The organism is Amycolatopsis sp. NPDC049159 (genome assembly GCF_040648295.1).
Taxonomy (GTDB): Bacteria; Actinomycetota; Actinomycetes; order Mycobacteriales; family Pseudonocardiaceae; genus Amycolatopsis; species Amycolatopsis pretoriensis_A.
In genome coordinates, this window is the sequence record NZ_JBEZDL010000038.1 from 1 (window position 1) to 55,606 (window position 55,606).

56 protein-coding genes, 1 tRNA gene and 1 pseudogene (1 of these 58 cut by a window edge) are annotated in these 55,606 nt (G+C 71.6%); 26 read left to right on the forward strand and 32 right to left on the reverse strand.

All coding sequences use genetic code 11. From position 1 onward, the window contains the following. Positions 1-108 precede the first annotated feature (108 nt). The 7 genes from AB0B33_RS43635 to AB0B33_RS43665 all read right to left on the reverse strand — a co-directional run bounded on the left by AB0B33_RS43635 (position 109) and on the right by AB0B33_RS43665 (position 7,282). Positions 109-1,734, reverse strand: coding sequence for an ABC transporter substrate-binding protein (locus AB0B33_RS43635; protein ID WP_360783218.1), 1,626 nt, complete (start codon positions 1,732-1,734; stop codon positions 109-111). Between the two features lie 355 nt (positions 1,735-2,089). Beyond that, the gene (locus AB0B33_RS43640; protein WP_360783221.1) at positions 2,090-3,043 is read right to left on the reverse strand and encodes a Ppx/GppA phosphatase family protein; all 954 of its coding nucleotides are present in this window, start codon (positions 3,041-3,043) and stop codon (positions 2,090-2,092) included. Between the two features lie 9 nt (positions 3,044-3,052). Beyond that, positions 3,053-4,228 carry a lytic transglycosylase domain-containing protein gene (locus AB0B33_RS43645; protein WP_360783224.1) on the reverse strand — a complete coding sequence of 392 codons (1,176 nt, stop codon included), beginning with the start codon at positions 4,226-4,228 and terminating at the stop codon, positions 3,053-3,055. Positions 4,229-4,368: 140 nt separating this feature from the next. Continuing rightward, positions 4,369-4,878: a DUF501 domain-containing protein gene (locus tag AB0B33_RS43650; protein ID WP_247018365.1), complete on the reverse strand. Its 510-nt coding sequence runs from the start codon at positions 4,876-4,878 to the stop codon at positions 4,369-4,371. Between the two features lie 24 nt (positions 4,879-4,902). Continuing rightward, on the reverse strand, positions 4,903-5,265 hold the full coding sequence (locus tag AB0B33_RS43655; protein WP_247025509.1) for a septum formation initiator family protein: 363 nt from the start codon (positions 5,263-5,265) through the stop codon (positions 4,903-4,905). Positions 5,266-5,461: 196 nt separating this feature from the next. Continuing rightward, on the reverse strand, positions 5,462-6,748 hold the full coding sequence (eno, locus tag AB0B33_RS43660) for a phosphopyruvate hydratase (protein WP_155540934.1): 1,287 nt from the start codon (positions 6,746-6,748) through the stop codon (positions 5,462-5,464). 87 nt (positions 6,749-6,835) lie between these two features. Next, positions 6,836-7,282, reverse strand: a complete 447-nt coding sequence (locus AB0B33_RS43665; RefSeq protein WP_247018363.1) for a VOC family protein — start codon at positions 7,280-7,282, stop codon at positions 6,836-6,838. 73 nt (positions 7,283-7,355) lie between these two features. Here AB0B33_RS43665 and AB0B33_RS43670 point away from each other — a divergent pair, with 73 nt between their 5' ends. Beyond that, positions 7,356-7,760, forward strand: a complete 405-nt coding sequence (locus tag AB0B33_RS43670) for a tetratricopeptide repeat protein (RefSeq protein WP_247018362.1) — start codon at positions 7,356-7,358, stop codon at positions 7,758-7,760. Between the two features lie 213 nt (positions 7,761-7,973). On the opposite strand, the gene AB0B33_RS43675 is transcribed toward AB0B33_RS43670, so the two are convergent. Then, positions 7,974-8,720 carry a murein transglycosylase gene (locus AB0B33_RS43675; RefSeq protein ID WP_360783379.1) on the reverse strand — a complete coding sequence of 249 codons (747 nt, stop codon included), beginning with the start codon at positions 8,718-8,720 and terminating at the stop codon, positions 7,974-7,976. A gap of 370 nt (positions 8,721-9,090) precedes the next feature. On the opposite strand from AB0B33_RS43675, the gene efeU reads away from it, so the two are divergent. The 6 genes from efeU to AB0B33_RS43705 are packed head-to-tail and all read left to right on the forward strand — an operon-like array spanning position 9,091 to position 14,520. Beyond that, positions 9,091-9,936: an iron uptake transporter permease EfeU gene (gene efeU / locus AB0B33_RS43680; protein ID WP_360783233.1), complete on the forward strand. Its 846-nt coding sequence runs from the start codon at positions 9,091-9,093 to the stop codon at positions 9,934-9,936. After that, positions 9,933-11,078, forward strand: a complete 1,146-nt coding sequence (efeO, locus tag AB0B33_RS43685; protein ID WP_360783236.1) for an iron uptake system protein EfeO — start codon at positions 9,933-9,935, stop codon at positions 11,076-11,078. Before efeU ends, efeO begins: the two co-directional genes overlap by 4 nt. Beyond that, complete coding sequence (efeB, locus tag AB0B33_RS43690; protein WP_360783239.1) at positions 11,075-12,334, forward strand: iron uptake transporter deferrochelatase/peroxidase subunit; 1,260 nt, start codon at positions 11,075-11,077, stop codon at positions 12,332-12,334. The genes efeO and efeB overlap by 4 nt, the downstream gene beginning before the upstream one ends. Positions 12,335-12,382: 48 nt before the next feature. Then, entirely contained in the window at positions 12,383-12,952 is a 570-nt protein-coding gene (locus AB0B33_RS43695) for a WHG domain-containing protein (protein ID WP_360783242.1), read from the forward strand. Next, positions 12,949-14,091: a GDSL-type esterase/lipase family protein gene (locus AB0B33_RS43700; protein ID WP_360783245.1), complete on the forward strand. Its 1,143-nt coding sequence runs from the start codon at positions 12,949-12,951 to the stop codon at positions 14,089-14,091. The genes AB0B33_RS43695 and AB0B33_RS43700 overlap by 4 nt, the downstream gene beginning before the upstream one ends. A gap of 18 nt (positions 14,092-14,109) precedes the next feature. After that, positions 14,110-14,520 carry a PPOX class F420-dependent oxidoreductase gene (locus tag AB0B33_RS43705; RefSeq protein WP_247018350.1) on the forward strand — a complete coding sequence of 137 codons (411 nt, stop codon included), beginning with the start codon at positions 14,110-14,112 and terminating at the stop codon, positions 14,518-14,520. A gap of 3 nt (positions 14,521-14,523) precedes the next feature. On the opposite strand, the gene helR is transcribed toward AB0B33_RS43705, so the two are convergent. The 10 genes from helR to AB0B33_RS43755 form a co-directional block, all read right to left on the reverse strand. Continuing rightward, entirely contained in the window at positions 14,524-16,707 is a 2,184-nt protein-coding gene (helR, locus tag AB0B33_RS43710; RefSeq protein WP_360783248.1) for an RNA polymerase recycling motor ATPase HelR, read from the reverse strand. An 8-nt stretch (positions 16,708-16,715) separates the two neighbouring features. Then, the gene (rox, locus tag AB0B33_RS43715; RefSeq protein WP_360783251.1) at positions 16,716-18,149 is read right to left on the reverse strand and encodes a rifampin monooxygenase; all 1,434 of its coding nucleotides are present in this window, start codon (positions 18,147-18,149) and stop codon (positions 16,716-16,718) included. Positions 18,150-18,178: 29 nt separating this feature from the next. Next, positions 18,179-19,402: a glycosyltransferase gene (locus AB0B33_RS43720; protein WP_360783254.1), complete on the reverse strand. Its 1,224-nt coding sequence runs from the start codon at positions 19,400-19,402 to the stop codon at positions 18,179-18,181. A gap of 153 nt (positions 19,403-19,555) precedes the next feature. Next, complete coding sequence (locus AB0B33_RS43725) at positions 19,556-20,119, reverse strand: hypothetical protein (protein ID WP_360783257.1); 564 nt, start codon at positions 20,117-20,119, stop codon at positions 19,556-19,558. Next, complete coding sequence (locus AB0B33_RS43730) at positions 20,116-21,474, reverse strand: hypothetical protein (RefSeq protein WP_360783260.1); 1,359 nt, start codon at positions 21,472-21,474, stop codon at positions 20,116-20,118. The genes AB0B33_RS43725 and AB0B33_RS43730 overlap by 4 nt, the downstream gene beginning before the upstream one ends. Further along, positions 21,474-22,277: an ABC transporter ATP-binding protein gene (locus tag AB0B33_RS43735; protein ID WP_360783263.1), complete on the reverse strand. Its 804-nt coding sequence runs from the start codon at positions 22,275-22,277 to the stop codon at positions 21,474-21,476. Before AB0B33_RS43735 ends, AB0B33_RS43730 begins: the two co-directional genes overlap by 1 nt. 10 nt (positions 22,278-22,287) lie before the next feature. Next, positions 22,288-23,076 carry a zf-HC2 domain-containing protein gene (locus AB0B33_RS43740; protein ID WP_360783266.1) on the reverse strand — a complete coding sequence of 263 codons (789 nt, stop codon included), beginning with the start codon at positions 23,074-23,076 and terminating at the stop codon, positions 22,288-22,290. Next, complete coding sequence (locus AB0B33_RS43745; protein ID WP_360783269.1) at positions 23,073-23,630, reverse strand: RNA polymerase sigma factor; 558 nt, start codon at positions 23,628-23,630, stop codon at positions 23,073-23,075. Before AB0B33_RS43745 ends, AB0B33_RS43740 begins: the two co-directional genes overlap by 4 nt. Positions 23,631-23,684: 54 nt before the next feature. Further along, positions 23,685-24,617, reverse strand: a complete 933-nt coding sequence (locus AB0B33_RS43750) for a MazG family protein (RefSeq protein ID WP_360783272.1) — start codon at positions 24,615-24,617, stop codon at positions 23,685-23,687. Beyond that, the gene (locus AB0B33_RS43755; protein WP_360783275.1) at positions 24,614-25,660 is read right to left on the reverse strand and encodes a hypothetical protein; all 1,047 of its coding nucleotides are present in this window, start codon (positions 25,658-25,660) and stop codon (positions 24,614-24,616) included. The genes AB0B33_RS43750 and AB0B33_RS43755 overlap by 4 nt, the downstream gene beginning before the upstream one ends. 76 nt (positions 25,661-25,736) lie before the next feature. On the opposite strand from AB0B33_RS43755, the gene AB0B33_RS43760 reads away from it, so the two are divergent. Beyond that, positions 25,737-26,144 (forward strand): hypothetical protein, encoded by a 408-nt coding sequence (locus AB0B33_RS43760; protein ID WP_360783278.1) that lies wholly within the window; start codon positions 25,737-25,739, stop codon positions 26,142-26,144. A 278-nt stretch (positions 26,145-26,422) separates the two neighbouring features. Here AB0B33_RS43760 and mfd read toward each other — a convergent pair whose 3' ends face one another. Together mfd and AB0B33_RS43770 are read right to left on the reverse strand one after the other, a co-directional pair. After that, the gene (mfd, locus tag AB0B33_RS43765) at positions 26,423-29,977 is read right to left on the reverse strand and encodes a transcription-repair coupling factor (protein WP_360783381.1); all 3,555 of its coding nucleotides are present in this window, start codon (positions 29,975-29,977) and stop codon (positions 26,423-26,425) included. 52 nt (positions 29,978-30,029) lie between these two features. Further along, positions 30,030-30,953, reverse strand: a complete 924-nt coding sequence (locus AB0B33_RS43770; RefSeq protein ID WP_360783280.1) for an LLM class flavin-dependent oxidoreductase — start codon at positions 30,951-30,953, stop codon at positions 30,030-30,032. Positions 30,954-31,028: 75 nt separating this feature from the next. Here AB0B33_RS43770 and AB0B33_RS43775 point away from each other — a divergent pair, with 75 nt between their 5' ends. Then, the gene (locus AB0B33_RS43775; RefSeq protein ID WP_247018330.1) at positions 31,029-31,802 is read left to right on the forward strand and encodes a helix-turn-helix transcriptional regulator; all 774 of its coding nucleotides are present in this window, start codon (positions 31,029-31,031) and stop codon (positions 31,800-31,802) included. On the opposite strand, the gene AB0B33_RS43780 is transcribed toward AB0B33_RS43775, so the two are convergent. Beyond that, complete coding sequence (locus AB0B33_RS43780; RefSeq protein ID WP_360783283.1) at positions 31,778-32,266, reverse strand: DedA family protein; 489 nt, start codon at positions 32,264-32,266, stop codon at positions 31,778-31,780. The two genes, AB0B33_RS43775 and AB0B33_RS43780, sit on opposite strands and share 25 nt — an antisense overlap. Beyond that, the gene (locus AB0B33_RS43785) at positions 32,238-32,834 is read right to left on the reverse strand and encodes a methyltransferase domain-containing protein (protein WP_360783286.1); all 597 of its coding nucleotides are present in this window, start codon (positions 32,832-32,834) and stop codon (positions 32,238-32,240) included. Before AB0B33_RS43785 ends, AB0B33_RS43780 begins: the two co-directional genes overlap by 29 nt. Before the next feature lie 132 nt (positions 32,835-32,966). On the opposite strand from AB0B33_RS43785, the gene AB0B33_RS43790 reads away from it, so the two are divergent. From AB0B33_RS43790 to AB0B33_RS43805, 4 genes are read left to right on the forward strand one after another with little or no spacing between them, the layout of a single operon-like run. Continuing rightward, positions 32,967-34,085 carry a histidine kinase gene (locus AB0B33_RS43790; protein WP_360783289.1) on the forward strand — a complete coding sequence of 373 codons (1,119 nt, stop codon included), beginning with the start codon at positions 32,967-32,969 and terminating at the stop codon, positions 34,083-34,085. Further along, positions 34,082-34,738 (forward strand): response regulator transcription factor, encoded by a 657-nt coding sequence (locus AB0B33_RS43795; RefSeq protein ID WP_247018323.1) that lies wholly within the window; start codon positions 34,082-34,084, stop codon positions 34,736-34,738. Before AB0B33_RS43790 ends, AB0B33_RS43795 begins: the two co-directional genes overlap by 4 nt. Before the next feature lie 46 nt (positions 34,739-34,784). Continuing rightward, a complete protein-coding gene (locus AB0B33_RS43800; protein ID WP_360783293.1) occupies positions 34,785-35,630 on the forward strand; it encodes an alpha/beta fold hydrolase in 846 nt (281 codons plus the stop codon). Positions 35,631-35,646: 16 nt separating this feature from the next. Beyond that, positions 35,647-36,828 (forward strand): PQQ-dependent sugar dehydrogenase, encoded by a 1,182-nt coding sequence (locus AB0B33_RS43805; RefSeq protein ID WP_360783296.1) that lies wholly within the window; start codon positions 35,647-35,649, stop codon positions 36,826-36,828. Here the strand turns inward: AB0B33_RS43805 and AB0B33_RS43810 are convergent. Next, complete coding sequence (locus AB0B33_RS43810) at positions 36,815-37,711, reverse strand: hypothetical protein (protein ID WP_360783298.1); 897 nt, start codon at positions 37,709-37,711, stop codon at positions 36,815-36,817. The two genes, AB0B33_RS43805 and AB0B33_RS43810, sit on opposite strands and share 14 nt — an antisense overlap. A gap of 295 nt (positions 37,712-38,006) precedes the next feature. Between AB0B33_RS43810 and AB0B33_RS43815 the strand changes: the two genes are divergently transcribed. Continuing rightward, positions 38,007-38,291, forward strand: a complete 285-nt coding sequence (locus tag AB0B33_RS43815; RefSeq protein ID WP_360783299.1) for a hypothetical protein — start codon at positions 38,007-38,009, stop codon at positions 38,289-38,291. Positions 38,292-38,468: 177 nt separating this feature from the next. Here AB0B33_RS43815 and AB0B33_RS43820 read toward each other — a convergent pair whose 3' ends face one another. Next, positions 38,469-39,188: an SDR family oxidoreductase gene (locus AB0B33_RS43820; protein WP_360783302.1), complete on the reverse strand. Its 720-nt coding sequence runs from the start codon at positions 39,186-39,188 to the stop codon at positions 38,469-38,471. 29 nt (positions 39,189-39,217) lie between these two features. Between AB0B33_RS43820 and AB0B33_RS43825 the strand changes: the two genes are divergently transcribed. Genes AB0B33_RS43825 through AB0B33_RS43835 form a run of 3 tightly spaced genes read left to right on the forward strand, consistent with a single transcriptional unit; the run spans position 39,218 to position 40,496 of the window. After that, entirely contained in the window at positions 39,218-39,721 is a 504-nt protein-coding gene (locus tag AB0B33_RS43825; protein WP_360783305.1) for an isochorismatase family protein, read from the forward strand. Then, entirely contained in the window at positions 39,718-40,110 is a 393-nt protein-coding gene (locus AB0B33_RS43830; protein WP_360783308.1) for an NUDIX domain-containing protein, read from the forward strand. The genes AB0B33_RS43825 and AB0B33_RS43830 overlap by 4 nt, the downstream gene beginning before the upstream one ends. Next, positions 40,107-40,496, forward strand: coding sequence for an NUDIX domain-containing protein (locus tag AB0B33_RS43835; protein WP_360783311.1), 390 nt, complete (start codon positions 40,107-40,109; stop codon positions 40,494-40,496). The genes AB0B33_RS43830 and AB0B33_RS43835 overlap by 4 nt, the downstream gene beginning before the upstream one ends. On the opposite strand, the pseudogene AB0B33_RS43840 reads toward AB0B33_RS43835, so the two are convergent. From AB0B33_RS43840 to AB0B33_RS43850, 3 genes and pseudogenes are all read right to left on the reverse strand, one after another. Next, positions 40,493-41,502, reverse strand: a pseudogene (locus tag AB0B33_RS43840) (IS481 family transposase). The gene AB0B33_RS43835 and the pseudogene AB0B33_RS43840 sit on opposite strands and share 4 nt — an antisense overlap. Positions 41,503-41,593: 91 nt before the next feature. Continuing rightward, positions 41,594-42,187, reverse strand: a complete 594-nt coding sequence (locus AB0B33_RS43845; RefSeq protein ID WP_125312529.1) for a TetR/AcrR family transcriptional regulator — start codon at positions 42,185-42,187, stop codon at positions 41,594-41,596. 95 nt (positions 42,188-42,282) lie between these two features. Then, positions 42,283-43,248: an acyl-CoA desaturase gene (locus AB0B33_RS43850; RefSeq protein WP_360783314.1), complete on the reverse strand. Its 966-nt coding sequence runs from the start codon at positions 43,246-43,248 to the stop codon at positions 42,283-42,285. A gap of 204 nt (positions 43,249-43,452) precedes the next feature. On the opposite strand from AB0B33_RS43850, the gene AB0B33_RS43855 reads away from it, so the two are divergent. The 5 genes from AB0B33_RS43855 (at position 43,453) to AB0B33_RS43875 (ending at position 48,748) form a co-directional block, all read left to right on the forward strand. After that, positions 43,453-43,524, forward strand: a tRNA-Gln gene (locus tag AB0B33_RS43855). A gap of 34 nt (positions 43,525-43,558) precedes the next feature. Next, positions 43,559-45,313 (forward strand): GGDEF domain-containing protein, encoded by a 1,755-nt coding sequence (locus AB0B33_RS43860; RefSeq protein ID WP_360783317.1) that lies wholly within the window; start codon positions 43,559-43,561, stop codon positions 45,311-45,313. A gap of 48 nt (positions 45,314-45,361) precedes the next feature. After that, on the forward strand, positions 45,362-46,834 hold the full coding sequence (gene glmU / locus AB0B33_RS43865) for a bifunctional UDP-N-acetylglucosamine diphosphorylase/glucosamine-1-phosphate N-acetyltransferase GlmU (RefSeq protein ID WP_360783320.1): 1,473 nt from the start codon (positions 45,362-45,364) through the stop codon (positions 46,832-46,834). Next, a complete protein-coding gene (locus AB0B33_RS43870) occupies positions 46,831-47,811 on the forward strand; it encodes a ribose-phosphate diphosphokinase (RefSeq protein WP_247018306.1) in 981 nt (326 codons plus the stop codon). The genes glmU and AB0B33_RS43870 overlap by 4 nt, the downstream gene beginning before the upstream one ends. Before the next feature lie 61 nt (positions 47,812-47,872). After that, entirely contained in the window at positions 47,873-48,748 is an 876-nt protein-coding gene (locus AB0B33_RS43875) for a TIGR03621 family F420-dependent LLM class oxidoreductase (protein ID WP_360783323.1), read from the forward strand. Here AB0B33_RS43875 and AB0B33_RS43880 read toward each other — a convergent pair. Together AB0B33_RS43880 and AB0B33_RS43885 are read right to left on the reverse strand one after the other, a co-directional pair. Then, positions 48,732-49,373, reverse strand: a complete 642-nt coding sequence (locus AB0B33_RS43880) for an NAD(P)H-binding protein (RefSeq protein ID WP_247018304.1) — start codon at positions 49,371-49,373, stop codon at positions 48,732-48,734. The genes AB0B33_RS43875 and AB0B33_RS43880 overlap by 17 nt on opposite strands. A gap of 98 nt (positions 49,374-49,471) precedes the next feature. Next, positions 49,472-50,587 (reverse strand): hypothetical protein, encoded by a 1,116-nt coding sequence (locus AB0B33_RS43885; protein ID WP_360783327.1) that lies wholly within the window; start codon positions 50,585-50,587, stop codon positions 49,472-49,474. A gap of 347 nt (positions 50,588-50,934) precedes the next feature. On the opposite strand from AB0B33_RS43885, the gene AB0B33_RS43890 reads away from it, so the two are divergent. From AB0B33_RS43890 to AB0B33_RS43905, 4 genes are all read left to right on the forward strand, one after another. Continuing rightward, complete coding sequence (locus AB0B33_RS43890) at positions 50,935-51,537, forward strand: 50S ribosomal protein L25/general stress protein Ctc (RefSeq protein ID WP_247018302.1); 603 nt, start codon at positions 50,935-50,937, stop codon at positions 51,535-51,537. 12 nt (positions 51,538-51,549) lie between these two features. Further along, positions 51,550-52,143: an aminoacyl-tRNA hydrolase gene (gene pth / locus AB0B33_RS43895; RefSeq protein ID WP_360783331.1), complete on the forward strand. Its 594-nt coding sequence runs from the start codon at positions 51,550-51,552 to the stop codon at positions 52,141-52,143. A 21-nt stretch (positions 52,144-52,164) separates the two neighbouring features. Then, positions 52,165-52,479, forward strand: coding sequence for a DivIVA domain-containing protein (locus AB0B33_RS43900; protein WP_360783334.1), 315 nt, complete (start codon positions 52,165-52,167; stop codon positions 52,477-52,479). Between the two features lie 169 nt (positions 52,480-52,648). After that, positions 52,649-53,005 (forward strand): DivIVA domain-containing protein, encoded by a 357-nt coding sequence (locus AB0B33_RS43905; RefSeq protein WP_247018298.1) that lies wholly within the window; start codon positions 52,649-52,651, stop codon positions 53,003-53,005. 72 nt (positions 53,006-53,077) lie between these two features. On the opposite strand, the gene AB0B33_RS43910 is transcribed toward AB0B33_RS43905, so the two are convergent. The 3 genes from AB0B33_RS43910 to AB0B33_RS43920 form a co-directional block, all read right to left on the reverse strand. Further along, positions 53,078-54,766 carry a fatty acyl-AMP ligase gene (locus AB0B33_RS43910; RefSeq protein WP_360783338.1) on the reverse strand — a complete coding sequence of 563 codons (1,689 nt, stop codon included), beginning with the start codon at positions 54,764-54,766 and terminating at the stop codon, positions 53,078-53,080. Further along, on the reverse strand, positions 54,763-55,101 hold the full coding sequence (locus AB0B33_RS43915) for a hypothetical protein (RefSeq protein ID WP_360783340.1): 339 nt from the start codon (positions 55,099-55,101) through the stop codon (positions 54,763-54,765). The genes AB0B33_RS43910 and AB0B33_RS43915 overlap by 4 nt, the downstream gene beginning before the upstream one ends. A gap of 132 nt (positions 55,102-55,233) precedes the next feature. Next, on the reverse strand, positions 55,234-55,606 hold the 3' portion of the coding sequence (locus tag AB0B33_RS43920; RefSeq protein ID WP_360783343.1) for an ABC-F family ATP-binding cassette domain-containing protein. Its footprint extends 1,391 nt past the window's final position; only the last 373 of its 1,764 coding nucleotides appear in the window; the start codon falls outside the window, past its right edge — the gene reads right to left on this strand; the stop codon is at positions 55,234-55,236.

A 55,606-nucleotide genomic window follows, 5' to 3' on the forward strand; every position in this document is an offset into this window, starting at 1 on the left:
AATACGTAGCTGATCGCGCTTACGCACGGGTGTATAACACGCCCACCCGGACAGAGGCTCTGAACACTCACGACGGCGTGGTGGTGGTTGCGGCAGGTCAGCGCGCCACTACTTCTTCAGGACCTCGATGGACGGGTAGTCCGGCATGCGGCGGAAGTCCAGCGCCGCCGACTTCAGGTTCTTCGACTTCGCCGCGACACCCTTCTCGTCCCACACCGGGATCGAGGGCAGGTCCTTGGCGATCAGGTCCTCGGCCTGCTGGTACAGCTTGACGGCGGCGTCCTTGTCGGCGGTGCCGTCCGCCTGCGCGAGCATCGCGTCGACCTGCGGGTTCGAGTAGTCGGAGTCGTTCGAGGACCCGCCGGTCTTGTAGATCGGGTTGAGGAAGTCCTCGATGGACGGGTAGTCCGCGGACCAGTCCGACCGGCCCATGCCGGTCAGCTTCTTGCCGGTGACGATGCTGCGCCACTGGCCGAAGTCGGTCGCGGGCACGAAGTCGCACTCGACGCCGAGCGTGTTCTTGATGCTGTTGCACGCCGCGACCAGCGGTTCCTTGCGGCCGCCGTCCGCGTTGGACGCGATGGTCAGCTTGCCCTTGAAACCGGACTTCGCGAAGGCTTCCTTGGCGCCGGCGGGGTCGAACTTGCAGAACTGGCAGACGCCGGGCCGCGCGCCCGGGATGCCCTGCGAGATGTAGCCGTCGGCCGGCACGTAGGTGTCGTTCATGACGGTCTTGGTGATCTGCGCGCGGTCGATCGCCATCGAGATCGCCTTGCGCAGCTCGAGGTTGTCGTAGCCGGGCACGTAGTACGGCACGGCGATGGTGCTGATGCCGAGCAGGTGGCCGGTGACGAGCCGGTCGCCGAGGTCGGCCTTGTACTTGCCGCCCGCGACCGCCGACGGCGGCAGCGCCTCCATGAAGTCGACGCGCCCGCTCAGCAGGTCCTGGTAGGCCGTCTCCTGGCTGGTGTAGATCTTGATGTCGAGGTCCTTGAAGTGGACCTTGTCCTCACCCTTGTAGTCGTCGAAGCGGGTGAGCTTGATGTCCTGGTTCGGCGTCCGCGAGACGAACTTCAGCGGGCCGTTGCCGATCGGGTGCTGCTCGAAGCCCTTGGGGTCCTTGAAGAAGGAGTCCGGCAGCGGCGCGAACGCGGTGTAGCCGATCTTGATGGAGAAGACGGAGAAGGGCGCGTCCAGCGTCACCTGGAACTCGTAGTCGCCCTTGGTGACCAGGCCGGACATCTTGTCCGTGGCGGGCTTGGCGTTCTCGTCCGCCGGGTGGACGTCCTTGTAGCCCTGGATGTTCGAGAAGAAGTCGGTGTTGAGCTGGCCGTTCTGCGAGTAGGCGCCGTAGTTCCAGGCATCGACGAAGTTGTGCGCCTTCACTTCGGTGCCGTCGTGGAACTTCCAGCCCTGCTTGATCTTGATGTCGTAGACCTTGGAATCGGTCGTGGTGATCGAGTCGGCCATCAGGTTGAACGGCTGTGCGTCCGCCCCCTTGAAGCCGACGAGCGTGGCGAACATCGGCTGGACGGCCTTGGTGCCGCCCAGCTCGTTGGTGTTGGTGGGGACCAGCGAGTTCTGCGGTTCGGTGCCGTAGATGCTGACGGCGCCGTCCGGGTCCGCCCCGCCGGCCCCCGTGGAACTACCCGACCCGCCACCGCACGCGGCGAGCACGAGTGCCAGCGAAGTCATCACCACCGTGGGTCCCCAGAGCCTGCGCGAACGCCGCATGATCCCCTCCATCTCCGTCTGCCCGAAAGGTGAGACGCACGCTATCGGGGGCGGCGAAGCCGATCACAGGATCGCGGTGTTGCAAATCAGTGACGACCGTCAGGACCACCTGGTTGGAGCACAACCAAGGTAGGAAAGCGGATGCTCCGGACGGCCCAGCGCGGACTGCTGGTCATCGGGCGCTCACCCAGGGTTTCCCTTGCGGCACAAGCCCTTTCGAACGTCCGGACGGTCACTCGGATCGGCGGCGGGCACGCACCGGCCGCGGCGTCCCGGCCTGCGGCGCGGGGCCCCGGAGACGGCCCTCTCACCCCGCCCGGGCGGCCTCGCCAAAGGTCATGCGGCGGCCGGGGGGTCAGGCGAGGGACAGGGCGATGCCGTCGAGGATGTCGTGCTCGCTGACCACCAGCTCCGTCGGGCCGCCGCGGGCCGCGAGTTGCTCGGCCAGGGTCTGGACCACCACCGCGCCGCCGCCGATGACGTCGACCCGGCCCGGGTGGATCACCGGGTTCGCCGCGCGGGTGGCGTGGTCGCTCTGCAGCAGTTCCGAGGCCAGCCGGTCGATGTCCGCCGGGCTCAGCTTGGACAGGTGGACGCGGTCGCTGTCGTACTCCGCCAGCCCCAGCGCGATCGCGGACAGCGTGGTCACCGTGCCGGCCACGCCCATCCACGTGCGCGCGCGAGCGACGTCGACGACGTCGAACGCGTCGGTCAGGACCTTGCCCGCGAGGTCGCGCGCGGTGGCGATCTCGTCGGCGGTCGGCGGGTCGCTCTTCAGCGCGCGCTCGGTGATGCGGACGCAGCCGATGTCGACGGACTTCGCCGCGAGCACCTCGGCCTGCCTGCCGTCCCAGGTGCCGAGGACCAGCTCGGTCGAGCCGCCACCGACGTCGACCACGACGAACGGGCCGTCGTCCGGGTCCTGCTCCCCGACGGCGCCGGTGAAGCTGAGCCGGGCCTCCTCGTCGCCGCTGATCACTTCGGCCTCGACACCGAGGGTCTCGCGGGTCATCCGGAAGAAGTCGTCGCGGTTCCTGGCGTCCCGGGTGGCGGAGGTGGCGACCATCCGCACCTTCTCCGCCCCCTTGCGCCGCGCCGCGACCGTGTAGTCGGCGAGCGCGGCCCGCGTGCGTTCGAGGGCTTCGGGCGCGAGCTGCCCGCTGGCGTCGACACCCTGGCCGAGCCGGACGATCCGCATCTCACGGTGCAGGTCGCGCAGGTCGACCGTGCCGTCGTGGCGCGGTGTCAGCTCGGCGACGAGCAGGCGGATGGAGTTGGTCCCACAGTCGATCGCGGCAACACGAGGCATGCGATCACCCTAACCGGCGGGCGTCGTCGTCCCCACGGTCGTGGTCGTGGTGGTCGTCGAGACCGACGTGACCACCTGCCCGCACGTCGGGGCCGGGGTCGTGGCCGGCGGCCCCGTCGTGGACTCCGGCGGCGGCGGGGTGGTGTCCGGCGGCGGCGTGGTCGTCGTGCTGATGACCGTGGTCGTGGTCATCGTCGTCGTCGGCGAAGCGCACGGCAACGACGGCTTCGAAGTCGGCGGGGTCGAGGAAGTACCCGTGGTCGGCGGCGGCGGCGGGGAAACCGTCGTGGTCGGCACCGGGGGCGGCGGGACCGACGGCGGTGCCGGGGCCAGCGCGGCGTTCGGGGCGCCGATCGGGACCGTGCTGTCCGGCACCTGCATGATCCCGTTGCGGTAGGCGTCGGCCCACAGGACCACCGTGTTCACGTACGTGTCGGAGTTGTTGTAGCGGTGGATCGCGCCGCGCAGCTGGTCCGGCTCGGCCAGGTCGAACCCGCCGGAGCACAGGTAGCGGCCGGTGGCCAGCGCCGCGTCGTAGATGTTGTTCGGGTCGGACTTGCCGTCGCCGTTGCCGTCCGACGCGTAGCCCTTCCAGGTGCCCGGGATGAACTGGGTCGGGCCGACCGCGCGGTCCCACACCGGGTCGGTGTCGAGCAGGCCCTGGTCGGTGTCCGGGATCGCGGCGAACCCGCCCTGGCCGTTGAGCTGCGGGCCGAGGATCGGTTCGCGGGTGGTGCCGCTCGCGTCGACGTAGCCGCCGCGGGCGTGGTTGGACTCGATGCGGCCGATGCTGGCGATCAGGGCCCAGTCGATGTGGCACGCGGCCTGCTCGCGGCCGAGGATGTCGGCGGCGTTCTGGTACGCGGCCAGCGCGGTGGCGGGGATGCCGAGGGGGCCGTCGGGGAGTTCGTACGCCGGGAGCGGCAGCGGGGTGGGCGCGCCGGGGAGGGTGCCGTCGACGGCGATCTGCTGGATGGCGGCGTGGCCGGGGTCGTAGCCCTGGCCGAGCGCGGCGTCGCGGGTGTGGTCACCGCTGCCGCCGAGCCAGCCGAGCGTGCCGCCGCCGGCGAGCAGCGCCGGGATCACCGCGAAGATGCCGGTGATCAGGGGGTACGCCGTGCGGTGCCGGAACCCGAATCTTCGGGTGTAGCTCCCGACTGCGTCTGGCAGTCGCCGCACACGCATGACTCAGCGCCCTCCTGGCCGGATCGATCCCGCTCTCGGGTGACAGCCTGCCCTACCCGAGGCAAGGTTTCACCCCTTCGAGAGTCCCGAAGGAGGTTTTCGCTCACCCAGCCCAGTTATCTCTTCACCAGGCGCGAGCGTTACGCGGCACAGTCCCCCGAGGGCCACCCGTTCGCCTTGAGCAGGGCGAGGGTCTCGTCACCGAACGGGTTAACGCCGGGACCGACCGCCAGCGTGTGGGCCACGTGCACGTGCAGGCACTTGACGCGCCCGGGCATGCCGCCGGCGGTGACCTGGTGCCCGAGCGGCTCGATGGCGTCGCGCTCGGCGAGGTACGTCTCGTGCGTGCGCTGGTACTGCGCGGCCAGCTCGGGGTCGGTGGTGAGCCGGTCGGTCATCTCCTTCATGATCCCGGACGCCTCGATGGTGCCGATCATCGAGTTCAGCTTCGGGCACGTCAGGTAGTAGAGCGTCGGGAACGGGGTGCCGTTCTCCAGCCGCGGACTGGTCTGCACCACCGACGGGTGCCCGCCCGGGCACCGCGCGGCGACGGCGCGCAACGCCCGCGGCGGCCGCCCGAGCTGCTCCGCGATGATCTCGCGGTCGGCTTCGGTGACGGGCTCGAACCGGTGCTGCTGCGCGTTGTCCACGTCGAACAGGTTAGAGCGTGGCCCTCAGCCGCCCGAGACCTGGTTCCAGAGGTTCTCGTACCAGGAGCCGCCCGCCACCTGCTGCTGCCCGGCCGGCGGAGCGGCGTCCGGCGCCTTGTCCTCCGGCAGCTGGACGATGTAGGGCGTCTCGCCCGGCTTGACGTACCGCAGCCGCCGCCGGGCCTCGGCCTCGATCTGCGCGGGGTCGCTCAGCTCCGCCTTGCGGCCCTGGAGCTGAGCGACCTCCTGCTGCAGCTGTGCTTGCTGCGACTGCTGTTCGCGGACCTCGGTCCGCTGGGCGAGGTACGTGCGCAGGGGAACGGCGATGGTGAACGCCAGCGCGCACACCACGATCGCCACCACCGCCGCGCGGCGGGTGGTGGACATGCCGAGCACCTTCGCCGCACCGGACGCGCGCTTCGCCGCCAGGCTCCGGCGCAGCCGGGCCCGGGTGGTGTCCGCGTCGCCGGTGCGGCGGCGCACCGCCTCGGGGCGGCGGGCGGGCGCGGGCCGGTTGGCCCGCGTGGCTCCGCCGCCGCCTCGGCGGTTGCGCGTCGTCCTCCCCCGGTCGGCCATGCCCGGCTCAGCCCTCGGCGCTGAACCGCGGGAAGGCCAGCTCGCCGGCGTACCGGGCGGCGTCGCCGAGGGTCTCCTCGATGCGCAGCAGCTGGTTGTACTTGGCGATCCGCTCGCCGCGGGCCGGGGCACCGGTCTTGATCTGCCCGACGCCGGTGGCGACCGCGAGGTCGGCGATGAACGTGTCCTCGGTCTCGCCGGAGCGGTGGCTCATCATCGACTTGTAGCCGAACGACGTGGCCAGCGAGATCGCGTCGAGCGTCTCGGACAGGGTGCCGATCTGGTTGACCTTCACCAGCAGCGCGTTCGCGGCGCGGCGGGTGATGCCCTCTTCGAGGCGGTCCGGGTTGGTGACGAACAGGTCGTCGCCGACGATCTGGACCTTCTCGCCGATCTCGGCGGTCAGGGTGACCCAGCCGTCCCAGTCATCCTCGCTCAGCGGGTCCTCGATGGAGACCATCGGGTAGTCGCGGATCAGTTCGGCGTAGTAGGCCGACATCTGCTCCGCGCTCTTCTTGCTGCCCTCGAAGGTGTACGCGCCGTCGGCGAAGAACTCCGTCGCGGCGACGTCGAGCGCGAGCGCGACGTCGCGGCCCGGGGTGTAGCCGGCCTTCTCGATGGCCTGCAGGATCAGGTCGAGCGCCTCGCGGTTGTTCGCCAGGTTCGGCGCGAAGCCGCCTTCGTCGCCCAGACCGGTCGAAAGGCCGCGGCCCTTCAGCACCGACTTCAGCGAGTGGTAGACCTCGGCGCCCCAGCGCAGGGCCTCGCGGAAGGTCTCCGCGCCGATCGGCGCGATCATGAACTCCTGCACGTCGACGTTGCTGTCCGCGTGCGAACCGCCGTTGAGGATGTTCAGCATCGGGACCGGCAGCACGTGCGCGTTCGGCCCGCCCAGGTAGCGGAACAGCTCCAGCTCGGCCGACTCGGCGGCGGCCTTCGCGACGGCCAGCGAGACGCCGAGGATGGCGTTCGCGCCGAGGCGGGACTTCGCCGGCGTGCCGTCGAGGTCGACCAGCTTCTGGTCGACGATCCGCTGGTCGACGGCTTCGATGCCGACCATCTCCGGGCCGATCTCGTCGAGCACCGCGGCGACCGCGCGCTCGACGCCCTTGCCGTTGTAGCGGCCGGTGTCACCGTCCCGCAGCTCGACCGCTTCGTGCTCACCGGTCGACGCACCCGACGGGACCGCGGCCCGCGCCAGGGTGCCGTCGTCGAGAGCCACCTCCACCTCGACCGTCGGGTTGCCGCGCGAGTCCAGAATCTCGCGCGCGCCTACCTGCTCGATGAGAGCCACGCCATGCTCCTCGGTGCGTCGTGCCTGCGGGTTCGCGCCCAGCCTAGCCGTCGCCGCAGTTCACCCGTTGGAGGCACGGCCGGTCACTCACCCGTCGGTGCGGATCGCCTGCCAGCCCGGCGGCAGCTCCACGGTCTCCGAAGTCTGCTGCCAGAAGGTCCAGCTGTTGCCGCCGAGATCGGCGACGGTGAACACCCGGGCGCCGTAGGGCTGGTCCTGCGGCGGGTCCAGCTCGCCCTCGTCCCCGAGCGCGGCCTCGATCCGCCCGAAGTGCGCGTCGACGTCGTCGACGTAGAGGATGTTGAGCTGGCCGACCGGCCCGTCGACGCCCTTGGCCTGCCAGTAGTCCGCCCCGACGCCGGCGATCTGGATCCGCGCGTCGCCCGCGCGGAGGGTCGCCTGGAAGACCTCGCCGGACGCGTCGCTGAACCGGACTTCCTCGGCGAACCCGAAGACCCTGGTCAGCCACGCGAGCGCCGCGGTGGCGTCGGCGTAGTAGAGGTAGGGCGCCAGGCCCCGGTAGCCGCTGCTCATGGCGGCACAGTCCATCACGTCCCGTTCGCCAGGCGTGTGCATCCCCCTCCTCCGGGGTAATGTGGGAGTGACCATGACGGACGCCGCAGCTGCTTCGCAGCCTCCCGAGGAGTCGCGGTTCCATGCCTTCCGCCAGGCCGAAGACCTGGTCGCGCGCCGCCGTCCGCTGGACGCGCTGAAGGTGCTGCAGCCCGTGCTGGAGTCCGAGGACGACAAGCCGTCGGTCCACCTCCTGGCCGGGCGCGCGTACTTCCACTCCGCGCAGTTGCGGCGCGCCGAGCGGGCGTTCACCCGGGTGCTGGAACTGGACCCGACCGACCACTACGCGCGGTTCATCCTGGGCCGGACCCTGCAGCGCCTCGGCCGGTTCGTCGAGGCGCTGGCCCAGATCCGGATGGCGTCGGCGATGAACCCGGTGCCGGAGTACCTCGAAGCGGCCAACGAGGTCAAGGCGCGGATCGCGCTGCGCGACTCCTGACGCCAGGGCCGTTCGGCCCGTCGCGGATCAGACTTTCGGCCGATCGGGCCGGGCCCGTCGGCCGATCCGCGAACCCCCTCCCGGCGGCGATGCTGGTTCCAGACCGGAACAGGGAGGAACCGAAATGTCGATCTTCACCACACTGGGTGCTTACGCCGGGGTCCTGCTGCTCGTGCTGATGGCCGTCACGCCGTTCTTGGCCGACCGGGAGCTTTAAGGCGCGACGCTCGCTTCGGCGTAGGCGTCCGCCGCGCTGAAGACGTCCTGCCCGTAGGCGACCGCCTGGTTGTAGAACAGGATCGCCCGCCACCAGCCGGCCGGCGTGCCGAGGTCGTCGCCGCCCGAGCAGAGGAAACGGGCCGCCGTGAAGGCCGCGTCGTCGACGTTCTGCGGGTCCGGCGCGCCGCCGTCGCCGTTCGCCCGCTCCTGGTACTTCTTCCACGTCGACGGCAAGAACTGCATCGGGCCGATCGCGTGGTCCCACGCCTTGTCGCCGTCGAGCTTGCCGCCGTCGGAGTCGTGCACCGCCGGGACGCCGGGCGAGCCGTCGAGGGGCGGGCCGACCACCGGTTTCACCAGCCGGCCGCTCGCGCTGATCGCCGAGAGGTCGAAGTCCCCGCGCTCGGTCTCGACCCGGCCGATGCCCGCGAGCGTCGCCCACGAGAGGTGGCACGTCGCCTTCTGGCGCTGCATCCACATTTCCGCCCGCCCGTACGCGGCGACCACGCGCGCCGGGATGTGCGTCTTGCCCGCGACGCGGGTCGCCCACGCGTCCAGCTCGGCCTGGTCCGACACCTGCGGCCGGTCGACGGGGGCGGCGAGCCCGGCCCGCGGCGCTTCGGCGCCGGGCTGCGGGCGCTGCTGCGGGATGGCCAGCACCGGCTGGACGGCCGGCGGCTCGGCCGGCGCGTCCGGGTTCTGGACGCCGATGGTGACGACCAGGACCACGCCGGTGACCACGAGCCCGAGCGAAAGGGCGATCCGGCCGACGTACCGCCTCGGCGGGCCGCCCGGGGGCGACGACGGGGGCGTGACGGTCGGCTGAGCGGTTTCGGCCACCCGATCAGGTTACGGAGCCACTCAAGAGGGACCCCCGGCCGCCTGACCAGGCAAGCGGAGGGTTAAAACAGGTCGACTGCCAGCGATGTCACAGAATTCGTTATCGAGTCGACGCGCAGGGCCCTGACCTGCGGTTACCCTAACCTAACTTCACGGTCGCGTCCCTTTTGCCCGGTTGTATCGTTTCGAGCCGACGTACGCTGGCTGGACTTACAGGTGAGCCTTACCTAAAAACTTCCTGGAGCGAGCAGAAACTCAGGGAGGCGGAACCGTGTTGTTCTCGAGTGCGCTGATCGGGCTGCGCGAAGGCCTGGAGGCCGCGCTGGTCGTCAGCATCCTCGTAGCCTTCCTCGTGAAGACCGACCGGCGGCACGCGCTGCGCTGGGTGTGGCCCGGTGTCGGGGCCGCGGTGCTGCTGTCGGTCGCCGTCGGCGCGATCCTCACCTACACGACCGCGCAGCTGTCGTTCGAGCACCAGGAGCTGCTCGGCGGGAGCCTCTCGATCGTCGCCGTCGTGTTCGTCACCGCGATGATCTTCTGGATGCGCAAGGCGTCGAAGAGCATCGCCGCCGAGCTGCGCGGGAAGATGGACGACGCGCTGGACGTCGGCCCGGCGGCCGTGCTGCTGCTGTCGTTCCTCGCGGTCGGGCGCGAAGGCCTGGAGACCGCGGTGTTCTTCTACTCCGCCGTCCAGACCGCGCAGTCGGACACCGTGCAGCCGCTGATCGGCTTCGCCGCCGGCATCCTCGCCGCGGTGGTCCTCGCCTGGCTGCTCTACAAGGGCGCGGTCCGGTTCAACCTGGGCAAGTTCTTCACGATCACCGGCGTCCTGCTCGTGTTCGTCGCCGCGGGCGTGCTCGGCTACGGCCTGCACGACCTGCAGGAGGCCGCGTTCCTGCCGGGCATCGGCACCCTGGCGTTCGACGCTTCGGCGACGCTGCCCGAGACGTCCTGGTACGGCGCCCTGCTCAAGGGCATCTTCAACTATTCGCAGCAGACGACCGTGCTGCAGGCCGTCGCGTGGGTCGCCTACGTCGTCATCGTGCTGCCCCTTTTCCTCAAGCCCAGCAAGAAGACCGCGCCGGTCCCCGCCGCCGCGGCCGCCTCGAAGGAGTGACCGTGCGCAAGACCCCCTCGCTGGCCGTACTGGCCGGCGCCGCCGTGCTGGTGACGCTCGCCGCGTGCGACAGCAAGAGCGACACCGCGGGCGCCACCGCGGACGGCGGCCCGATCAAGGTGTCGGCGTCCGACACCGCGTGCGAGGTTTCCGCCACCACGGCCGGCGCGGGCAACGTGACCTTCGAGATCACCAACAAGGGCACCAAGGTCACCGAGTTCTACCTCTACGCCGAGGGCGACCGGATCATGGGCGAGGTCGAGAACATCGCGCCCGGGCTGAACCGGCGGCTGATCGTCGAGGTCGCCGACGCCGGCAAGTACCAGACCGCGTGCAAGCCGGGCATGGCCGGCGCCGGCATCCGCGGCGACTTCACCGTCACCGGCGGCGTCGCGAAGCAGAACGACGCCAACGCGCAGAAGGCGCAGGCCACCAAGAGCTACGCCGACTACATCGCGAACAACACCGCCGCGCTCGAGGAGGAGACGGCCAAGTTCGCCGGGCTCGTCAAGACCGGCAAGGTCGACGAGGCGAAGGCCGCGTACGCCCGCACGCGCGTCTACTACGAGCGCATCGAGCCGGTGGCCGAGAAGTTCGGCGACCTTGACCCGGCCATCGACGTCCGCGAGGCCGACCTCGAGCCGGGCCAGAAGTTCACCGGCTTCCACCGGCTCGAGAAGGACCTCTTCGTCTCCGGCCCGCAGGCCGACACCCCGCAGATCGCGGACAAGCTGCTGACCGACGTCAAGGACCTGGTCGCCAAGTCCAAGACCCTCGAGCTGACCGCGCTCGACCTCGCGAACGGCGCCAAGGGCCTGCTCGACGAGGTCGCGACCGGCAAGATCACCGGCGAGGAGGAGACCTTCTCGCACACCGACCTCTGGGACTTCCAGGCCAACCTGGATGGTTCGAAGGGCGCGATCACGTCGCTGCGGCCGATCCTGCAGGCGAAGGACGCCGCGCTGACGTCCACTTTGGACAAGGAGTTCGCGAACGTCCAGGGCCTGCTGGACAAGCAGCGCGTCGGTGACGGCTTCAAGCTCTACACCGACCTCTCCCAGGACCAGGTCAAGGAGTTCGCTTCGGCCGTCGACGCGCTGAGCGAGCCGCTGAGCAAGGTTGCGGAGGTCGTCTCGAAGTGACGTCGGCAGAGGGCACGCGGGTTTCGCGGCGGAAGCTGTTCGGCCTGGCGGGCGCGGGTGTCGCGCTCGCCGGGGCGGGCGCCGCCGCCGGCATCGGGATCGACAAGGCGACGAGCGGCAACGCCGAGGCGTCGGTGAACACCGTCGACTTCCACGGCGAGCACCAGGCGGGGATCGTCACGCCGGCGCAGGCGAACCTGCACTTCGCGGCCCTCGACGTGACCACGAAGGACCGCGAAAAGCTGCGACAGCTGCTGAAGACGTGGACCGACGCCGCCCGCCGGATGACCGCCGGCCAGGAGGTCGTGGCGGGCGGCGCGATCGACGGCGGCCAGTACGCCCCGCCGGGCGACACCGGCGAGGCGCTCGACCTGCCGGCCGCGAACCTGACGCTGACCATCGGCTTCGGGCCGTCGCTGTTCGACGGCCGGTTCGGGCTGGCGGGCAAGCGGCCGCCGCAGCTGATCGACCTGCCGCTGTTCCCGAAGGACAAGCTCGACCCGGCCCGCAGCGGCGGCGACCTGTGCATCCAGGCCTGCGCGGACGACCCGCAGGTCGCGGTGCACGCGGTCCGCAACCTGGTGCGCCTCGGCTTCGGCGTCACCGAGGTCCGCTGGTCGCAGCTCGGGTTCGGCCGCAGCTCGTCGACGTCCCGGGCGCAGGCGACCCCGCGGAACCTGTTCGGCTTCAAGGACGGCACGAACAACATCAAGTCCGAGGACACCGACATCCTGCGCGACCAGGTGTGGGCCGAAGCCGCGGACGGCCCGGCCTGGATGGCCGGCGGCTCGTACCTGGTGGCGCGCCGGATCCGGATGCACATCGAGACCTGGGACCGCGAGTCCCTGGACGGCCAGCAGAAGATCATCGGCCGCGCGAAGGGCACCGGCGCCCCGCTGGGCCAGGCCGCGGAGTTCGACGAGCTGGACCTCGACGTCGGCGGCGCGGGCGGCGAGAAGGTGATCGCGGAGGACGCCCACGTCCGGCTGGCCTCGCACCAGGCCCTGAACGGCGTCCGCATCCTGCGCCGCGGCTACAACTTCGTCGACGGTTCCGACGGCGTCGGGCACCTGGAGGCGGGGCTGTTCTTCCTGGCGTTCAACCGGGACACGCGCAAGCAGTACGTCCCGATGCAGCAGGCGCTGTCGTCGAAGGACGCGATGATGGAGTACGTCCAGCACACGGGCTCGGCGCACTTCGCGATCCCGCCGGGCGTGACCCGTGAATCGAGCTGGGCGGACGCCCTGTTTTCCTAAGGGCTTTAGGCTGAGCTACACTCTCGTTAGGCAAAAGGGAGTGAGCTCATGGTTCGAGCCGGGTTGACCACGGAACGCGTCGTGCGCGCCGGCGCCGAGCTGGCCGACGAGGCCGGCTTCGCCAACGTGACGCCGTCGGAGCTGGCGCGGCGCTTCGACGTCAAGGTCGCGAGCCTGTATTCGCACGTCAAGAACGCGCACGACCTGCGGGCGAAGATCGCGCTGCTCGCGCTGGACGAGCTCGCCGACCGCGCCGCCGCCGCGCTGGCGGGCCGGGCGGGCAAGGACGCGCTGGTGGCCTTCGCCGACGTCTACCGCGACTACGCCCGGGAACACCCCGGCCGGTACGCCGCCACGCGGTTCCGGCTCGACCCGGAAACCGCCGCCGCGAGCGCCGGGCCCCGGCACGCCGAGATGATGCGCGCGATCCTGCGCGGCTACGCCGTGACCGGCCCGGACGAGACGCACGCCGTGCGGCTGCTCGGCAGCGTCTTCCACGGGTACGTCGATCTCGAGGCCCAAGGCGGCTTCGACCACAGCTCGCCGCCCTCCCAGGAGTCCTGGCACCGGATCCTGACCGTGCTCGACACCGTTCTCCGCGATTGGCCCACCTCATGATCACCACCCCCCTGACCGACGGCCTGGTGCTCGGCGCCCTCGAACTCGAGCGCACCGGGCACGGCCTCGCCCCGCACCGCCTGCCCGCCCGGGCCCGCGCGCAGAACACCGACCCGCGCCTGGCCATGGCCGAAGCGCAGCCCGCCGGCGTGCGGCTGCGGTTCCGGACGAGCGCCGCCGTCGTCGAGCTGGAAACCCGGCGCACCAAGGTGGTCTACGCCGGCGCGCCGCCGCGTCCGGACGGCGTGTACGACCTGCTGGTCGACGGCGAGCTCGTCGCCCAAGCGAACGTCGACGGCGGCAACACCCTGACCGTCGACCCGCGCACCGGCGCCGGCGAGCACCGCGACGGCCCGCCCGGCACCGTGCGGTTCGGCGACCTGGGCGCGCACCCCAAGGACGTCGAGATCTGGCTGCCGCACCACGAGATCACCGAACTGCTCGCCCTGCGCACCGACGCGCCCGTCGAGCCGCTGCCCCGGCGAAGGGTGTGGCTGCACCACGGGAGCTCGATCAGCCACGGCTCTAACGCCGCCAGCCCGGCCACCACCTGGGCCGCGCTCGCCGCCACCTCGGCCGGCGTCGACCTGGTGAACCTCGGGTTCGGCGGCAACGCGCTGCTCGACCCGTTCACCGCCCGCGCGCTGCGCGACACCCCCGCCGACCTGGTCAGCGTCAAGCTCGGCATCAACGTCGTCAACGCCGACGTGATGCGCCTGCGCGCGTTCGGCCCGGCCGTGCACGGCTTCCTCGACACCATCCGCGAAGGCCACCCGGACACGCCGCTGGTCGTCGTCTCCCCGTTGTACTGCCCGATCCACGAGCAGACGCCGGGGCCCGGCGACTTCGACCACGAAGCGCTGGCCGCCGGCGAGGTCCGGTTCCGGGCGACCGGGGACCCCGCCGAGCGGGCCGCGGGCAAGCTGACCCTGGAAGTCGTCCGGGACGAGCTGGCCCGGATCGTCGCGCAGCGGCAGGCCGAGGACCCGAACCTGCGCTACCTCGACGGTCTCGCCCTGTACGGCGAAGCCGACTTCGCCGAGTTCCCGCTGCCGGACGCCCTCCACCCGGACCCCGCGGCCCACCGCCGGATCGCCACGCGGTTCGCCGAGCTGGTGCTTGACTTCAAGGGAGCTTGAAGTCGGAGGCTGGGCGGCATGTTCACCGAAGCAGAGCTCGAATACCTCGCCGCCCAGCCGCTGGGCCGACTCGCCACCCGGCAGCCGAACGGGACCCTGCAGGCCAACCCGGTCGGCTTCCGCTACAACCCGGACGAGAAGACCGTCGACGTCACCGGGCACAACCTGCGGAACAGCAAGAAGTTCCGCAACATCGCGACCGACGACCAGGTCGCCTTCGTCGTCGACGACCTCCCCTCGACGAACCCGTGGCGCGTGCGCTGCCTGGAGATCCGCGGCCGCGCCGAAGCGCTGACCGGCGTCAACCTCCCGGACAACCACTTCGACGACGCCGTGATCCGCATCCACCCCGAGCGCATCCTCGCGTTCGGCGTCGAGGACTGGGACCGCGAGCCGCTCGAGCTGGAGACGAACATCCGCGACGTCTGAGCGTCACGGCACCGGCACCGGGGTCTCGGCGAGCCCGGCCAGCTCCCGCGGCAGCGGGCCCCGGTGCAGGACGCCGAGGCGCTGCGTGGCGCGGGTGAGCGCCACGTAGAGCTCGGCCGCGCCGCGGGGCCCGTCGGCGAGGATCCGGTCCGGGTCCACGACCAGCACGGCGTCGAACTCCAGGCCCTTCGTCTCGGACGGAGGTACCGCGCCCGGCACCCCGGGCGGCCCGATCACGACGCTGGTGCCTTCGCGCCCGGCTTCCGCGCCGGTGAACTCCTCGACGGCCGCGGCGAGTTCGCCGTCGCCGACCCGCCGCGCCCACGGCGCGACCCCGCACGCGCGCACCGACTCCGGCGGCCGCACGTCGGGCGCGAACCCGGCCAGCACGGCGGCGGCGACGCTCATGATCTCCGCCGGCGTGCGGTAGTTCACCGTCAGCGAGCGGTAGACCCAGCGGCCGGGCACGTACGGGTCGAGCATCGCGCCCCACGACCGCGCCCCGGCCGCCGACCGGCGCTGGGCGAGGTCGCCCACCACCGTGAACGACCGCCCGGGGCACCGCCGCATCAGCACCCGCCAGTCCATTTCGGACAGTTCCTGGGCCTCGTCGACCACGACGTGCCGGTAGGTCCAGTCCCGGTCCGCCGAGGCGCGCTCGACGAGCGTCCGCGTGTCGGTCTCGACGAACCGGTCCGCCAGGTCTTCGCCGTAGAGCAGGTCCTTGGCGACCAGGCCGACGTCCTCGTCGACGTCCTCGCGCTCGATGAGGTTGTCCAGGACGTCGGCGGCGTAGGCGGCCTTCGCCTTCCGCTCCCGCTCGGCCGCCCGCTCCACCGCCTTCTCGGCCGCGAGGTCCCGGCCCAGCAGGTCGACGAGCTCGTCGAGCAGCGGCACGTCCGACACCGTCCAGGCGGCGCCCTCGGCCCGCGCGAGAACGGCGTCGCCGCCCGCCGCGCGCAGCCGTTCCGGTTCCGAATACAGCTGCGCCAGCAGGGTTTCCGGGGTGAGGATCGGCCACAGCTCGTCGAGCGTGCGGGTGAACACTTCGTCGGCGCCCAAGTCCTTGACCAGTTCGGCCCGGAACCGTTCCCAGTCCTCGCGGTCGTCGCGGCTCAGCCAGCCCTGGCCGATCCGCTTCATCGCCCGTTCGGTGAGGACGTAGGTGACGATGTCGGCGAACACCGCGCGGGCTTCGTTGTGCGGCTGCCCGCTGTCGCGCGCCTCCTGCCGGGCCCACTCCGCGGTCGCGGCGTCGATCCGGACGGTGACGTCCCGCAGCTGGATCTCCACCGGCTCGGCCGGCAGCCGCTGCCGGTCGGCGATCGCGGCCGCGAGCACGTCCAGGATCTTCCGGGACCCCTTGACCCGTGCGGCTTCCGGCGCGTCCTCGGCCGTGACGTGCAGGCCGGGCACGAGGTCGCCGGTGGTCGTGAAGACGACGTCGGTCTCCCCGAGCGACGGCAGCACGCGCCCGATGTGGTTCAGGAACGCCGGGTTGGGCCCGACCACGAGCGCGCCGTGGCGTTCCATCCGCTCCCGCTGGGTGTAGAGCAGGTAGGCGACGCGGTGCAGCGCCACCACCGTCTTCCCGGTGCCCGGCCCGCCTTCGATCACCAGCACGCCCGGGTGGTCGAGCCGGATGATCTCGTCCTGCTCGGCCTGGATCGTCGCGACGATGTCCCGCATGCCTTCGCCGCGTGGGGCGTTGACGGCGGCGAGCAGCGCCGCGTCCCCCGACGCGTCCCCGCCCGGGCGGCCGAGATCCTCGTCGGTGAAGTCGACCACGTCCCGCCGGTGGGTGTGGAACTGACGGCGGCGGCGCATGTCCTCCGGGTGCGCGCCGGTGGCGGTGTAGAACGGCCGCGCGGCCGGCGCCCGCCAGTCGAGCAGCACCGGTTCGTGGTCGTTTTCCTCGTCGAACAGCCCGATCCGGCCGATGTAGGAGCGCTCCCCCGAAACGGCGTCGAGCCGCCCGAAGCACAACCCGTTGTCGACGACGTCCAGCCGCCGCACCTCCCGGCCCAGCGCCCGCACCCGGACGTCCCGTTCCATGGCGCCGAGGTCGTTGCCGCCGAGCGCCGCACGGTGGGCGTCGCGCACGCGCTCGCGTTCGGCGTCGAGCCGGTCGTAGAGCCCGGCGACGTGGGCGCGTTCGGCCTTCAGTTCTGTTTCGTGTTCCGTCATGCGTCCCCTCACGCCTCGGCCGGCGCGCCGAACCACCGCGCCAGCCGGTCCTGCAGTTGTCCCTGGTCTTCGCCGGCCCAGGCCACGTGGCCGTCCGGCCGCACCAGCACGGCGGGCACGTCCAGCTCTTCGCTGACGTCCACGACGTGGTCGACCCGGTCCGCCCAGCCGGCCACCGAGAGGCGCCCGGTCTGGTCGAGCAGCACCCCGCGGCCGCCGTGCATCAGGTCGTACAGCCGGCCGCCCTTCAGCTCGACGTCCCGCAGCCGCCGTCCGACGAGGTCGTGGTCGTCGCCGAAGTCGTAGCGGATCTCGATGCCGACGATGCGCCCGATCAGGTACCGGTTCACCTCTTCGAAGTCCATCAGCTTCGCCAGCAGCCGGCGCAGGGCCTGCGGCCCGGCGTCGGGGCGCATCAGCTCGCCCTGGGCCCGCGTGTTGTCGAGCACGTCGGCGGCCACCGGGTGCCGTTCGGCCTGGTAGGTGTCCAGCAGGCCCGCCGGCGCCCACCCGCCGAGCTCGGCGGCCAGTTTCCAGCCGAGGTTCACCGCGTCCTGGAGCCCGAGGTTGAGACCCTGCCCGCCCAGCGGCGGGTGGATGTGCGCCGCGTCGCCCGCGAGGAAGACCCGGCCGTCCCGGTAGCGCTCGGCGAGCCTCGTCGCGTCGCCGAAGCGGGACAGCCACAGCGGCGAGTGCACGCCGAAGTCGGTGCCCGCGTACACGCGCAGCCGCTCCTTGAACTCCTCCAGTGTCGGCGGGACCGACCGGTCCTCGCGCACCTGCTCGGCGGGCACGAGCACCCGGTACCGCCCGGTCTTCCCGAGCGGGCCGAGCCCGAAGAACTTCTCCGTCTTGCGGATCTCGGTCACGATGGCGGCCACCTCTTCGGCCGGCGCGGTCACCTCCATCTCGCCCAGCAGCGTCTCGTGCCGGGCCGGCTCCCCGGGGAAGCCGATCCCGAGCAGCTTCCGGACGGTGCTGCGCCCGCCGTCGCAGCCGACGAGGTAGCGCGCCCGCAGCCGCTCACCGCCGGCCAGCTCGACCGTGACGCCCTCGTCGTCCTGGCTCAGCCCCACCACCTCGCTGCCGGGCCGGATCTCGGCGCCGGCCTCGACGGCGTGCTCGGTCAGCAGCCGCTGGGTGACGGGCTGCGGGATGCCGAGGACGTAGGCGTGCGCGCTGTCCAGCCGCTCCGGCCACGGCTTGTCGATGCCGGCGAAGTAGCCGGCCATCTGGAACTGCTTGCCCTCGGCGAGGAACCGGTCGAGCAGGCCGCGCTGGGCCATCACCTCGATGCTGCGCACGTGCAGGCCGAGCGACCGGACCTCCTTGACCGGCTCGGCTTCCCGCTCCAGCACGAGCACCCGCACGCCGTGCAGCCGCAGTTCGGCGGCCAGCATCGTCCCCGTCGGGCCGCCACCGGCCACGATCACGTCGATCATGAATCTCCCCTTGTTCGTACGATGCTGGTTCAGGCGGGCTGGGTCTCACGGCTGCCGAGCAGCAGCTTCGCGGCCACTTCGGCGCCGTCGGCGCGGATCGTGGCGGCCACCGCGGCCGCCCGGGCCCGGGTCGAGGTCGCCAAGGCCGTCTCGAGCGCCGCGGACAACGAGGCGACGGTCGGCACCGGGCCGTCGTGGGCGACGCCGATGCCCAGCTCGGCCACCCGGCCCGCCCAGTACGGCTGGTCCGTCGCCTGCGGCACCACGACCTGGGCCGCGCCCGCCCGCGTCGCGGTCATCGTGGTGCCCGCGCCCCCGTGGTGCACGACGGCCGCGACCCGGCCGAAGAGCTCCTGGTGGTTGACCTCCCCGACGGCGAAGCAGTCGTCGCGGTCGTCGAGCAGGTCCAGGTCGGCCCAACCGCGCGAGACGACCACGCGGCGCCCCCGCGCCCGCACCGCCTCGACGACGACCTGGGCGACGTCCGCCGCCGCGGCCATCGGCATGCTGCCGAAGCCCGCGTACACCGGCGGCTCACCCGCGGCCAGGAACTCCTCCAGCGCGGCCGGCAGCGGCCGTTCGTCCGGCACGATCCACGCGCCGGTCTGCACGACGTCCAAGCCCGGCACCGGCTCCCACGGGTCCAGCACCGGGTCCGTGGCCAGCCACGTCCGGGCTCCGAAGACGTACCCGCGGACGTCGCCGACCGGCGCCAGCCCGTTCGCGACCCGGTGGGTGTTGAGCGCTTCGCGGAACAGCGCGTTCACGTTCTCGGCGTCGTGCTCCCACAGCACCCGGTTGTCGGTCACCCCCGCCGGGAACGGCTTGCCCGGGTACGCCAGCGGCGCGTGGTGCGGGGACGGCAGCACGACCTTCTGGAAGGTCACGACCACCGATCGGATGCCCAGCTTTTCCGCGACCGACAGCGCGCCGGCCATGGTCGGCAGCATGCCGGTCGCCACCACCACGTCGCAGCCCTCGGCCGCCGCGGCCACGACGTCGAACTGGGCCGCGATCAGCTGGGCGGCCCGCTCGGGCAGGGACGACGGCGCGGGCGCCGCCTTGGTCAGCGCCTTGGCCGACGGCCCGTACGGCACGAACTCGACCCCGGCGTCGGCCAGCCGCCGGGCGAAGTCCTCGTCAGGCGGGGCGCACACCCGCACTTCGGCACCCTGGGCCCGCAGTTCCGCCCCGAACCCCGCCATCGGCTCGACGTCCCCGCGCGACCCGTACGTCGACAGCAAAACACGCACTCGCAAAACCCCCGTTGGATCCCTGAGCCGGGATTTTCCGGCTCAGGGCGACGATTTTGCGGCACGACGGGGGTCTTGCGGCAAGCCCCCCAATGCGATATACGTTTAACATGGAGGGAGTTGGTTTTCCCTCATTCACTCTTCCGGGGTCCTTCAGCGACGCCCTCCCCAGCCCGTGTATGCCACCGCACCGGTGACCGCGAGCACTACCGCCGTCCAGGTGGCCGCGGGTGTCCCGGCGGGTTGCAGCAGCCAGGCCGTGACGCGGATCGCCGTGGAGTCCGCCGGCGGGACGAACGGGCTGATCGCGCACCAGAGCAGCGGGAGCGTCCAGCCGAACTGCCCGCCCGCGACCGTGGCGGCCAGCCCCGCCAGGCCGGCCAGGCCCGCCGCGTCCCGGGTGACGATCGCCGCGTCGATCGCCGACGGGCCCAGCTCCTGCACGCCGAGCACCAGCGCCCCGGCGGCCACGCCGATCAGCGCGAGGTGCGCGAACCGCCGCCGCGGCCACGGCAGCGCCGCCACCCGGTCGAGGTCCGCGTCCTGCCCGCTCAGGCCGATCGCCGCCACCGCGATGCCCGCCGTCAGCGTCAGGACCACCAGGATCGGGTTCCAGGAGCCGCGCCCCAGGAACCACACCCCCGACGTCACCACCAGCAGGGCGGCCGTCGCCGCCGGAAGCCGGCGCGAGCGGGCGTACAGCACCGCCCACCTCATCGGAGGGCCCCGGGGACGAGCACGTCGAGCGGTTCGCCCCGGCAGGTCAGCAGCGCCTGCCGCAGCGCGACGATCCGAGTGGCCTGGACGTCCGGTGGCAGGGCGCGGAACTGGTTCCACACCTGTTCGATCGCCCCGAATTCCCGCTTGAACCAGTTCCGCGTGAATTCGGGCAGCGGTTCCAGCTTTCCGGTGAAGTACGCCGCGCCGATCGCACGGGCGGCCTGGTCCGGCACGCTGCTGTGGCTCGGCGGCTCGCAGCTGGGCACGCCGGCGCCGGTCAGCACGGCCAGCCGCAGGTCGTCCGCGCCCGCCGTGAGCAGGAGGTCGTTGCGCTGGAAGTCCAGGTAGACGACGTGGGGATCGCGCGGAGCCGGCCCGGTGACCGAGGGCGGCCGGACCTGCTCTTCGATCCGGGCGGGCGGATCGGGCAGTTTCGCCAGCATCGCGAGCGCTTCGCGACCGGGTCCCCGCAACGCGGCCAGCCGATCCCGGTGCAGTTCGGACACGCAGATCGGCCCGTCGCAGACCTTCCGGCCGGCAACGCTGTCGGTGGTGAGCGCGTCGGCGGGCACCGCCGGGAACAACGGCAACGCGACGGCGGCCCCGGCGACCAGCGGCAGCAGGCCGAGCAGTCGCGCCCGCACGGAGCGCGCGGACAGCAGCAGGAACGAGGTCACGGCCAGCCCGAGGAACCACCCGCCCTGCCCGAGGTCGAGCGCCACGGTGGTCGTCACCATCTCCCCGCGCGGCTCCGCGAGCGACGGCGCCAGCGGTCCCACCCGGGTGGGGAGCACCGGCTCCAGCCCGCTCTCGAGCGACATCCAGCAGAGGACCGTCAGGACGAACGCCAGCACGGCCGCCCCGGGCGCGGCCAGCGGGTGCGGCAGCAGCCGCCCGACCGCCAGCCCGAGCCAGCTGCCCGCGAGGACCCCGAGCGACCCGACGAGCAGCACCGGCAGGAAGCCGAGGGAGAAGAACCCGCCGTGCGCGAGGATTTCGACGGCCCCCACGGCGAACACGACCAGGTAACCGGCCACGCTCAGCCCGCCGACGGCCCCGGCCAGCCGGGCCGCCCGCTGCCACCCGGGACGCGATGTCGTGGCGAGCAGCTCGACCACGCCGGAGCGGCTGTCGCGCATGCCTTGGATGGCTCCGGCCCCGACGACGATGGGCCAGAGGAAGACCAGCAGGAACCGCAGCCACAACGCGGCGGTGGTGCTGTGCGCGGTCCACGACGCGGGCGCTTTCCACCACGGACCGGAGAGCAGGAAGAGGAACCCGAGCGCGACGACGACGAGCGCCAGCCCGGCCCAGGGCGCGATGGAGCGCCGGAGTTCGGTGCGGAGGATCATCACCACGCACCCTTGCCAGGTTCGTGGTTCAGCAGCGCCGAATAGCCGCGCTCGATCGGGCTGTCGCCGACGTGCTCCGGCGTCCCCGCTTCGGCCAGTTCGCCCGGGGTGCCCTGGAACACCAGCTTCCCCTCGGCGAACAGCACGACGTCGGTGCACGCCGTCGCGACGTCTTCCACCAGGTGCGTCGAGATCAGCACGCACGAATCCCGGCCGAGTTCCTGCACCAGCTCCCGGAACCGCACGCGCTGCGCCGGGTCGAGGCCCGCGGTCGGCTCGTCGAGCAGGAGGATGTCCGGGTCGTTGACGATCGCCTGCGCGATCCCCACCCGCCGGACCATGCCGCCGGACAGGGTTTTCATGCGGTCGTCGGCGCGGTCGGCCAAGCCGACGCGCTCGATCGCGCGCTGGACCGCGCCCGGGATGTCCTCTTTGGACATCTCCTTGAGCCAGGCCAGGTATTCGACGAACTCCCGGACCGTGAACCGCTTGTAGTAGCCGAAGTTCTGCGGCAGGTAACCGATCCGGCGGCGCAGGCCGCGCTGGCCGGCGTGGCCGCCGGCTTGCGTGCCGAGCAGCGTCAGGCTGCCCGCCGCCGGCCGCAGCACCGTCGCCAGTGCCCTGATCAGCGTCGTCTTGCCCGCGCCGTTGGGCCCGAGCAAGCCGTGCACGCCCTTGCCGAGGGACAGGTCCAGCCCGTCCACGGCCATCTTCCGCCGCCCCACCCGCACCTTCAGTCCCTGCGCCCGGATTTCCCAGGCGTAGGTCGCCGGTGCGACCTCGGCGGCCCCCACTGCCCGCATGTCTTCCTCCCTAGTGGTGCGCGCCGAGCCGGGTGTACGCCGCCCTGTGCAGGACGACGGCCACCGTGGTCAGCGCGAAGATCCCCGCCCACACCGGCAGCGCGCCGGTGGTGAGCGCAAACGCTTGTCCCCGCTGGACGAACGCGGGCAGCACGACGATCGCCACCCACACCGCGATCAGCGCGTACGCCGCCCGGCTGACGCCGATCACGCCGCCGAGCGCGAGCGTGCCGGTGGTGAACGCCAGGCTCGGCAGCAGCCAGAACGCCGGCCCGGTGCCGGTCAGCCGGCCGGCGACGCCGAGCACCGGCAGCACGACGGCGAGCACCGCCACCGTCCGCCGGACGATCAGGTACAGCCCCGCCCGCGGCGTCGCGGTGACGACCTCGTACGCCGGGTCGAGCCCCCGCGCCCACGACGCCGCGACCCCGAGCACGGGCAGCACCGGCGCGAAGAGCTGCACCGCCGTCACGTCGAGCACCGCGTGCCAGACGCCGTCGAGCAGCACCGCGACCAGGCAGACCGCCGCGATCATCGCCAGCCACGGCGCCATCGCCGGCGTGACCCAGGTGTCGAGCCACCGCCACCGCCGCGGCTCGGCCGGCGGCCGGACCTCGAGCTGGGGCGCGAGCCGGTTCCAGACGACGTCCACCACCGGCCGCACGGGCGCCACCTCGGCGAGCCGCGCCCGGCACACCCGGCAGTCCTCGAGGTGGGCTTCGACGCCCCACAGCAGGTCACCCGGGAGGTCGCCGCCCGTCGCGTACGCGGCGATGAGCCGGTCCGGCGCGTGGTTCATGACAGTGCCTCCCGCATCGCGATCCGCGCCCGCCGGGCCCGGGTCTTGACGGTTCCTTCCGGTAGTCCCAGCAGGACGGCGGTCTCGCGGACGGTCAGCCCGTCGAGCACCATCGCCTGCAGGACCGCCCGCAGCTCGGGCGCGAGGTCGCGCAGCGCGTCGCCGATCTCGTCGCCGAGCGCCACCGCCAGTGCCTCGTCCTCGGCCGCCGCCACCGGCGCGCAGTCCAACGCGATCTCCGGCGGTGGTTGCGCGTGGTGCGCGCGCCGGCGGAAGGCGTCGACCAGCCGGCGCGCCGCGATCGTCCACACCCAGCCGACCGCGCTCCCGCCGGTGACGGCCCCGGCGAACGAACCCGCCGCGCGCCAGACCGCCAGGTACGTCTCCTGCATGACCTCGGCGACGATCTGGTCGTCGGCGCACCGGCGGCGCAGGCGCACGGCGAGCCAGGGCGACGTGCGGCGGTAGAGCTCCTCGAACGCCGCGCGGTCGCCCTTGGCCGTGCGCCGGACGAGGTGCTCCTCGTCCGCGCTGTCCAGTGGCAGGTGTCTCACACCGGGCAAGACGCCCGGTGCTCGGAAACGGTTCTCACCCGGATGTGTGCTGCGTCACACCGGACGGCTGGGCCAGAACTTCCGCCAGCCGTCGGCTTCGAGGGTCGTCGGCTCCAGCCCGGCGTCGCGGGCGGCCTGCTCGGCGCCCCGGACGTCCAGCGCGAACTGCTTCGCCAGCGCCCGCAACTCGCCTTCGGGGTCGACGCCCGCGCGGCGCGCGGTGGCCGCGATGCGGAACAGCTGGGCGGCGGTGGCCGAGCCTTCGGGGAAGAGGTCGAGCGGGATGCCCGCCCGCCCGGAGCGCTGCCCCAGCTTGCCCGCCAGCGCGACCGCGGGCTGGCCGAGCGCCACGCCGTCCACAATGGACTTGCGCTGCTTCTCGCGCTGCTTCAGCTCTTCCCACTTGAGGTTCTGGTGCTCGACCGTGTGCACCTTGTCCGCGTCGGCGAACACGTGCGGGTGCCGCCCGACGAGCTTCGCGACCAGCGCGGCGGCGACGTCGTCGATGCCGAACGGGTCGGCCGGGTCCTCGGCCGCGACGCGCGCGTGGAACAGCACCTGCAGGAGGACGTCGCCGAGTTCCTCGCGCAGCGCTTCGCGGTCGCCGTCCTCGATGGCGTCGAGCAGTTCGTAGGTCTCCTCGACCAGGTACTGCCGCAGCGATTCGTGCGTCTGGACCGCGTCCCACGGGCAGCCGCCCGGCGAACGGAGCCGGTCCATCACGTCGGCGGCCTCGACCAGCGGCGGCACCGGCGTCTCGATGACGGTCGCGCCCGTCGCGATCAGCAGCGACGCGGCGGGCTCGTCCCGGGACCCGGCGAGCAGCACGACGTCCCGCAGCGAAGGCGCTTCGGTGACGGCCGGGACCCCGAACGCCGCGGGGTCGACGTCCGTGGCCGCGTAGACGGCGTTCGATTCACGCAGGATCTTCAGTGCCGCGCCGGGAAGCGTCGTCCCGCGGACGACCACGACGACACCCGTGGTCACTGCTGCGCGGGTGCGGCACCGCGCACGGGCAGCACGATGCCCTGGGTGGCGTCGGAGTTCGGCACGAGGTTCATGCCCACAACATCCCACACGCCGTAGCGCGGGTTGACGCGCAGGCCGCTCTGCCCGAGGTAGGGCTGCAGCAGTCGGGTGCCGATCGAGGTCAGCTGCGCGTCGGTCGGCTTCTGCGCTTCCTGGTCGGCGGGCACGGCCTTGTCGGTGCCGCGGGCGCGGATGACGAAGACGAACCAGTCCGCGCTCTGCGGCTTCTGCGCCTGGAAGACGACGACGCTGTTCTTTTCGGAGCCGAAGAGCGCGGTCTGCGCGAGACCGGGGTACTGCGCGGCACCGAAGAGTTCGGCGGTCTGGCCGGCGGAGTACACGCTCGGCGGGGCCGGCATCCCGGTCTGCTGGGCCTGCTGCGCCTGCTGGGCGTCCTGCTGCGCCTGCTGCACGGTGGCCGCCACCTTGCCCGGGTCGGCGGCGAACTCCTTCGCGAGGTCGAAAGCGCGGGTGCGGGCGGCCTGGTCGGTGTCCGAGGAGGCGCTGATGCCGACGTAGTCCGCGCCGACGGACAGCTTCGCCAGCGACTTCTGCGCGAGCTGCTGCTCCAGGACGACGTCGCTCGCGACCTCGTTCGCGTCACGCAGCTTCGAGACGATCTGCGTGACGGCGACCTGGTCGCCCTGCCCGGTGTCGGTGACCGGCGCGGGCGTCACCTGCGCGGCCAGCCCGGCGATCTTCGCCTGGTCGGCGACGAGGTTTTCCTGCTTGGTGGCGCGCAGGGTCAGCTCGTGGAGCACGGTCTGCCGGACGATCTCGCGGCCCAGCACGTCGAGCTTGTGCTCACCGGCGAGCTTCTTCGCGTACGGGTGTTCGCGGACGGCCTGGTCGATCATCGACTGGACGCTGTCGATCGACACCGACCGGTCGCCGACGATGACGGCGCTGCCGACCTGGCTGGGGCCCGAACCGCACCCGGCGAGCAGAAGTGCACCGGCAACGACCGCGACCAGCGCGCGAGGGCGCCCCATGATCCGCATCACAACGCATACCCTCTCACACCATCGGTGCCGAACCGCAACACCCATGGGGTGACGGCGGCCGTAATGTCGACTTATGGACCATTGGCTGACCATCGAAGTCTTCGACGGTGAGCACACGGCCACGAAGTGGCGGCTCGCCTACGGTGACGCACTCGCCGAAGCGGCGCTGACGAACGGCGCCGAGCAGTGGGTGTGGCACGAGCACCGGTGGGGTGTGGTGCTCGAAATCGAGTTCGGGAACGAAGAACGGCGGGACGCGTTCCGCGCCCTGCCGGTGGTGACGGCGGCGCTCGACGCGGTGCCGGATCCGACCCGGGGCCTGCTGGTGTACCCGGGACGCGGCGGGGGTTCGGGCTCGCGAATGCCGAGGAAACCCAGGCCACTGCCGATGACGGGAGCCGGCGCGGTGCCGGTACCGGTGGAACAGGTGCGGATGGGACTGGCGGAGGCACACCCGCCGATGTTCAGCGAAGTCGGCTGAGCTTTGAAGCCGTGAAGGCCACCTCGTGCTTCCTCGAGGTGGCCTTCACGGCTTGAGTCGGAGCGCCGCCGCCCGCACGCGCGCCGGCACACCACCGCCCTTGCACCACAGCCCCGCCGCCATGCGCAACCCGCGGCACCGCCGCCGCCCGCAACCCCGCCGCCGCCCGCAACCCGCCGCGCGCGGTCCGGGAGCGCAAGCGCCCGGGCGCCGCCGGCCACCCGAGCAAGCAGCGACCCCGGGCACCGCACCGCAAATCCCCCGAAAGCCGCGCCTCCCTAGACCGTCGCCGGCTTCTTCGTCAGCTGTCCCAGCAGCTTCGCGCACCAGTCCAGCAGTTCCTCGTCCCGCAGCGTCGGCGCGCCGATCCGGCCGCCCGCCGGGCCCTCCGTCGGCTTGGGCACCGACACCGTGTTCGTCACCGCCTTGTACACCGCCTTCGGGTACAGCCGCTTCAGGCGGACCATCTGCGAATCGGCCAGCGGCAACGGCGCGAACCGGACCGTGTTCCCCTGGACCGCCACCTCCGTCACGCCCGCCTCGCGGCACGTGTGCCGGAAGCGCGCCACCGACAGCAGCCGGTTCACCGGGGCGGGCGGCTGGCCGTAGCGGTCGATCAGCTCTTCGCGCACCGCGTCGAGGCCCTCGGTGTCCGGCGCCGCCGCGATCTTGCGGTACGCCTCCAGCCGCAGGCGCTCGCCCGGGACGTAGTCGTGCGGGATGTGCGCGTCGATCGGGAGGTCGACGCGGACCTCCGCGAGTTCCTCGTCCTCCGCCGGCTCCGCGCCCGCGTGGCGCCGGAACGCGTCGACCGCTTCGCCGACCAACCGCACGTACAGGTCGAACCCGACCCCCGCGATGTGCCCGGACTGCTCCGCGCCGAGGATGTTGCCCGCGCCGCGGATCTCGAGGTCCTTCATCGCGACCGCCATACCCGCGCCCAGCTCGGTGTTCTGCGCGATCGTCGCCAGCCGGTCGTGCGCGGTCTCCGTCAGCGGGGCCTCCGGCGGGTACAGGAAGTACGCGTACCCGCGCTCGCGCCCGCGCCCGACGCGGCCGCGCAACTGGTGCAGCTGCGCCAGTCCGAGCAGATCGCCGCGTTCGACGAGCAGCGTGTTCGCGTTCGAGATGTCGAGCCCGGTCTCGACGATCGTGGTGCACACCAGGACGTCGTACTCGTTTTCCCAGAAGCCCTGGATGATCTTTTCGAGCTTGTCCTCGTTCATCTGCCCGTGCGCGGTGACGACGCGCGCCTCCGGCACCAGCTCCCGGATGTGCCGCGCGGCCTTCTCGATCGACGAGACGCGGTTGTGGACGTAGAACACCTGGCCGTCGCGCAGCAGCTCACGGCGGATCGCCGCGCCGACCTGCTTGTCGTCGTACGAGCCGACGTACGTCAGGATCGGGTGCCGGTCCTCGGGCGGGGTGAGGATCGTCGACATCTCGCGGATGCCGGCCAGCGACATCTCCAGCGTCCTCGGGATCGGGGTCGCGGACATCGTCAGCACGTCGACGTGCGTGCGCAGCGCCTTGATGTGTTCCTTGTGCTCCACACCGAAACGCTGCTCCTCGTCGACGATCACGAGGCCGAGGTCCTTGTACCGGATGCCCGTCTGCAGCAGGCGGTGCGTGCCGATCACGATGTCGACCTCGCCGGCGGCGAGCTGCTCCAGGATGAGGTCCGACTCGGTCTTGTTCGTGAACCGGGACAGGCCCTTGATCGTCACCGGGAACGAGCGCATGCGCTCGTGGAAGGTGTTCAGGTGCTGCTGCGCGAGCAGGGTCGTCGGCACGAGCACGGCGACCTGCTTGCCGTCCTGCACCGCCTTGAACGCCGCGCGCACGGCGATCTCCGTCTTGCCGTAGCCGACGTCGCCGCAGATGACGCGGTCCATCGGGACGCCGCGTTCCATGTCCGACTTGACCTCGTCGATCGCGGCGAGCTGGTCGTTGGTTTCGGTGAACGGGAAGGCGTCCTCGAGCTCGCCCTGCCACGGCGTGTCCGGGCCGAACGCGTGCCCGGGCGCGGCCTGGCGCGCGGCGTAGAGCTGGACCAGCTCGGCGGCGATCTCCTTGACCGCCTTCTTGGCCCGGGCCTTGGTGTTCTTCCAGTCGGAGCCGCCGAGCTTGTTCAGCGTGGGCAGCTCGCCGCCGACGTACTTGGACACCTCGTCGAGCTGGTCGGTCGGCACGAACAGCCGGTCGCCCGGGTGCCCGCGCTTGGACGACCCGTACTCCAGCAGCAGGTACTCGCGGGTCGCGCCGGCGACCGTGCGCTGCACCATCTCGACGAACCGGCCGATGCCGTGCTGCTCGTGCACGACGTAGTCGCCGTTCTTGAGCGCCAGCGGGTCCACCGCGTTGCGCCGCCGGGACGGCATCTTGCTGGTGAGGTCCTTTGTGGACGTTCCGGCGCCGGACCCGCGGCCGGTCAGGTCCGCCTCGGTGAGCACGACCAGTGCGCGCTCCGGCGAGACGAAGCCGTCCGTCAGGCCGCCGCAGGTGACCGTGACCAGGCCCGCCGCGGGCATCCCGGTGAGACCGTCGCCGGCCAGCGTCGCCGGGACGTCCGCGCCCGAGAGCTGCTCGACCGCGCGCGCCGCGGTGCCCTGGCCGGCGACGACGAGCACCGCCGTGCCGCCCGCCGCCGTGTGGGCGCGCAGGTCCGTCATCGCGCGCTCGAGCTCGCCGCGGTAAGCGGGCGCCGCTTCGACGGACACCCGCAGGACGTCCGGGTCTTCGGTGGTCAGCTGGGTCAGCGTCCACCAGGCGCGTTTGGTGTCCTGCGCGTGGGACGCGATCTCGCCGAGCCCGCGGTAGGCGGACGCGCCGAGGTCGATCGGGGCCTGGCCGCCCGCCGCGGCCGTCGTCCAGGACGCTTCGAGGAACTCCTGGCCGGTGCGGACGAGGTCGGCGGCGCGGGCGCGGATCTTCTCCGGGTCGGTGAGCAGCACGTGCGCGCCGACCGGCATCGCGTCGGTGAGCAGCTCGAGCTCGCCTTCGCAGAGGACCGGGATGAGCGCCTCCATGCCCTCGACCGGGATGCCGTCGGCCAGCTTGGTGAGCATTTCGGCCAGGTGCGCGTCCGCTTCGTACGTCTTCGCCAGCTCCGCGGCCTTCTCCCGGACCGGCGCGGTGAGCAGCAGCTCGCGGCACGGGGGCGCGGTGACGCGCGGGATCTCGCCGGGCAGCGACCGCTGGTCGGAGACGGCGAACGCGCGGATCTCACTGACCTCGTCGCCCCAGAACTCGACGCGGACGGGGTGCTGCGCGGTCGGGCCGAACAGGTCGAGGATGCCGCCGCGGACGGCGAACTCGCCGCGCTTCTCGACCATGTCGACGCGGGTGTACGCCAGTTCGACGAGCCGTTCGAGGAGCTCCTCGAACGGCTCCTCTTCGCCGACGACGAGGTCGATCGGCTCGAGCGAGCCGAGGCCGGGCGCCATCGGCTGGATCAGGCTGCGGACGGTCGCGACGACCACGCGGAGGGAGTCGTCCCCCGTCTTGAGCCGGCGCAGCACCTCCAGGCGGCGCCCGACGGTGTCCGCGCGGGGCGAGAGCCGCTCGTGCGGAAGGGTCTCCCAGCTCGGGAAGTCGGTGACGCGGTGCTTGCCCAGCAGCGCGCCGAGGGACGCGGTCAGCTCGTCGGCCTCGCGGCCGGTGGCGGTCACGGCGAGCACGGGTTTGCCCGCGCCGTCGTCCGCCGCGAGGGCGGCCGCGACGAGCTGCCGGGCGGCGATCGGGCCCTGCAGTTCGAGCAGCGGCGCGCCGGCGCGCTCGACCACGCCGCGCAGTGCCGGGTCGGGAAGGATGGCGGTGAGGAGTCCGGACAATGGAGCTTCGGTCACGATCCCAGCCTACGTGCCACCCCCGACAAGTTTCCGGTCACCGCTGGTCGCGCAGCAGTTCCGCCACCTCCGCGACCCTGCTCAGCTGCTCGTCGAACACCTTCGGGTCGGTGCTCGCGATCCGCAGCAGAACGTGCTCCGCGCCTTCGTACTCCCGCAGCCGCGAAGCGACCTCCGCGGCGCTCCCGGTCACCTGCATCTGGATGCCCTGGACGAAGTCGGCGGGCATCCCGTAGTTGCGCAGGCAGTACTCCTCCAGCAGCTCGCGGCCCCGCACGGGATCGTCCTCGACCAGGACCGTCGCGAACAACGCGGGCGTCACCGCGCGTGTCGCCCGCGCGCGGATCCGGGCCAGGCCGGACACGTAGTCCGCGGGATCCGGCGGGTACGGCAGCCAGCCGTCGTAGAGCCGGCCGACCCGCTCCAGCGCCCCCGGCGTGTACGCGGCCAGCCACACCGGCGGGCCGCCGTCCCGCGCCGGCGAGGGGAACGCGGGCAGGGAGTCGTAGTGCAGGACCTCGCCGTGGAACGACGATTCGCCGCGCCACGCCGCCCGCCACAGGCCCACGATGTCGTCCAGGCGGGCCCGCCGCCGCTCCCACGGCACCCCCACGAACGCGAACTCCGGCTCGCTGCGCCCGGCGAACCCCGCGCCGGCCGCCACCGTGAGCCGGCCGCCGCTGAGCAGGTCGAGCGACAGCAGCTGGTTCGCCGAGAGCACCGGGTCCCGCAACGCCGGGAGCAGCGCGGACGTCCCCAGTGTCACCCGGGAAGTCCGGGCGGCGAAGGCGCTCAGCATGGTGAACGCGTCCAGCGGCGCCCGCGCGAGGGTGTCGCCCACCCACACCGAGTCGAGGCCGAGGCGTTCCGCTTCGACGGCGACGCCGACCAGCTCGGGCGCGGTCCGCCCGGCGTCGAGGATGGGCTGGTAGGTCGGCACGACCAGGCCGTATTTCGTCATGGCCGAAGCGTCGCGGAAAAAGGGGTATGCCCTCAATTCCCCGCGAGGAATGGACCGGACGAGCAGGATGGGCCCGTGGACTTCGGAACGGCGCTCAAGGACTGGCGCACGCGGCGGCGGCTCAGCCAGCTCGACCTGGCGTTGCGCGCGGGCACGACGCAGCGGCACGTGAGCTTCATGGAAAGCGGGCGGTCGGTGCCCGGCCGCGGCATGGTGCTGCGCGTCGCCGAGTCCCTCGAACTGCCGCTGCGCGAGCGCAACGGCCTGCTCCACGCCGCCGGTTACGCCCCGACGTACCCCGAGACGCGGCTCGGCGACCCGGCGATCCGGCCGGTGCTCGACGGGCTGCGGCGGCTGCTCGACGGCCACCGCCCCTACCCCGCGATCGTCGTCGACCGCTACGGCGTGCTCGTCGCGAAGAACGACGCCTTCACGCTGCTCACCGAGGGTGTCGCGCCGGAACTGCTCGAAGAACCGGTCGACACGCTGCGGCTCGCGCTGCACCCGCGTGGGATGGCGCCGCGCGTGCGCAACCTCGACGACTGGGCGCGGCACATCCTCGAGCGCCTCCGCAACGACCTCGCCCGCATCCCGGACGAGCGGCTGGCCGCCCAGCTCGCCGAGCTGGAGGGCTACCTGCCGCCGTCGACCGCGCCGGGCCCGGAGCACCTGGGGTTCGCGGTGCCGGTCCGGCTGGCCAGTTCCGCCGGCGAGCTGCGGCTGATCACGGCGATCACCACGTTCGCGACGGCGGCGGACGTGACGGTGTCGGAGCTGAAGCTGGAGACCTTCCTGCCCGCGGACGCCGAGACCGCGGAACGGCTTCAGAGGACCAGCGCCGTCGTGTGACCGATCAGCAGTTCCGCGCCCGCCCACAGCACCGCCGCCGCCACGCTGCCCGCCGCGAACCGGCGGTACGGCATCGCCGCCGAGCCCGCGACGCGCGGCACCAGCGTCCGCAGCCCCACCAGGCAGCGGCCGGCGATCACCGCCGGGACGCCGTACCGCGCGAGCACCGACTCCGCGCGGTCCCACCGCTCCCGGCCGACGCGCCGCGCGAGCCGCGGCCCCCAGTGCCGTCCTTCGAAGTAGGCGAGCTGGTCGCCGAGGACGGCCGCCGCGACCGCCACCGCCAGCGCGAGCCCGAAGTCGAGCGTGCCGCGCTCGGCGAGGAAACCCATCAGCAGCAACGTCGACAGCGTCGGCAGCACGATTCCCGGCAGCAGCGCGGTTTCCGCGGCGATCACCAGCGCGCAGACCAGGTAGACGACCGCCGGGGGTGCGTCAAGCAGCGGCCGCAGCAGGCTGTCCACGCCGGGCCCTCCCCACCGCGACCGGGAGCGCCGCGCGGTAGACGAACGCGGGCGGCAGGTTGCCCCAGACCACCGAAGTCCGTTCCACGACGGCGAAACGGCTTCGCAGTGAAGCGGCGAAGCGGCGCGCGGGCGGGGTCCAGGCCGCGTGGGCGTACGCGAACGTCGTGAACCGGCCGGCCGGGGCCAGTGCCGCGACGACCGCGTCGAGGATGCGCTGCTGCCGGGCCGCGGTCATGGCCGTCCACGGCAGCCCGGAGACGATGACGTCGACGCCGTCGGGCTCGAGGTGCTCCGCCGAGCCGGTGACGACGTCGACCTGCGGAAAGCGTTGGCGGAGCGCGTCGGCGAAACGCGGGTTGATCTCGACGGCGGTCAGGCGCGCTTCGGGGCGGAGCAGCGCGAGGACCGCTTCGGTGAAGACGCCGGTGCCCGGGCCCAGCTCGGCGACCCGCGTCGCGCGTTCCAGGCCGAGGCCCGCCGTCATCGGTTCCGCCAGGCGCGGCGAGCTGGGCGCGATCGCGCCCGTCAGCAGCGGGTGGCGGAGGAATTCACTGGTGATCGACATGGTCCCGACGCTAGGAACGGCGGGGGTGGCCGCGAATCCGCCGGATCGACCGGTCGTGTCCTCCTTCGGGAGGACCCGGTCGGACCGAAGTGATGACGACGCGGGCCCGGTCGCCGCGTTACGTTCGGTGGCGTGGAACGACTCGTGAAGTGGGTGCGCGGACACCGGTGGACAGTGGATCTCCCGCTGTACGCGGTGTTCCTGTTCCTCGCGCCGAACTGGGCCGGGGACACCCCCTGGGCGGTCCGCGCGCTCTCGATGGTCTTCGTGCTCCCGGTGGTCGTGCGGCGGCGGTTCCCGCGCACGGCCGCGGTGCTGATCGTCGCCGGGGCCGCGTGCGTGTACCTCAACGAGATCTGGGCGTACGACCGCGGCCGCACCGAACTGGCCATGGCGGTCGTGCTGTTCAACCTCGTGAAGCTGGGCGACCGGCGGTTCGCGGCGGTGATCGCCGTCGCGGTCTTCGCGCTCGGCTGGGAGTGGGGCTTCCTCTGGGGTACCTACACCGACAACCCGACCATCACCATCATCGGCATCTGGCCGCTGCACATCGCGGCGTGGGCGCTCGGGGAGTTCTTCCGCGCCAAGGAACAGCTGACCGCGGAGGAGGAGAAACGCGGCGAAGCCCAGTCGCGGGCCGCGGTCGCGGAGGAGCGCACCCGGATCGCGCGCGAGCTCCACGACGTCGTCGCGCACAGCATGAGCGTGATCGTGCTGAACGCCGAAGGCGCGAAGCTCGCCCGGCACCGCGATCCCGCGGTCGTCGACCGCACGCTCGACACGATCGTCCACACCGGCCGGGACGCGCTGGCCGAACTGCGGCGGCTGCTCGAAGTCCTGCACGCCGGCCAGGCGGCACGCAGTCCGCAGCCGACGCTCGACGAACTGCGCGAGCTCGTCGGGCAGTCCGGGCGGGACGTCGCGCTCGACGTCACCGGCGACCCGGGCGAGCTGCCCGCGAGTGCCGCGCTGCAGGCGTACCGGATCGTCCAGGAGGCACTGACCAACATGATCAAGCACGCCCCGGCCGACGCGACGGGCCACGTCCGCGTCGCCTTCGAGCCACCGCGGGTCCGGATCGAGGTGACGAACACCGGCGGCCGCGCGTCGCCGGCCCCCGCCCTGCCGTCGTCCGGGCACGGGCTGGCCGGGATGCGCCAGCGCGTCGAGATGTACCACGGCGAACTGACCACCGGGCCGCTTCCCGACGGCGGGTACCGCGTGTGCGCGAGCCTGGTGGTCGGGCCGTGACCACCCGGATCCTGCTCTGCGACGACCAGCAGCTGGTCCGCGTCGGGCTGCGGATGATCGTCGAAAGCCAGGACGACCTCGTCGTCGCGGGCGAGGCGGCCAACGGCGAGGAGGCCGTCGCCATGGCCCGGGAGCTGCGGCCCGACCTGGTGCTGATGGACGTCCGGATGCCGGTGCTCGACGGCGTCGCGGCAACCGCGCGGATCTGCGCCGAGCTGCCGGAAGTGCGCGTCCTGATCATCACGACCTTCGACCTCGACGAGTACGCGTACGCGGCGTTGCGCGGCGGGGCCAGCGGGTTCCTGGTGAAGGACGCGCCGTCGGAAGAGATGCTCGTGGCGATCCGCGGGGTGCTGCGGGGTGACTCGATGGTGTCGCCGTCGGTCACGCGGCGGCTGCTCGACCGGTACCTCGCCGACGAGCGCGACCCAGTGGACACCGCCCGGCTCGGCGCGCTGACCGACCGCGAGAAGGACGTGCTGGGGCTCATCGCGCGCGGGCTCTCTAACGGCGAGATCGCCGCGAAGCTCTACATCGGCGAGACGACGGTGAAAACGCACGTCGGGCGGATCCTCGGCAAGCTGCGGCTGCGCGACCGGGTGCACGCGGTGGTGTTCGCCTACGAGTCCGGACTGGTACGCCCAGGTTCCTGATCGTTCCCTATCCAACTCACTTGTAGGGTAGTTTAGAGTAGTTTGCATGACGATCTACAAGAGTGACGCCGGTGCGCGCCTGCTCAGGGAGCGTTACCTCGGCGCCCTGCGGGCCTGGCCCGTCCCCCACGAGGAAGTGCGGGTGCCGACGCCGGCGGGCGAGACGTTCGTCCTGGTGTCCGGCCCGGAGAGCGCACCGCCGCTGGTGCTGCTGCACGGCTCCGGGAGCAACTCGGCGGAGTGGGCCGAGCGGATGCCGGAGCTGGCCGGGGCGTTCCGGGTGTACGCGGTCGACGTCATCGGCGAGCCGGGGCTGAGTGCCGAGGCGCGGCCACCGCTCGAGGGTGACCGGTACGCGGCGTGGCTGGACGCGGTGCTCGACCACTTCGCGGTGGCCCGGTCGGCTTTCCTGACGTCGTCGTTCGGCGGCTGGCTCGCGCTCGACTACGCGATCCGGCGGCCCGCGCGTGTCACGGCGCTGGCGCTGCGGTGCCCGATCGGGCTGGGCCCGATGAAGAAGGGCTTCGTCGTCAAGGCCGTGCTGCTGGGGCTGCTGGGTGAGAAGGGGCGGCGGAGGTCCGTGGCGGGGGCGCTGGGCGAGCCGGAGTCGTCGCCGATCGTCGAGCACCAGCTGCTCGTGGCGGCGAACTACCGGTACCGCACCGGGCCGTTCCCGGTCTTCGGCGACGCGGCGCTGGGCCGGCTGACCATGCCCGTGTACGCGGTCGCCGGGGCGGCCGACGCCATGGTCGACTCCGCGACGACGAAACGGCGGCTCGAGGCGGCCGGCGCCGAGGTCGACCTGCCGCCGGGCGCGGGGCACTACCTCCCGGACGCGCGCGACCTGGAGTTCCTCACGCGCGCGGTGGCGAACGGTGATTTCACCGGTTGATGGCAGGATGAACCCTATGCGGCGTGTGCTGGGTCTCATCGGTGTCGTGTCCGTGCTGGTCGCGGGCTGTACGGGGGCGGCGAGCGAGCCGGTCCAGAGCGTCCCGCCCGCGGCGACCCCGGCGGCCACGAGCGGGAAGTTCAAGGTCGAGACGGTGACGGCCGGGCTCGAGCACGGCTGGGACATCGGGTTCCTGCCCGACGGCGGCATCCTCGTGCCGCAGCGGCCCGGCAAGCTCGCGCTGGTCCGCGGCGGAACGGCGACGGAAGTCCGCGCCGACTTCTCCGACGTCCTGGTCGAGGGCGAAGGCGGGCTGCTCGGCATGGTCGTCAGCCCCGACTTCGCGACCAGCCGCGAGTTCATCACGTGCCAGGACCACCAGGAGGGCGGCAAGGCCGTCGACATCCGGCTGGTCACGTGGAAGCTGGCCGACGACGGCGCGAGCGCGACCAAGGTGAAGAACCTGCTGACCGGCTTGCCGGTGAACCCGAGCGGCCGCCACTCCGGCTGCCGCCCGACGTTCGCCCCGGACGGCGCCCTGCTGGTCGGCACGGGCGACACCGCCCGCGCGTCGATCGCCCAGGACCGCCACTCCCTCGGCGGCAAGGTCCTGCGACTGGACGCGAAGACCGGCAGCCCGTTGCCGGACAACCCGTTCATCACGTCGACCGACCCGCACGAGCGGCTGATCTACACCTACGGCCACCGCAACGTCCAGGGCGTGGCGATCCGCCCGGGCAGCGGCCAGGTCATCACAGCCGAGCACGGCCCGACCTTCGACGACGAGGTCAACCTCCTCAAGCCGGGCGCCAACTACGGCTGGGACCCGTCCAAGGGCGGCACGGACTCGAGCTACGACGAGAGCGTCCCGATGACGGACCTCAAGCGCTTCCCGGACGCCGTAAGTCCACTGTGGACCTCCGGCAAGATCACCGAGGCCATCAGCGGCAACGCCTTCCTGACCGGCCCCCAGTGGGGCAAGAACGACGGCGCCCTGGTCGTGGTGGCGCTGAAGGGCCAGAAGCTCCTGCTGTACCACTTGGACCCGGCGGGCAAGGTCCTGGACGTAACCCTCCCCCCGGAGTTCGACGACAAGTTCGGCCGCCTCCGAGCCGCCCGAAGCGGCCCGGACGGCGCGCTGTACGTGACGACTTCGGACGGAACGGACGACAAGCTGCTGAAGGTCACGCCCGCCTGAGCCCGTCGACAGCGGAGATCCACTCCGCCATGTAGGCGTGGGCGTCGTGCTCGGTGTCCGGACGGCCCAGCAGATGAGGGCCCTCCTTGACCAGCCGGAGAAGATGCCCGGCCAGGTTCGCCATGGAGCGGTCGAGACAAGAAACGACACCTGTCGCATAGCCCCGCGTGCGCAACGCGTGGGCCGCCCGCGTGAGCAACAGATCACGCATGCCCAGCGCGTCGATCTCCGCGCGCAACCGGGCCAGCCCCGGCGTATCCGGCATCTGCAAGGCGTGGAAGAAGTAAAAGGCGCCGAAGCCGTTCAGCAGGCCGGAGACCGTCCGAGCCGCGCGAAGCTCATCGGCGGTTGCCCGACGCACCGCCTCGACCGGATCGTGGCTCGCGATCGCGCGCATCGCCGCCTTCAGGTTCGCACCGCCCGAAGGCGATTCGAACAGTTCCGCCAACGAATCCGCCGAAATCGTCTCGGCCGAAAAGAGACGGGCGAACACCGCGAAGTACAGGTCCGAACCGAGCTCGTCCATCCCCCAGGCGGTCGCCGCGGTGAGCTGGATCGTCGCCGAGCGCAGCTCGTCGGGCGTCCCCGCACCGTCGGGAAGGTCGTCCCCCGCGAGGAGCGCGCTGCGCACCAGCGCCGGGTCAAGGGGGCGCTCCAACGCGCCGTGCCTCTCGACGAAGTCGTCGATGACCCGGTACACCTCGTCCCGGTCCTCGTCGGTCCTCGCCGAGCGAGCACCCCGGAGCAGCGAATAGAACGGATCTCCTTCGAGAACCCAGGTCAGCGCGTCCCGCACCGCGTCGTCCGGGGGTTCCGGTACCGGTGTCCCGTTCAGCGCGGGGCGCCCGGCGTCGGCGAACCAGTCCACCACGGCGAATCGCACGTCCCGCCCTTGCCGGGTACGCCTGGCCAGCGCTTCTGCGGCCTCGAGCGCCCCCGTTCGGACAGTTGAAGTCGCTCCGGGCCCACGTCCGCGACCACGGCGTTCGTTGCGGGGCAGCAGACCACGTGCCCGCCAGCGCTCGAGCTGGGCCGGCGACACCCGCAACCCCCGTGCGGCCAGCTCGCCGAGCAGCGCACGGTCGGCGACGCTCGGACCACTCCGGACCATGACACCCACTTTAGAACCCCGCGAAGTTCCCCCGGAAAAACTCCGGCGCGTCTGGCTGACTGTCTCCATGAAGTCAGCGGACGCACGTCGGGGAGTCGCCCGGCACGTGGTCGTGTCGGGCACCGTCGCCGCGATGGCCGGTGACCGGCTGGTGCTCCTCCTGGGTGCCGGTGTGCTCGTCGCGGTGCTGTCGGTCGTCGCCGTCGTCGCTCTCGCCACGGTGTTCGCCCCGAAGCGATCGACCCGGCGTTCCGCCGCCCGCACCCTCGACAAGCTGCTGCGGATCCCGCCGCGTGATCATGGAAAAAACACACCGAGCCGGTGCCCGGGACACTGTCGCCCCGGCGCTTGAACGCGGAACATGGTTCGTACCAAGAGTTTTCGCCCGCCCCCGACGAGTGTTGGACGCGGTCCGAAGATAGCGTTCCCGCGGCAGCACCGCGCCGGTCCCCGGGCGCCATCGCCGACCTGGCGATCGGGGACCGGCCTCCAGCCACGATCCCCGGCTCCGGCCGGGGCCCGGAAGCCTTCAGTTGCCCAGGTGAGCCCCGCCGTTGACGTGCACCACCTGGCCGGTGACGTGCCCGGCGGCGGGGCTCGCCAGAAACGCCACCACCGCCGCCACGTCTTCCGGCGTGCCCGGCCGCTTGTTCATCGTGTTGCCGACCAGCCACTCGCGACGGCGGTCGCTGAGCTGCCCGTGGAAGAACTCCGTGTCCCCGACCAACCCGGGCGCGACGACGTTCGCGGTGATCCCGCGCGCCCCGAACTCCCTGGCCACGCCCACGTTCCAGCCCTCGACCGCGGCCTTCGCGGCGCCGTACGAGCCCGCGCCGGTGTGGGCGGCGATCGAGCCGATCGTCACGATCCGGGCGCCGTCGGCGAAACGCTCGCGCAACGCGTGCGTCACCAGGGCCGCACTGACCACATTGGACCGGAGGTTCCGCTCGAACGCGGCCGCGAAGCCGGCCAGCCCTTCGCCGCCGGTGTCGAGGAAGTCCGTGTTGCCGCCGGCGTTGTTGACGAGCACGTCGACGCGCTCCGGCAACTCCGCCAGTGCGGCTTCGACGGCCGCGGGGTCGGCGGCGTCGAACACGACGGGCCGCGCGCCCAGCAGCGTCGCGGCTTCGGTGAGCACCTGTTCGCGGCGGCCGGTGATCGTGACGCGCTCGCCGGCGAACGCGGCCGCCACCGCGTAGCCGATACCCGTGCCGCCGCCGGTCACCACGACTTCCCTGTTGTTCCCCATGCCCCGACCCTAGTGCCTAGGATCGGGGCATGACCAAGATCGATCCGGCCACGTCCGCACTCGTGCTCGTCGACCTGCAGGAGCGGATCGTCGCGTTGCCGACCACGCCGTACCGCGGCGAAGACGTCGTCGCGAACGCGCTGCGCCTGCGGGACGCCTTCCGCGGGGCGGGCGCGCCGGTGGTGGTCGTGCAGGTGTCCCGGCCGGACAACCCGCCGGGCAACGAACTGGTCTTCGACGCGCAGGACGACAAGATCGTCACGAAGTACACGATCGGCGGCTTCGCCGGCACCGACCTGGACGAGTTCCTGCGCGGCAAGGGCGTCCGCACGGTGTACTTCGGCGGCATCGCGACGGAGTTCGGCGTCGAGTCGACCCTGCGCGCGGCTTCCGACCACGACTACGACACGGTGGCGGTCTCCGACGCGATGACAGCGCTTTCCGAAATCTCGCACGAGAACGCGCTCACGAAGATCTTCCCGCGCCTCGGCACGGTCGTGACGACGGACGAGGCGCTGGCGGCCCTGTCGTGATCGACAAGGTCGCGTGGGTGCACCTGGCGGACGGCAAGGTCCTGGCCGCGCGCTCGAAGGGCAGGGACAAGTTCTACCTCCCGGGTGGCAAGCGCGAGCCCGGCGAATCGGATGCCGAGACGCTCGTCCGCGAGATCCGCGAAGAGCTGGACGTGGAGATCACGCCGGAGTCGATCGCGCCGGCGGGCACGTTCGAAGGCCAGGCGCACGGCAAAGCGGCGGGCACGGTGGTCCGGACGACGGCCTACACGGCGGAGTACCGCGGAACGCTCAAGGCGAGCAGCGAGATCGAGGAGATCGCGTGGCTCACCCACGCGGACCGCCCGCGGGTTTCCCTGGTCGCCCAGCTGATCTTCGACCACCTGCACGACAACGGCGAGCTGCGGTGATCGACAAGATCGCCTGGCTCCACCCGGTGGACGGCCGGATCCTCAGCACGCGCTCCCGCGGCAAGGACGTGTACTACCTCCCGGGCGGCAAGCGCGAGCCCGGCGAGTCGGACACCGAGACGCTCATCCGCGAGATCCACGAGGAACTCGACGTGGCGATCACCCCCGAGTCGATCGCCCCGGCAGGCGTCTTCGAGGCGGAGGCGCACGGCCACGCCGGCATCCCCGTCCGGATGACCTGCTACACCGCGGATTACCGGGGAACGCTCGAAGCGAGCAGCGAGATCGAAGAAGTCGCCTGGCTGACCTACGCCGACCGGGACCGGGTCTCGGCCGTGGACAAGATCATCTTCGATCACCTGCACGAAACCGGCGAGCTCAGCTAGCTGTGATGTCCAGGGAGGTTGGTCAGCCGGGTGACCGGCGGCTTGCCGCCGGTTGAGCTGTGGGGTCGGTGACGATTGCAGAAGTGCAGCCACCCCGGTAACGCGGCCCGGCGCAAGGTCTCGGACGAGTAGAAACGGGCGTAAGCCCATCCCTCACTCAGAGTGTGGTGGAAACGCTCGATCTTAGCGTTGGTCTGCGGCCGGTGAGGCCGGGGCCGTTTCGGCGTGATCCCCAGATCGGCGCAGGTGTCGCGCCAGGCATGGGACCGGTAAGCCGAGCCGTTGTCCGATAGCACCCGTTCGACGCTGACGCCGCGAACCAGGCCACCGCCCGGCGCAGTACCGCGATGGCGATGGCGATGGCGGCGGTTTCGTCGGCGTGGATTTCGGCGTAGGCGACGCGGGAGTGGTCGTCGAGCACGGTGTGCACGAACGCGGTCCCGATCTTGGGGTTGCGGTAGGCGTTGCGGGGCTTGCCCGGTGTCGCGGCTCGGTTGCGGTCGCCCTGGGCGCGGCCGACGAACCGGTGGCCGCCGCCGTCGGGGATGTTGCCGAACTTGGTGACATCGACATGGATCAGCGAGCCGGGATAAGCGTGCTCGTAGCGGCGCAGCGGTTCACCGGTGACCCGGTCGATGCGGGAGAACCGGTTGATCCGGCACCGCACCAGCACCGCATGCACGGTCGAGGCCTGCAGGCCAAGCCGTCCGGCGATCTGGATCGGGCCCAGCCGCTGCCGCCACCTCATCCGCACGATTCGGCGCACGAGCGCGGGTGAGGTCTTGGTCGGGCTGCGGTCGGCCATCCCGGCCACACCTTCGGCGCGGTAGCGATCGGCCCACTTGCGGGCGGTCCTGGCGGCGACCATGAAGATCTTCGCCGCCGCGGTGCAGGTCCAGCCCTCTTCGACGATCAGGCGGGCCAGTCGTAGCCGGGTGCGTGGGGTCAGAGTGGCATTAGGGTGGGACGCGAAGGCCTCCGGACGGGTGGAGCGGTTCCTAGACAGCTCCACTTCACAACCGGAGGCCTTCACCTGTCTGCACGACAGGCCGTCACCGGGTCACCTCAGCTCGGGACAACGTCCCTGAACATCACAGCTAGCCCAGCCGCAGCTTCGGCTTGTGCTCCAAGTGGGACAGCCCGTTCCACGCCAGGTTCACCAGGTGGGCCGCGACTTCGTCGCGCTTCGGCTTGCGCGCGTCCAGCCACCACTGGCCGGTCAGCGCCACCATTCCCACCAGCGCCTGTGCGTACAGCGCCGCCAGTTTCTCGTCGTACCCGCGGGCCGCGAACTGCTGGGCCAGGATGTGCTCGACCTGGCTCGCGATGTCGTTCAGCACCGTCGAAAACGTGCCCGTCGAGCTCGCCACCGGGGAGTCGCGGACCAGGATGCGGAAGCCGTCGTGGGAATCCTCGACGTAGGACAGCAACGCCGTCGCCGCCTGTTCGAGCATCACGCGGGGGTGGCCGCCGTGCAGCGTCGAGACCATGCGGTCCAGCAGCAGCTGCGTTTCGCGGTCGACGACCACCGCGTAGATGCCCTCTTTGCCGCCGAAGTGTTCGTACACCACGGGTTTCGACACGTTGGCGCGGTGCGCGATCTCCTCGATCGACGTGCCGTCGAAACCCTTTTCGGCGAACAGCGCCCTGGCCACGTTCAGCAGCTGACGGCGCCGTTCGCTGCCGGTCATCCGCACCCGCGCCACCGGGGCGGCCGGACGCGCCCCGGTGACCTGCTGCTCACGCTTCGAACGTCGTCTCCCCGCCACCGTCGCAGCCTAGTTGACTAGCCCTTTTCCGTCGCGATACGGGCCAGGCGCTGCGGGGTCGGCCAGCGGACGTCGTGCACCCAGCCGAACTTCTCGAAGATCCAGATCAGCCGCGCGGAGATGTCGATCTGGCCGCGCTTGACGCCGTGGCGCGCGGACGTCGGGTCGGCGTGGTGCAGGTTGTGCCACGACTCGCCGAACGAGAAAATGGCCAGGGGCCAGAAGTTCGCCGACTTGTCACGGGCGGCGAACGGGCGCTCGCCGATCATGTGGCAGATCGAGTTGACCGACCAGGTCACGTGGTGCAGCACGCAGATGCGCACCAGGCCCGCCCAGAAGAACGCCGTCACGGCGCCCCACAGCGACCAGGAGATGAGCCCGCCGAGCAACGCCGGCAGCATCAGGCTGACCAGCGCCCACAGCCAGAACAGGTCGTCGACCTTCTTGATCGCCGGGTCCTTGACGAGGTCCGGCGCGAAGCGCTCGGCGTTCGTCTGGTCGCGCTCGAACAGCCAGCCCATGTGCGCGTGCCAGAAGCCCTTGGCGATGGCCCACGGCGAGGTGCCGAACGCCCACGGCGAGTGCGGGTCGCCGTCGCGGTCGGAGAACGCGTGGTGGCGGCGGTGGTCGGCGACCCAGGTGATCACCGGGCCCTGCAGGGCGATGCTGCCCGCGATGGCCATGACCACGCGCAGCCATTGCTTGGCCTTGAACGAGCCGTGCGTGAAGTAGCGGTGGTACGACACCGTGATGCCGAGCCCGCTGATCGCGTAGAACACCACGAAGATGCCGACGTCGACCCAGCTCAGTCCCCAGCCCCAGGCGAACGGCACCGCGACCAGCAGTGCCACCAGCGGCGCGATCACGCCGAAGTAGACCGACAGCTGCACGCCGATTCCGCGCGTGCCTTCGATGACGGGTTTGGGGCCCTTGGGGGCCGCAGGCTCCCCAGCGGGCTGAGAGCGGTCGAGCGTGGCCGTCATACGCTTCACTTCTTCCTACACGGGTGCCCTTTTGCCAAGGGTGACCTAACCTACGATGCCGTAAGTTACGGTACAGGAGGTTCGAGCCACTGGGGAGTGCCCGAAGCCACACCTGGTGTTCGAACCCGGGTACCCGGCGGACGGGCCGCTAACGCATCCCCCGCGCGGACGACACCCGATCGTCGCTATCCTGACCTGGTTCGATCCGCCGTAGTGTAATCGGCAGCACTTCAGATTTTGGTTCTGACAGTTCAGGTTCGAATCCTGGCGGCGGAGCAGCAGTAAGGACCCGAACCACGAGACCGGGAGGTTGGCGCTGACCGACGAGGCGACCGACCCGGTGGCGGCCAGGCGTCCCGCACTGGCCGAGATGTCCGACGCCTGGCTCGTCGGGCGCGCGCGGGAACTGATCGCCGCGGTCCAGCGGCAGGAGTACGCCCAGCAGCTCCAGATCGTCGAGCTGATGGACGAGCTGCTCGACGAGACCCAGCGCCGCGGCGAGCCGACCATGGTCGCGCAGCTGCTGCGCGCTTCCGCGATCGCACGGCTGATCACCAGGGGACTGGCCGCCGAGGCCGAGCCGCGGCTCGACGAGATGCTCGCGCACACCCGGCGCCACGGCCTCGCGCTGCTGCGGGCCGACGCGCACGCGCTGCGCGGGCGCCGGCTCGTGATCGCCGCGCAGGAGGACCCCGCGCTCACCGAGATCGCCCGCGCGCTGGCGATCCTCGACGACTCCGCGATCCCGAACCGGCAGGTCGGCATCCGCCAGTGGAACCGGATGCTGTGGTCGACGTTGAACGACTGCTGGATCGTGCTGAACCAGCTCGGCGTCTACGAAGCCGCCGAGGAGGTCATCGGCCGCGCCGCGAGCGCGATCCGCGAGAGCGCGAGCCCGCACGAGATCACGCTGCAGCTGATGAACCGCGTCAAGATGCTGCTGGGCTGGGGCCTGCGGCTGGAGCGCATCGACGAGTACGACGAGAGCGCCGAGAAGTTCCGCACCGCCGCGTCCATGGCGGTCGCCGCGGAGGGCCCGTTCACCGAGTCGCTGTTCCCGCGGAAGGCGAACGTCTCCGCCGTCGACCAGGTCGGTGTCCTCGCCGCCGCGCAGGCGCTGCACAGCCCGACCACGGACCAGATCGACCGGCTCCGCCAGCTGCACGAAGGCACCGGCTACCCGGGCGAACGCGAGATCGTCGCGATCGCGCTGGCCCGCTGCCTGGACAAGGGCGGCCGCCGCGAAGAGGCCCTCGACGTGCTGCGCTCGGCGCGCGAGTCCCTCGGCGACGACACCTCGCAGCCGTCGATGCGGCTGAACATCGCCCGCGAGCTGGCCCGGCTGGACACGAGCCCGGACTACGCGTCCGGCGCGAGCCAGTCGCTGATCGACTACGCCACCCGGCTCGAGTCCGAGATGTGGAGCCTGCGCGAGTCGCAGATCGCCACGCTGAACGCCCGCCGCGAGCACGAACGGCTGTCCGCCGAGCACGGCGCGATCACCCAGCAGGCGCTGCAGGACCCGCTCACCGGCCTGCCGAACCGGCGCGCGCTGGACGAGAAGCTGCGCCAGCTCGCCTCGTCGGCCGACGCGCAGCCGCTCGCCGTCGCCTTGGTCGACCTCGACGGCTTCAAGGGCGTCAACGACAAGCAGTCGCACGCCGAGGGTGACAACGTGCTGCGTGTCGTCGCGAGCACGCTTCGTGACGCGCTGCGCGGCGACGACCTCGTGGCCCGCTACGGCGGCGACGAGTTCATCGTGCTGCTGCCGGGCACGCCGGCGTCCGCGGCGAAGATGGCGCTCGGCCGCGCCGTGAAGTCCGTCGCCGGCCTGCCGCACCACCTCTCGCACGGCGTCACGCTGTCGATCGGGCTCGTCTCGCTGCGGCCGCAGGAACGCGGCGAGCAGGTCCTCGCCCGCGCGGACGCGGCCATGTACCAGGCGAAACGCGGTGGCGGCAACCAGGTGGCGTCGGCGAACTCGATGGCCGCCGACCCCGCCGCGGCGTGGGCGAGCGAAGCCCCTCCGACCGACCCCGCGTGGGACGCCGAAGACCACAGTTAGGATCGGTGCCCGACAGAAGCCACCCTTTGGTAACCGTTGGGAGCGCCGTTGACCGGCCCGCTGAGCACGTTGATCCTCGCCGCGGGTGAGGGCACCCGCATGCGTTCGTCGACGCCCAAGGTGCTGCACCCCATCGCCGGGCGATCCCTGGTGGAGCACGCCGTCCGGGCCGCCGCCGGCCTGGCGCCCGAGCACCTCGTGGTCGTCGTCGGCCACGGCCGCGAACTGGTCGGCGAGCGCCTCGCGCAGGTCGCCGACGCCCTCGGCCGCCCGGTCGGCACCGCGGTGCAGGACCGGCAGCAGGGCACCGGCCACGCCGTCTCGTGCGCGCTCGCCACCCTGCCCGCCGACCTGACCGGCACCGTGCTCGTCAGCTACGGCGACGTCCCGCTGCTCGACACCGAGACCCTGCGCGCCATGCTCGAAGAGCACACCGAGGCGAAGAACGCGGTCACCGTGCTCACCGCCGTGGTCGCCGACCCGACCGGCTACGGCCGCATGGTGCGCGACGCGGCGGGCAAGGTCACCGGGATCGTCGAGCACAAGGACGCCACCGCCGAGCAGGCGGAGATCACCGAGATCAACTCGGGGGTCTACGCCTTCGACGCCGCCGTGCTGCGTGACGGCCTCTCGCGGCTCTCGACCGACAACGCACAGGGCGAGCTCTACCTCACCGACGTGCTGGGCATCGCGAACGGCGACGGGCTGCACGTCGGCGCGCTCGTCGTCGACGACCCGTGGCTGACCGAGGGCGTCAACGACCGCGTCCAGCTGTCGGTGCTCGGCGCCGAGCTGAACCGCCGGATCGTGCGGCGCTGGCAGCGCGAGGGCGTCACGGTCGTCGACCCGGCCTCGACGTGGATCGACGCCGGCGTCACCCTCTCCCGCGACGTCGTCATCGAGCCGGGCGTGCAGCTCAAGGGCACGACGTCGGTCGGCGAGGGCACGACGGTCGGACCGGACAGCACCCTGACGAACATGACCATCGGGGCCCGCGCCTCGGTGGTGCGCGTGCACGGCTCGGACTCCGAACTGGGCGACGGCGTCACCGTCGGCCCGTTCACCTACCTGCGGCCCGGCACCAAGCTCGGCGAGAAGGGCAAGCTCGGCGCGTTCGTCGAGACGAAGTCCGCCGACATCGGCGCCGGCACGAAGGTGCCGCACCTGACCTACGTCGGCGACGCCACGATCGGCGAGCACAGCAACATCGGCTGCTCCAGCGTGTTCGTGAACTACGACGGCGTCCACAAGCACCGCACCGTTATCGGGTCGTATGTCCGGTTGGGCGCGGACAACACGTTCGTCGCCCCGGTGCAGGTCGGTGACGGCGCTTACAGTGGTGCGGGTGCCGTGATCCGCGAGGACGTCCCGCCGGGCACACTCGCGGTGTCGGCGCCGCCGCAGCGCAACATCGAAGGCTGGGCGATCCGGCGCCGGCCGGGTACGCCCGCGGCGGAGGCGGCCCAGGCCGCCCTCGACGCCGAGTCAGCAGCAGGAACCGACGGGGAGTCGCCAGCATGAGTCCGAAGCAAGGCACGCCGAAGAAGAATCTGATGCTCTTCTCCGGTCGCGCGCACCAGGAGCTCGCGGAAGAGGTGGCCAAGCACCTCAACGTGACGATCACCCCGCAGACGGCGCACACGTTCGCCAACGGCGAGCTGTTCGTCCGGTTCGAGGAGTCCGTCCGCGGCACCGACGCCTTCGTCATCCAGGCGCACACCACGCCCATCAACGAGTACGTGATGGAACAGCTGATCATGGTGGACGCGCTCAAGCGGGCGAGCGCGAAGCGGATCACCGTCGTGATGCCGTTCTACCCCTACGCGCGCCAGGACAAGAAGCACAAGGGCCGCGAGCCGATCTCGGCGCGGCTGATCGCGGACCTGTTCAAGACCGCGGGCGCCGACCGGATCATGACGGTCGACCTGCACACCGCGCAGATCCAGGGCTTCTTCGACGGCCCGGTCGACCACCTGATGGCGCAGACCGTGCTGGCGGACCACATCAAGAAGACCTACGGCGACGCCGACATCACCGTCGTCTCGCCGGACTCGGGCCGCGTGCGGCTGGCCGAGAAGTGGGCGCAGACGCTGGGCGACCGCCCGATCGCGTTCATCCACAAGACGCGCGACCCGGACAAGCCGAACCAGGCCGTCGCCAACCGCGTGGTCGGCAAGGTCGAGGGCAAGCTCTGCGTCCTGATCGACGACATGATCGACACCGGCGGCACGATCGTGAAGGCCACCGAGGCCCTGATCGACGAGGGCGCGGCGGACGTCGTCATCGCGACGACCCACGGCATCCTGTCCGACCCGGCGACCGAGCGGCTTTCGCAGTGCAAGGCGCGCGAGGTCATCGTGACGAACTCGCTGCCGATCCCGGCGGAGAAGCGGTTCCCGGGCCTGACGGTCCTGTCGATCGCCCCGATGCTGGCGGAAGCCATCCAGCAGGTCTTCGAAGACGGCTCGGTGACTTCGCTCTTCGACGGCAACGCCTGACGCTTTCCGCCGGGCGCGAACTCCGCGCCCGGCGGGGGCTCCCGGCGCTAGCGTCGCCGGCATGGGGAACTTCAAGTTCGGCGTCAGCCTCCGCGGGATCAGCGGCCGGGACGAGTGGATCGCGCGGTGCCGCCGAGCCGAAGAACTCGGCTACGACGTCATCACCGTGCCCGATCACCTCGGGGCCGGCCGCCTCGCGCCCTTCCCGGTGCTGGCCATGGCGGCCGCCGTCACCGAGCGGCCGCGGCTGGGCACGCTCGTGTCGAACGTGCCCTTCTACAACCTCGCGCTCTTCGCCCGCGAAGCCGCCACGACGGCCGCGCTGCTCGACGGGCGCCTCGACCTCGGGCTCGGCGCCGGGCACATGAAGGCCGAGTTCGACGCCGCGGGCCTGCCGTGGCACAACGCCGCCACCCGCATCAGCTACCTCGGCGAAAGCATCGGCTACCTGCGAAAGCACTTCGACGACGAAGGCATCGCCCAGCCCCGCCTGCTCATCGCGGGCAACAGCGACGGCGTGCTCGACCTCGCCGCCCGGCACGCGGACGTCGTCGGGTTCGGCGGGCTCCGGCAGCAGCCCGGGAAGCCGCCGGGCACCTTCAAGCTCGACAACGCCGAGGCGATGGACGAGCGCGTGGCCTTCTTCCGGGCCAGGGCGACGCGCGAAACCGAGTACAACATGCTCGTCCAGCACGTCGAGATCACCGGCGACCGGCGCGCGGCCGCCGAGGCGTGGCACGAGAAGACCGAGCGGAGCGCCGTGGCCGACGCCGGCGAGCTCCTCGACGCGCCGCAGCTGGTGCTGGGCACGGTCGAGGAGATCGCCGGGCAGCTGGTGGCCCGGCGCGAACGCTACGGCTTCTCGTACATCACGGTGTTCGAGCCCGCGCTCGAAACGTTCGCCCCGGTGATCGAGGAGCTCAGTAAGCGACCGTGAAGCGCGCGCGGCTGTGCTTCGGCTGCTCGATCTCGTCGACGTAGGCGATCGCGTAGTCGTCGCCGCCGATGAAGGACTTGCCGTTCTCGTCGGTCAGCAGGACGTCGCCGCCGAGGCGGAACGTCCCGGTGCGCTCGCCCGGAACCCACGCGCCGAACTCGGCGGCCGGGCTGACGTAGAACCAGTCGAGGTCGGCCGGCTGCTCGCGCAGCAGGTACAGCACCTCGGCGTGGTTGCCCGCTTCTTCCTTGTACTCGTCCGGGAACTCCGGGGTGTCGAACAGGCGCGGGCCGCCCTCGGCGACGTGCAGGCTCGACGCCCCGCCCACGAACGACAGCCGGGCGCCGTGCTCGCGCGCGGCGCGGACCAGCCCGGGCACGGCGTCGATCAGCTTCTTGCCGTCGATCGCGCGGGCCGGCGTCGCGACCACGAGCACGTCGGCGTCCTTCGCGAGCTGCGCGACGAACTCCTCGTCGTGCAGCGAACCCTGCCGCGCCTCGACGCCTTCGGGCACCGAGCCCTCGTTGCGCGCGACGCCCACGACCTCGTGCCCGCGGCGCAGCGCCTCGGCGCTGATCTTGCCACCGGCGTACCCCGTCGCCCCGAAAACCACCAGCTTGGCCATTGGATCTCCTCGTTCGAATTCGGCCTTCGAGGCCGATCGTAGGAACGGAAGATCCCCTACTTCAACGGAAGCAACGCACCCCCGGGTAGGTGTCCAGCTCAGCCGCCCAGCGCGGCGAACTCCGCGGCCACCTTCTGCTTCACGGCGTTGGCGTCGAGCGCCGCGCGGACCTCCGCGGTCGCGTTGGGCTTCGACAGGACCTGGTAGCTGGCCGTCTTGTTGGGCAGCTTGAACTTCACCGTGCAGGACATCTTGATCGTCGCGTACGGCTCGGCGTCGGCCGCTGTCGTGCAGGTCTGCGCGCCGAGCGAGTCGGCGCTCACCTCGACCGAGAGGTTGATGTGCACGACGCTCTTCTCCCCCGACGCCGGCGAGCCGACGACGCTGGTGGAGACGTCGACCGTCGTCGTGCAGGAGCCGACGAAGTCCTTGCAGTCGAGCTTGTCGTTGGTGACCACGGCGCTGGCCTGGACCAGGCCCTCGATCGGCTGGCCGAGCGCGCCGACGGCGGTGTCGAGGTCGGTGTGGAACGCCTTCAGCGCGTCCCCGGCGAGCGGGGCGACCTGGAACTCGGCGCCGTACTTCGGCCCGGCCTGCGGGTCGAGCAGCACCGGCGCGAAGCTGACGACGCGGCTGGGCTTGGCCGCGGTGACGCGCAGGACGCTCGGCGCGGCGCCGAGCTGGTAGACCTCGGTGCCGTCGGCGAGCTTCGCCTTGACCGGCTCCCCCAGCCGGTCCAGGCCGGGCAGTGCCTTGCGGAGGCCGTCGGCGAGCGCGGCCGGGGCGAACCGGGCCGCCGGGTCCAGCGGCAGCTCGGAGCCGAGCGAACGCACCCAGCTCGTGCCGAACTGCGTGCCCTCGTCGATCGCGTGCGCCTTCCAGTACTCGGCGTCGGCCTGGAGGTAGAACTGGCCGCCGACGGCCGCGACCTGGACGACCCCGCCGTCGAGCGGCACGCCGCCGAGGGCGGTGCCGCCGCGGGTGACCCGGAACTGCTGCTCGGCACCCTTGATCGTGGCCTTCAGCGCGACCGCGGGCGCCTGGCCCAGCGTCGTCAGCGCGGCGTCGACCGCGGCACGCTGCTCGGCGCGCCGCTCCGCCGTCTGCCGGTCGGCCGCCGAGACGCCGGCGCTGCCGGGGACCGCCACCTGGCACCCCGCCAGCAGTCCGCCCAGCAGCAGCACCGCCGCCGCCATGCCCCGTCCAGCCCGCATTGCCGCCCCTCGCTCTTGCGCTGCGCCCGAGTGCACCTCGGCCGGTGAAGTCCCGCCACCGGATTTGTGTCGTCACGCACCGGGGTTCAGGAGGGTTCTAGCCTGGTCGGTGCCCCCGCCGCAACCCACCGTGATGAGGTTGGTTTACACTCTTGAGGTTGTCTCGGCGAGGCGGGGCCCTGATGGGGTGCCCGGCGTGATCGACGCGGCGGCTCGAGTAGCCCCGGCTGTCGTGCACGCCCGCAAACTCGCCGCCGAACGCAACCGCCTGAACAGAAAACGCAAGCATCCCCGCCGCAGCATGCTGTCTCCCGCACCATGTTCGTGATTTGAAGGAGTGCCACACCGTGTCCGAGGTACGTCTGTCCGTCGAGCCGCGCACCGAGTTCGGCAAGGGCGCCGCGCGTCGCACGCGTCGCGCCGGCAAGATCCCCGCCGTTCTGTACGGCCACGGCTCGGACCCGCGGCACTTCGCGCTGCCGGCCATCGAGTTCGCCCGCGTCGTCCGTGAGAACGGCTCCAACGCCGTCATCACCCTCGCCATCGAGGGCTCCGACGAGCTCGCGCTGACGAAGACCATCGTCGTGCACCCGCTCAAGAACTACATCGAGCACGTCGACCTGCTGGTCGTGAAGCGCGGCGAGAAGATCGTCGTCGACGTCCCCGTCGTCGTCACCGGCAACCCCGGCCCCGGCGGCCTGGTCAACCAGGACGTCGACACCCTGCAGGTCGAGGTCGAGGCGCTGCACATCCCGGAGCAGTTCGAGGTCTCGATCGAGGGCCTCGAGATCGGCTCGCAGGTCCTCGCGGGCCAGGTCGAGCTGCCCCAGGGTGCCACCCTGGTCACCGACCCCGAGTCGCTCGTCGTGGCCGTCAACGAGCCGCAGCGTGAAGAGGCCGACGACGAGGCCGCCGAGGCGGGCGACGAGTCGGCCGAAGCCGCCGAATAATAGAATTACCGCGTGACCGAAGACCTGCCCGGGGCCGGCGAGCTGATCTTGCTCGCCGGCCTCGGCAATCCCGGGCCCCAGTACGCCGGAAACCGGCACAATGTCGGGTTCATGGTGCTGGACGAGCTCGCCGCCCGCGTCGGCGGCAAGTTCAAGACGCACAAGACCGGCGGCGAAGTCCTCGAGGGACGGCTGGCCGGCCGCCGCGTCGTGCTGGTGAAGCCGCGCTCGTACATGAACCTCTCCGGCGGCCACGTGGTCGGCGCGGCGCGCTTCTACAAGGTGCCGCCGACCGGTGTCGTGGTGGTGCACGACGAGCTCGACGTCGATTTCGGCGCGCTGAAGCTGAAGTTCGGCGGCGGCGACAACGGCCACAACGGACTCCGTTCGATCACGAAGTCCATCGGCACCCGCGACTACTACCGCGTGCGCTTCGGCATCGGCCGCCCGCCCGGCCGCCAGGACCCGGCGGACTTCGTGCTGAAGGACTTCTCGACGGTCGAGCGCAAGGAGCTCCCGTTCGAGGTGGACCGGTGCGCGGACGCGACCGAGGCACTCGTCGGCACCGGCTTGGCCGCCGCGCAAAACGCCTTCCACGCGGGCTGACATGGGTGGGATGGTGAAGCCATGACCCCCGACGAAGTCCGGGTGATCGCATTCGGCAGACCCCGGTTCGGCCGTCGCGGCTACAACGAGGATGAGGTCGACGCGTTCCTCGACCTGATCGCCGAGGCGCTGTCCGGGCGCAACATCCTGACCGCGGACGACATCCACTACGTCGAGTTCACGATCATGCCGGTCGGCATGCGCAGCTACGACCAGGCCCAGGTCGACCTGTTCCTCGACGAGGCCGAGGCGGCCCTCGTCGAGCTGCGGAACCCGCGCCCGGTGGCCGAGGAGCGGCGCCCGCAGGGGCCGCGGAAGTGGTTCGGCCGGAGCTGAGGGTGTGAACCCGGCCACACAGCGCTGCGTAATCCCGGCTCACTCACAGGCGGACGGCAGCCGCCCGTCGGGGTGAGCTTCGGGGTCTGCCCCTTCCGGGGGTCCCTGTTCTCCGGCTAGGACGGTGTACGGCAGTTCGCACCGCCCAACCCCGGAATCGGAGAGTTGCATGTCGTTCACCGCCGAAGACCTCGCCGAGGTCACCTTCGGTAACGCCCCGATCGGCCGCCGTGGCTACGCCAAGCACGAGGTCGACGAGTTCGTCCGGCGGATCGCCAAGACGTTCGCCGAGGAGGACGACCTGACCGCCGCCGAAGTGCACCACGTGGTGTTCTCGAAGCCGCTGATCGGCAAGCGCGGCTACGACGAACGCGAAGTCGACGAGTTCCTCGACGCGGCGGAGGACCAGCTCGCCACGCGGACGGGCCACGCCCCGGACCTGCCGGGCGCCCGCACCCCGGCGGAGGCGACGGCCGAGCGCGCCACCCCGCCCACCCTGCGCGCCGAACGCCTCCAGCAGCGCTGAAGCGGAACTTTCCCTATGAAAGTGACGCCTCCGGGCTCCCGGGCGCGGCACTTTCATAGGGAAAGTGACGTGTCAGGCGTCGGCGTTCTTCTTGATCCTGTCCGCGAACTGGGCCGCCGTGGCCGCGCGCTTGACCTTGCCCGACGGCGTCTTCGGCAGGCTGCCCGCCGGGAGCACCACCACCGCGTACGGGCGCATGTCGACCGCGTCGCGGACCCGGGCCGAGACCTGCTTCACCAGGTTCTTCTCCGCCTCGGCGTCGCCCGCCAGCTTCGACTCCACGACCACGGCGAACCGCTCGCGGCGGCTGCCCGCGTCCAGCCGGACCGCGACCGCGTTGCCGGCCCGCACGCCCTCGACCGACGTCGCCGCGCGCTCGATGTCCGTCGGGTACAGGTTGCGGCCGCCCATGATGATGACGTCCTTGCGGCGCCCGCAGATGACGATCTGGCCGTCGACCAGGTAGCCGAGGTCGCCGGTGTTCAGCCAGCCCTCGTCGTCCTGGGTGGCGACCGGGCCGTCCATCGTCAGGTAGCCGGGCGTCACGGCCTCGCCGCGCAGCCGGATCTCGCCGACTTCGCGGTCGCCGGCGCGCTCGCCCGCCTCGTTGACGATCTCCGCCTCGAGCCCGTCCAGCGGACGGCCGAGCAGCGCGAACGACCGGACGTCGTCGGTGCCGCGCCGCGGGTCGCCCTCGGGGACCGGCACCGCGCGGTTGCCCGCCTCGAGCGCGTCCGCTTCGACGACGTCGAGGGTCAGCCCGGTGAACAGCGGCGCGAACGAGACGGCCAGGGTCGCTTCGGCCATGCCGTAGGCCGGGAAGACGCACTCCGCCGGCATCTTGAACCGGGCCCCGGCGTCGACGAACGTCTGGACGGCGGTCTCGTCGATGGGCTCGGCGCCGTTGAGGGCGATGCGCAGCTTCGAGAGGTCGTACTCGTTGTCGTCGTCGACGCGGGCCATCCGGCGCCCGACGATGGCGTAGGCGAAGTTCGGCGCCGCCGTCGTGGTGCCGTGGTACTTGGTGATCAGCTGGGGCCAGATCAACGGGCCCGACAGGAACTCGACCGGCGTGATCTTGACCAGCTCGACGCCGAAGGTCATCGGCACGGTCAGGAAGCCGACCATGCCCATGTCGTGGAAGGTCGGCAGCCAGGACACCATCACGTCGACGTCGAAGTCGAACTCCGCGCGGTCGACCATGGCCTTGACGTTGGAGTACAGGTTGCCGTAGGTGATCCGCACGGCCTTCGGGTCGGCGGTGGAGCCACTGGTCAGCTGCAGCAGCGCGGTTTCGCCTTCGTCGGTGACGACGACGTCTTCCAGCGGCTCGGCGCCGGCGAGATCGCTGATCAGCCGGTAGCCGATGCCCTTTTCGGCCAGCACCGGCGCGAGCTGGTCGAACGGCTCGCCCAGCAGCACCAGGTTCGACCCGATCATCCCGAGCACCCGCACGGTGTCCTCGGCCCACTCGGCGAGATCGGTCCGCGGCGTCGGCTGGTGCAGCATGGTGACGCTGCCCCCGGCCAGCCAAACGGCCTGCACGGTCGGCGCGATCAGCACCGGCGCCGCGGCCAGCACCGCGACGGCACCCCCGCGTTCGAACCCCCCGGCGACCAGCCCGCCGGCGATCCGCCGCGCTTCCTGGTGCACCTCGGCCCAGGTCCGCCGCACCGGCTCCTTCGGCTCCCCGGTGACCATGCCCCGCTGCTGTCCCCGCCCCGTCGCGGTGGCGACCAGCGTGTCCACGAACCTGCTCATGGCGGGAACATTACTGGGACACGGGCGACATCCGCCCACCAACGCGGAAACCGGCCCTTGAAGCCGGCGGCCTCGATGACCCGGCGAACCCGGGCCCGCGTGATCGGGTGGTACCGCCACGCGATGCCGACGATGTGCTTCGAGCCGCGGCCGACGCGCCGTTTCGGGGTGCGGCTGACGACGCGGGCCACCGTCAGGGTGCGCGGGTGGTCGAGCCACACCAGCACGTCCAAGCGCGCGGTCATCCGCTCCCGGACCGCTTCGCCCGGCCACTCGATGGCCCAGACCTCACCCGCCAGGCAGCCGAGGACGTCGGCCTGCCACGTCTCCGGCACGGTCCAGCCGGGTCGTGGAAGAAGGATTCGAACTCGACGCAGGGCACGCCGAGGCGCTCGCACCGCGTCCGCACGGGGCGACTTGCCCGAGCCCGCGGACCGGCCACCGCGGTCCGCCGGAGCGGTCCGCCGTCACTCCAGCAGTTCGGACGTCTCCAGCCAGCGCGCCTCGACGTCCTCGATGTCCCCCTGCACGCCCTTCAGCTCCGCGTTCAGCTCCATCAGCTTCGCCGGGTCCGTCGCCGCCGCCAGCAAGGACGCGTGGAGCTTCTCCTCCTTCGCGTGCAGCTGGTCGAGCTTGCGCTCCAGGCGGCCGAGGTCCTTCTGCGCCGCCCGCAGGTCCGCCGCCGACTTCTTCGCCTCCACCTTCGCCGCGGACGGGGACGGGCCGGTGCTCTCCTTCGCGGCCGAGCGGCGGTTCAGGTACTCCTCGATGCCGCCCGGCAGGTGGGTGATGCGGCCGTCGCCGAAGAGGGCGACGATCGTGTCGCAGACGCGTTCCACC

Coding starts and splice junctions, on each gene's coding strand:
- AB0B33_RS43730 (WP_360783260.1), bottom strand. CDS start 21,474: ATGATCCTCCGCACCGAACTCCGGCGCTCCATCGCGCCCTGGGCCGGG.
- AB0B33_RS43695 (WP_360783242.1), top strand. CDS start 12,383: ATGGTTCGAGCCGGGTTGACCACGGAACGCGTCGTGCGCGCCGGCGCC.
- AB0B33_RS43735 (WP_360783263.1), bottom strand. CDS start 22,277: ATGCGGGCAGTGGGGGCCGCCGAGGTCGCACCGGCGACCTACGCCTGG.
- AB0B33_RS43870 (WP_247018306.1), top strand. CDS start 46,831: ATGAGTCCGAAGCAAGGCACGCCGAAGAAGAATCTGATGCTCTTCTCC.
- AB0B33_RS43820 (WP_360783302.1), bottom strand. CDS start 39,188: ATGGGGAACAACAGGGAAGTCGTGGTGACCGGCGGCGGCACGGGTATC.
- AB0B33_RS43845 (WP_125312529.1), bottom strand. CDS start 42,187: ATGACCGGCAGCGAACGGCGCCGTCAGCTGCTGAACGTGGCCAGGGCG.
- AB0B33_RS43635 (WP_360783218.1), bottom strand. CDS start 1,734: ATGCGGCGTTCGCGCAGGCTCTGGGGACCCACGGTGGTGATGACTTCG.
- AB0B33_RS43725 (WP_360783257.1), bottom strand. CDS start 20,119: ATGAGGTGGGCGGTGCTGTACGCCCGCTCGCGCCGGCTTCCGGCGGCG.
- AB0B33_RS43705 (WP_247018350.1), top strand. CDS start 14,110: ATGTTCACCGAAGCAGAGCTCGAATACCTCGCCGCCCAGCCGCTGGGC.
- AB0B33_RS43805 (WP_360783296.1), top strand. CDS start 35,647: ATGCGGCGTGTGCTGGGTCTCATCGGTGTCGTGTCCGTGCTGGTCGCG.
- AB0B33_RS43800 (WP_360783293.1), top strand. CDS start 34,785: ATGACGATCTACAAGAGTGACGCCGGTGCGCGCCTGCTCAGGGAGCGT.
- AB0B33_RS43640 (WP_360783221.1), bottom strand. CDS start 3,043: ATGCCTCGTGTTGCCGCGATCGACTGTGGGACCAACTCCATCCGCCTG.
- AB0B33_RS43785 (WP_360783286.1), bottom strand. CDS start 32,834: ATGTCGATCACCAGTGAATTCCTCCGCCACCCGCTGCTGACGGGCGCG.
- AB0B33_RS43755 (WP_360783275.1), bottom strand. CDS start 25,660: ATGCGGATCATGGGGCGCCCTCGCGCGCTGGTCGCGGTCGTTGCCGGT.
- AB0B33_RS43655 (WP_247025509.1), bottom strand. CDS start 5,265: ATGTCCACCACCCGCCGCGCGGCGGTGGTGGCGATCGTGGTGTGCGCG.
- AB0B33_RS43670 (WP_247018362.1), top strand. CDS start 7,356: ATGACGGACGCCGCAGCTGCTTCGCAGCCTCCCGAGGAGTCGCGGTTC.
- AB0B33_RS43815 (WP_360783299.1), top strand. CDS start 38,007: ATGAAGTCAGCGGACGCACGTCGGGGAGTCGCCCGGCACGTGGTCGTG.
- AB0B33_RS43880 (WP_247018304.1), bottom strand. CDS start 49,373: ATGGCCAAGCTGGTGGTTTTCGGGGCGACGGGGTACGCCGGTGGCAAG.
- AB0B33_RS43885 (WP_360783327.1), bottom strand. CDS start 50,587: ATGCGGGCTGGACGGGGCATGGCGGCGGCGGTGCTGCTGCTGGGCGGA.
- AB0B33_RS43770 (WP_360783280.1), bottom strand. CDS start 30,953: ATGACGAAATACGGCCTGGTCGTGCCGACCTACCAGCCCATCCTCGAC.
- AB0B33_RS43910 (WP_360783338.1), bottom strand. CDS start 54,766: ATGAGCAGGTTCGTGGACACGCTGGTCGCCACCGCGACGGGGCGGGGA.
- AB0B33_RS43665 (WP_247018363.1), bottom strand. CDS start 7,282: ATGAGCAGCGGCTACCGGGGCCTGGCGCCCTACCTCTACTACGCCGAC.
- AB0B33_RS43905 (WP_247018298.1), top strand. CDS start 52,649: ATGTCGTTCACCGCCGAAGACCTCGCCGAGGTCACCTTCGGTAACGCC.
- AB0B33_RS43850 (WP_360783314.1), bottom strand. CDS start 43,248: ATGACGGCCACGCTCGACCGCTCTCAGCCCGCTGGGGAGCCTGCGGCC.
- rox (WP_360783251.1), bottom strand. CDS start 18,149: ATGATCGACGTGATCGTGGCCGGTGGCGGCCCGACGGGGACGATGCTG.
- AB0B33_RS43760 (WP_360783278.1), top strand. CDS start 25,737: ATGGACCATTGGCTGACCATCGAAGTCTTCGACGGTGAGCACACGGCC.
- AB0B33_RS43645 (WP_360783224.1), bottom strand. CDS start 4,228: ATGCGTGTGCGGCGACTGCCAGACGCAGTCGGGAGCTACACCCGAAGA.
- AB0B33_RS43875 (WP_360783323.1), top strand. CDS start 47,873: ATGGGGAACTTCAAGTTCGGCGTCAGCCTCCGCGGGATCAGCGGCCGG.
- helR (WP_360783248.1), bottom strand. CDS start 16,707: ATGACGGAACACGAAACAGAACTGAAGGCCGAACGCGCCCACGTCGCC.
- AB0B33_RS43700 (WP_360783245.1), top strand. CDS start 12,949: ATGATCACCACCCCCCTGACCGACGGCCTGGTGCTCGGCGCCCTCGAA.
- AB0B33_RS43825 (WP_360783305.1), top strand. CDS start 39,218: ATGACCAAGATCGATCCGGCCACGTCCGCACTCGTGCTCGTCGACCTG.
- AB0B33_RS43900 (WP_360783334.1), top strand. CDS start 52,165: ATGACCCCCGACGAAGTCCGGGTGATCGCATTCGGCAGACCCCGGTTC.
- AB0B33_RS43740 (WP_360783266.1), bottom strand. CDS start 23,076: ATGAACCACGCGCCGGACCGGCTCATCGCCGCGTACGCGACGGGCGGC.